This window comes from Streptomyces sp. MA5143a (assembly GCF_900290235.1).
In the GTDB taxonomy this organism is placed as follows: Bacteria; Actinomycetota; Actinomycetes; order Streptomycetales; family Streptomycetaceae; genus Streptomyces.
Genome location: NZ_OLMK01000009.1, coordinates 173,015 through 229,331, shown reverse-complemented (window position 1 = coordinate 229,331; position 56,317 = coordinate 173,015). Strand labels below are relative to the sequence as shown.

At 68.5% G+C, this 56,317-nt stretch carries 52 protein-coding genes and 1 pseudogene (2 of these 53 cut by a window edge); 27 read left to right on the top strand and 26 right to left on the bottom strand.

Translation table 11 applies throughout. The annotated features are described in order from the left end of the window. From SMA5143A_RS03530 to SMA5143A_RS03520, 3 genes are all read left to right on the top strand, one after another. Positions 1-985, top strand: partial view of an ATP-dependent Clp protease ATP-binding subunit gene (locus SMA5143A_RS03530; protein ID WP_107461372.1) — the 3' portion only. Its footprint begins 1,598 nt before the window's first position; the window shows 985 of its 2,583 coding nt (coding positions 1,599-2,583); its start codon lies off the left edge, out of view; the stop codon is at positions 983-985. A gap of 58 nt (positions 986-1,043) precedes the next feature. After that, positions 1,044-1,340: a recombinase family protein gene (locus tag SMA5143A_RS03525; protein ID WP_181361703.1), complete on the top strand. Its 297-nt coding sequence runs from the start codon at positions 1,044-1,046 to the stop codon at positions 1,338-1,340. Between the two features lie 111 nt (positions 1,341-1,451). Beyond that, a complete protein-coding gene (locus SMA5143A_RS03520) occupies positions 1,452-2,543 on the top strand; it encodes a recombinase family protein (protein WP_181361702.1) in 1,092 nt (363 codons plus the stop codon). Position 2,544: 1 nt separating this feature from the next. Here SMA5143A_RS03520 and SMA5143A_RS03515 read toward each other — a convergent pair whose 3' ends face one another. After that, on the bottom strand, positions 2,545-2,973 hold the full coding sequence (locus tag SMA5143A_RS03515) for a hypothetical protein (RefSeq protein ID WP_107461369.1): 429 nt from the start codon (positions 2,971-2,973) through the stop codon (positions 2,545-2,547). A gap of 248 nt (positions 2,974-3,221) precedes the next feature. Then, positions 3,222-4,265, bottom strand: coding sequence for a DUF4238 domain-containing protein (locus SMA5143A_RS03510; RefSeq protein ID WP_107461368.1), 1,044 nt, complete (start codon positions 4,263-4,265; stop codon positions 3,222-3,224). 246 nt (positions 4,266-4,511) lie between these two features. Here SMA5143A_RS03510 and SMA5143A_RS03505 point away from each other — a divergent pair, with 246 nt between their 5' ends. From SMA5143A_RS03505 to SMA5143A_RS03495, 3 genes are read left to right on the top strand one after another with little or no spacing between them, the layout of a single operon-like run. Then, positions 4,512-5,255: a hypothetical protein gene (locus tag SMA5143A_RS03505; protein WP_146193880.1), complete on the top strand. Its 744-nt coding sequence runs from the start codon at positions 4,512-4,514 to the stop codon at positions 5,253-5,255. Positions 5,256-5,302: 47 nt separating this feature from the next. Beyond that, positions 5,303-6,235 carry a hypothetical protein gene (locus SMA5143A_RS03500; protein WP_107461364.1) on the top strand — a complete coding sequence of 311 codons (933 nt, stop codon included), beginning with the start codon at positions 5,303-5,305 and terminating at the stop codon, positions 6,233-6,235. 44 nt (positions 6,236-6,279) lie between these two features. Next, complete coding sequence (locus SMA5143A_RS03495) at positions 6,280-6,513, top strand: peptidoglycan-binding protein (protein WP_308812024.1); 234 nt, start codon at positions 6,280-6,282, stop codon at positions 6,511-6,513. 597 nt (positions 6,514-7,110) lie between these two features. On the opposite strand, the gene SMA5143A_RS03490 is transcribed toward SMA5143A_RS03495, so the two are convergent. The 3 genes from SMA5143A_RS03490 to SMA5143A_RS44535 are packed head-to-tail and all read right to left on the bottom strand — an operon-like array spanning position 7,111 to position 8,896. Then, positions 7,111-7,650, bottom strand: a complete 540-nt coding sequence (locus SMA5143A_RS03490) for a GNAT family N-acetyltransferase (protein WP_107461362.1) — start codon at positions 7,648-7,650, stop codon at positions 7,111-7,113. Next, positions 7,635-8,246 carry a hypothetical protein gene (locus SMA5143A_RS44540; RefSeq protein WP_308812023.1) on the bottom strand — a complete coding sequence of 204 codons (612 nt, stop codon included), beginning with the start codon at positions 8,244-8,246 and terminating at the stop codon, positions 7,635-7,637. Before SMA5143A_RS44540 ends, SMA5143A_RS03490 begins: the two co-directional genes overlap by 16 nt. Further along, positions 8,243-8,896 (bottom strand): helix-turn-helix transcriptional regulator, encoded by a 654-nt coding sequence (locus SMA5143A_RS44535; RefSeq protein ID WP_308812022.1) that lies wholly within the window; start codon positions 8,894-8,896, stop codon positions 8,243-8,245. Before SMA5143A_RS44535 ends, SMA5143A_RS44540 begins: the two co-directional genes overlap by 4 nt. Positions 8,897-9,120: 224 nt before the next feature. On the opposite strand from SMA5143A_RS44535, the gene SMA5143A_RS03480 reads away from it, so the two are divergent. The 3 genes from SMA5143A_RS03480 to SMA5143A_RS03470 are packed head-to-tail and all read left to right on the top strand — an operon-like array spanning position 9,121 to position 9,943. Beyond that, on the top strand, positions 9,121-9,480 hold the full coding sequence (locus tag SMA5143A_RS03480; RefSeq protein ID WP_308812021.1) for an ATP-binding protein: 360 nt from the start codon (positions 9,121-9,123) through the stop codon (positions 9,478-9,480). Beyond that, positions 9,477-9,668 (top strand): hypothetical protein, encoded by a 192-nt coding sequence (locus SMA5143A_RS03475; protein WP_107461358.1) that lies wholly within the window; start codon positions 9,477-9,479, stop codon positions 9,666-9,668. Before SMA5143A_RS03480 ends, SMA5143A_RS03475 begins: the two co-directional genes overlap by 4 nt. After that, positions 9,665-9,943 carry a hypothetical protein gene (locus SMA5143A_RS03470; protein WP_107461356.1) on the top strand — a complete coding sequence of 93 codons (279 nt, stop codon included), beginning with the start codon at positions 9,665-9,667 and terminating at the stop codon, positions 9,941-9,943. The genes SMA5143A_RS03475 and SMA5143A_RS03470 overlap by 4 nt, the downstream gene beginning before the upstream one ends. A gap of 72 nt (positions 9,944-10,015) precedes the next feature. Here SMA5143A_RS03470 and SMA5143A_RS03465 read toward each other — a convergent pair whose 3' ends face one another. Together SMA5143A_RS03465 and ggt are read right to left on the bottom strand one after the other, a co-directional pair. After that, positions 10,016-10,294, bottom strand: coding sequence for a hypothetical protein (locus tag SMA5143A_RS03465; RefSeq protein WP_107461354.1), 279 nt, complete (start codon positions 10,292-10,294; stop codon positions 10,016-10,018). A 124-nt stretch (positions 10,295-10,418) separates the two neighbouring features. Continuing rightward, a complete protein-coding gene (gene ggt / locus SMA5143A_RS03460; protein WP_107461352.1) occupies positions 10,419-12,227 on the bottom strand; it encodes a gamma-glutamyltransferase in 1,809 nt (602 codons plus the stop codon). Positions 12,228-12,445: 218 nt separating this feature from the next. Between ggt and SMA5143A_RS03455 the strand changes: the two genes are divergently transcribed. Next, complete coding sequence (locus tag SMA5143A_RS03455) at positions 12,446-13,201, top strand: hypothetical protein (RefSeq protein ID WP_107461350.1); 756 nt, start codon at positions 12,446-12,448, stop codon at positions 13,199-13,201. A 145-nt stretch (positions 13,202-13,346) separates the two neighbouring features. Next, positions 13,347-14,939 carry an alpha/beta fold hydrolase gene (locus SMA5143A_RS03450; RefSeq protein WP_107461349.1) on the top strand — a complete coding sequence of 531 codons (1,593 nt, stop codon included), beginning with the start codon at positions 13,347-13,349 and terminating at the stop codon, positions 14,937-14,939. Between the two features lie 157 nt (positions 14,940-15,096). Here the strand turns inward: SMA5143A_RS03450 and SMA5143A_RS03445 are convergent, their stop codons facing one another. Both SMA5143A_RS03445 and SMA5143A_RS03440 read right to left on the bottom strand, forming a co-directional pair. Further along, on the bottom strand, positions 15,097-15,840 hold the full coding sequence (locus SMA5143A_RS03445) for an amino acid ABC transporter ATP-binding protein (protein ID WP_055513694.1): 744 nt from the start codon (positions 15,838-15,840) through the stop codon (positions 15,097-15,099). A gap of 138 nt (positions 15,841-15,978) precedes the next feature. Continuing rightward, positions 15,979-16,443, bottom strand: coding sequence for a DUF6278 family protein (locus SMA5143A_RS03440; RefSeq protein WP_107461347.1), 465 nt, complete (start codon positions 16,441-16,443; stop codon positions 15,979-15,981). A gap of 165 nt (positions 16,444-16,608) precedes the next feature. On the opposite strand from SMA5143A_RS03440, the gene SMA5143A_RS03435 reads away from it, so the two are divergent. Further along, positions 16,609-18,369 (top strand): SGNH/GDSL hydrolase family protein, encoded by a 1,761-nt coding sequence (locus SMA5143A_RS03435; protein WP_107461345.1) that lies wholly within the window; start codon positions 16,609-16,611, stop codon positions 18,367-18,369. Positions 18,370-18,388: 19 nt separating this feature from the next. On the opposite strand, the gene SMA5143A_RS03430 is transcribed toward SMA5143A_RS03435, so the two are convergent. From SMA5143A_RS03430 to SMA5143A_RS03395, 8 genes are all read right to left on the bottom strand, one after another. After that, positions 18,389-19,168 (bottom strand): exodeoxyribonuclease III, encoded by a 780-nt coding sequence (locus tag SMA5143A_RS03430; RefSeq protein WP_107461344.1) that lies wholly within the window; start codon positions 19,166-19,168, stop codon positions 18,389-18,391. A gap of 62 nt (positions 19,169-19,230) precedes the next feature. Next, positions 19,231-19,866, bottom strand: a complete 636-nt coding sequence (locus SMA5143A_RS03425; RefSeq protein WP_107461589.1) for an MBL fold metallo-hydrolase — start codon at positions 19,864-19,866, stop codon at positions 19,231-19,233. 96 nt (positions 19,867-19,962) lie between these two features. Further along, positions 19,963-21,264, bottom strand: a complete 1,302-nt coding sequence (gene pcaDC / locus SMA5143A_RS03420; RefSeq protein WP_107461342.1) for a bifunctional 3-oxoadipate enol-lactonase/4-carboxymuconolactone decarboxylase PcaDC — start codon at positions 21,262-21,264, stop codon at positions 19,963-19,965. A 32-nt stretch (positions 21,265-21,296) separates the two neighbouring features. Then, positions 21,297-22,394 carry an IS110 family transposase gene (locus SMA5143A_RS03415; protein ID WP_181361700.1) on the bottom strand — a complete coding sequence of 366 codons (1,098 nt, stop codon included), beginning with the start codon at positions 22,392-22,394 and terminating at the stop codon, positions 21,297-21,299. A 724-nt stretch (positions 22,395-23,118) separates the two neighbouring features. Further along, complete coding sequence (locus SMA5143A_RS03410) at positions 23,119-24,354, bottom strand: PP2C family protein-serine/threonine phosphatase (protein WP_107461340.1); 1,236 nt, start codon at positions 24,352-24,354, stop codon at positions 23,119-23,121. A gap of 376 nt (positions 24,355-24,730) precedes the next feature. Then, complete coding sequence (locus tag SMA5143A_RS03405) at positions 24,731-25,099, bottom strand: hypothetical protein (RefSeq protein ID WP_258193266.1); 369 nt, start codon at positions 25,097-25,099, stop codon at positions 24,731-24,733. Beyond that, the gene (locus tag SMA5143A_RS03400; protein ID WP_107461336.1) at positions 25,096-25,767 is read right to left on the bottom strand and encodes a hypothetical protein; all 672 of its coding nucleotides are present in this window, start codon (positions 25,765-25,767) and stop codon (positions 25,096-25,098) included. The genes SMA5143A_RS03405 and SMA5143A_RS03400 overlap by 4 nt, the downstream gene beginning before the upstream one ends. Beyond that, entirely contained in the window at positions 25,758-26,333 is a 576-nt protein-coding gene (locus SMA5143A_RS03395) for an RNA polymerase sigma factor (RefSeq protein ID WP_171151366.1), read from the bottom strand. Before SMA5143A_RS03395 ends, SMA5143A_RS03400 begins: the two co-directional genes overlap by 10 nt. Before the next feature lie 153 nt (positions 26,334-26,486). Between SMA5143A_RS03395 and SMA5143A_RS03390 the strand changes: the two genes are divergently transcribed. The 7 genes from SMA5143A_RS03390 to SMA5143A_RS03370 all read left to right on the top strand — a co-directional run bounded on the left by SMA5143A_RS03390 (position 26,487) and on the right by SMA5143A_RS03370 (position 30,854). After that, positions 26,487-26,978 (top strand): Asp23/Gls24 family envelope stress response protein, encoded by a 492-nt coding sequence (locus tag SMA5143A_RS03390; RefSeq protein WP_107461334.1) that lies wholly within the window; start codon positions 26,487-26,489, stop codon positions 26,976-26,978. Positions 26,979-27,062: 84 nt separating this feature from the next. After that, the gene (locus tag SMA5143A_RS42875) at positions 27,063-27,230 is read left to right on the top strand and encodes a hypothetical protein (RefSeq protein ID WP_030645371.1); all 168 of its coding nucleotides are present in this window, start codon (positions 27,063-27,065) and stop codon (positions 27,228-27,230) included. After that, complete coding sequence (locus SMA5143A_RS03385; RefSeq protein WP_067246275.1) at positions 27,227-27,634, top strand: Asp23/Gls24 family envelope stress response protein; 408 nt, start codon at positions 27,227-27,229, stop codon at positions 27,632-27,634. The genes SMA5143A_RS42875 and SMA5143A_RS03385 overlap by 4 nt, the downstream gene beginning before the upstream one ends. Before the next feature lie 112 nt (positions 27,635-27,746). Continuing rightward, positions 27,747-28,373 carry a DUF6286 domain-containing protein gene (locus tag SMA5143A_RS03380; protein WP_258193264.1) on the top strand — a complete coding sequence of 209 codons (627 nt, stop codon included), beginning with the start codon at positions 27,747-27,749 and terminating at the stop codon, positions 28,371-28,373. A gap of 27 nt (positions 28,374-28,400) precedes the next feature. Further along, complete coding sequence (locus SMA5143A_RS03375) at positions 28,401-29,021, top strand: alkaline shock response membrane anchor protein AmaP (protein WP_107461332.1); 621 nt, start codon at positions 28,401-28,403, stop codon at positions 29,019-29,021. An 85-nt stretch (positions 29,022-29,106) separates the two neighbouring features. Beyond that, entirely contained in the window at positions 29,107-29,262 is a 156-nt protein-coding gene (locus SMA5143A_RS42870; RefSeq protein WP_099054839.1) for a DUF6131 family protein, read from the top strand. A gap of 350 nt (positions 29,263-29,612) precedes the next feature. Then, positions 29,613-30,854: a PP2C family protein-serine/threonine phosphatase gene (locus SMA5143A_RS03370; RefSeq protein ID WP_107461330.1), complete on the top strand. Its 1,242-nt coding sequence runs from the start codon at positions 29,613-29,615 to the stop codon at positions 30,852-30,854. 108 nt (positions 30,855-30,962) lie between these two features. Here SMA5143A_RS03370 and SMA5143A_RS03365 read toward each other — a convergent pair whose 3' ends face one another. Beyond that, positions 30,963-31,523 (bottom strand): DUF5994 family protein, encoded by a 561-nt coding sequence (locus SMA5143A_RS03365; protein WP_107461328.1) that lies wholly within the window; start codon positions 31,521-31,523, stop codon positions 30,963-30,965. 344 nt (positions 31,524-31,867) lie between these two features. Here SMA5143A_RS03365 and SMA5143A_RS03360 point away from each other — a divergent pair, with 344 nt between their 5' ends. From SMA5143A_RS03360 to SMA5143A_RS03350, 3 genes are all read left to right on the top strand, one after another. After that, entirely contained in the window at positions 31,868-32,560 is a 693-nt protein-coding gene (locus tag SMA5143A_RS03360) for a DUF5994 family protein (RefSeq protein ID WP_107461326.1), read from the top strand. A 124-nt stretch (positions 32,561-32,684) separates the two neighbouring features. Next, positions 32,685-33,548 (top strand): slipin family protein, encoded by an 864-nt coding sequence (locus SMA5143A_RS03355; protein ID WP_107461324.1) that lies wholly within the window; start codon positions 32,685-32,687, stop codon positions 33,546-33,548. Positions 33,549-33,667: 119 nt separating this feature from the next. Then, positions 33,668-34,936, top strand: a complete 1,269-nt coding sequence (locus tag SMA5143A_RS03350) for an ATP-binding protein (protein WP_107461323.1) — start codon at positions 33,668-33,670, stop codon at positions 34,934-34,936. A gap of 39 nt (positions 34,937-34,975) precedes the next feature. Here SMA5143A_RS03350 and SMA5143A_RS03345 read toward each other — a convergent pair whose 3' ends face one another. The 4 genes from SMA5143A_RS03345 to SMA5143A_RS03330 all read right to left on the bottom strand — a co-directional run bounded on the left by SMA5143A_RS03345 (position 34,976) and on the right by SMA5143A_RS03330 (position 37,980). Further along, entirely contained in the window at positions 34,976-35,461 is a 486-nt protein-coding gene (locus SMA5143A_RS03345) for a DUF5994 family protein (protein WP_069777876.1), read from the bottom strand. 283 nt (positions 35,462-35,744) lie between these two features. Then, on the bottom strand, positions 35,745-36,269 hold the full coding sequence (locus tag SMA5143A_RS44675; RefSeq protein ID WP_373304000.1) for a hypothetical protein: 525 nt from the start codon (positions 36,267-36,269) through the stop codon (positions 35,745-35,747). Positions 36,270-36,275: 6 nt separating this feature from the next. Next, the gene (locus SMA5143A_RS03335; RefSeq protein WP_030645391.1) at positions 36,276-36,812 is read right to left on the bottom strand and encodes a DUF5994 family protein; all 537 of its coding nucleotides are present in this window, start codon (positions 36,810-36,812) and stop codon (positions 36,276-36,278) included. Positions 36,813-37,002: 190 nt separating this feature from the next. After that, a complete protein-coding gene (locus tag SMA5143A_RS03330; protein ID WP_107461321.1) occupies positions 37,003-37,980 on the bottom strand; it encodes a magnesium transporter CorA family protein in 978 nt (325 codons plus the stop codon). 248 nt (positions 37,981-38,228) lie between these two features. Between SMA5143A_RS03330 and SMA5143A_RS03325 the strand changes: the two are divergent. Beyond that, positions 38,229-39,282, top strand: a pseudogene (locus SMA5143A_RS03325) (fatty acid desaturase family protein). Between the two features lie 442 nt (positions 39,283-39,724). On the opposite strand, the gene SMA5143A_RS03315 reads toward SMA5143A_RS03325, so the two are convergent. The 4 genes from SMA5143A_RS03315 to SMA5143A_RS03300 all read right to left on the bottom strand — a co-directional run bounded on the left by SMA5143A_RS03315 (position 39,725) and on the right by SMA5143A_RS03300 (position 49,605). Continuing rightward, complete coding sequence (locus SMA5143A_RS03315; protein ID WP_441349503.1) at positions 39,725-40,813, bottom strand: IS110 family transposase; 1,089 nt, start codon at positions 40,811-40,813, stop codon at positions 39,725-39,727. Positions 40,814-41,375: 562 nt separating this feature from the next. Beyond that, on the bottom strand, positions 41,376-42,482 hold the full coding sequence (locus SMA5143A_RS03310; protein ID WP_258193263.1) for an IS110 family transposase: 1,107 nt from the start codon (positions 42,480-42,482) through the stop codon (positions 41,376-41,378). 778 nt (positions 42,483-43,260) lie between these two features. Continuing rightward, a complete protein-coding gene (locus tag SMA5143A_RS03305) occupies positions 43,261-46,908 on the bottom strand; it encodes a Z1 domain-containing protein (protein WP_258193262.1) in 3,648 nt (1,215 codons plus the stop codon). 720 nt (positions 46,909-47,628) lie between these two features. Beyond that, a complete protein-coding gene (locus SMA5143A_RS03300) occupies positions 47,629-49,605 on the bottom strand; it encodes a serine/threonine protein kinase (protein WP_107461315.1) in 1,977 nt (658 codons plus the stop codon). Between the two features lie 371 nt (positions 49,606-49,976). Between SMA5143A_RS03300 and SMA5143A_RS03295 the strand changes: the two genes are divergently transcribed. The 4 genes in view from SMA5143A_RS03295 to SMA5143A_RS03280 are tightly spaced (each overlapping or abutting the next) and all read left to right on the top strand, a layout consistent with a single transcriptional unit that may run on beyond the window. Further along, positions 49,977-50,945, top strand: coding sequence for a hypothetical protein (locus SMA5143A_RS03295; protein WP_107461579.1), 969 nt, complete (start codon positions 49,977-49,979; stop codon positions 50,943-50,945). After that, positions 50,945-53,005, top strand: coding sequence for a hypothetical protein (locus SMA5143A_RS03290; protein WP_258193261.1), 2,061 nt, complete (start codon positions 50,945-50,947; stop codon positions 53,003-53,005). Before SMA5143A_RS03295 ends, SMA5143A_RS03290 begins: the two co-directional genes overlap by 1 nt. Continuing rightward, positions 53,002-53,970 (top strand): AAA family ATPase, encoded by a 969-nt coding sequence (locus tag SMA5143A_RS03285; RefSeq protein WP_107461313.1) that lies wholly within the window; start codon positions 53,002-53,004, stop codon positions 53,968-53,970. The genes SMA5143A_RS03290 and SMA5143A_RS03285 overlap by 4 nt, the downstream gene beginning before the upstream one ends. Next, a protein-coding gene (locus SMA5143A_RS03280) for an SAV_2336 N-terminal domain-related protein (RefSeq protein ID WP_181361698.1) crosses the window boundary here: on the top strand, positions 53,915-56,317 show its 5' portion. Its footprint extends 912 nt past the window's final position; only the first 2,403 of its 3,315 coding nucleotides appear in the window; the start codon lies at positions 53,915-53,917; its stop codon lies beyond the right edge, outside the window. Before SMA5143A_RS03285 ends, SMA5143A_RS03280 begins: the two co-directional genes overlap by 56 nt.

The window sequence follows — 56,317 nt, the reverse complement described above, 5'->3', positions numbered from 1 at the left end:
CACCCAGGAGGAGAAGGAACGGCTGCTCGGGCTGGCGGAGCATCTGCACCAGCGGGTCGTCGGGCAGGACGAGGCGGTGGGTGTGGTCGCCGACGCGGTGCTGCGCTCGCGCGCCGGGCTGGCGAGCCCCGACCGGCCCATCGGCAGCTTCCTCTTCCTCGGACCGACCGGCGTCGGCAAGACGGAGCTGGCCCGGGCGCTGGCGGAGGCCCTCTTCGGCAGCGAGGACCGGATGGTCCGCCTCGACATGAGCGAGTACCAGGAGCGGCACACGGTCAGCCGGCTGGTGGGCGCGCCGCCCGGTTATGTGGGCCACGAGGAGGCCGGGCAGCTCACCGAGACCGTGCGGCGGCACCCGTACGCGCTGCTGTTGCTGGACGAGGTGGAGAAGGCCCACCCGGATGTGTTCAACATCCTGCTCCAGGTCCTCGACGACGGCCGGCTCACCGACGCCCAGGGCCGGACGGTCGACTTCACCCACACGGTGATCGTCATGACCAGCAATCTGGGCTCGGACGCCATCACCCGCCGCGGGGCCGGGCTGGGCTTCGGCGCGGGTGGTGCCGAGGCGGCCGAGGAGGACCGGCGCGAGCGGATCCTCAGGCCGCTGCGGGAGCACTTCCGGCCCGAGTTCCTCAACCGCGTCGACGAGATCGTCGTCTTCCGGCAGCTCACGGCGGAGCAACTGCGCCGCATCACCGATCTGTTGCTCGAACGGACCCGGCAGCGGCTGCACGCGCGGGGCATCGGCATCGAGTTCACCGAACAGGCCGTCGACTGGCTCGCCCGCCACGGCCACCAGCCCGAGTACGGGGCCCGGCCGCTGCGCCGCACGATCCAGCGGGAGGTCGACAACCCCCTCTCCCGGCTGCTCCTCGACAGCAGTCTGCCGTCCGGCAGCCGGGTGGTGGTGGAGACGGAGGACGGGCGGCTCGCCTTCCGCACGACGACGCCGCCCGCTCCGCGGGGTTCAGACGTGGGCTGAGGTGGGCTGCCATACCTTCCTTCGACCCGATCAACTCTCCTCTCCCACCCTTGACCCCGTGCAGACCTCCGCCAGGGCCCGCAGGGTCGGTATCCACATCCGCATCTCCGACGACCGCGAGGGCGCCGGACTCGGCGTGAAGCGCCAGGAGAAGGACTGCCGAACTCTCACCGCCCGACTCGGCTGGACAGGCGTCGAGGTGTACGACGACAACGACATGTCCGCGACCGACCGCCGGAAGAAGCGCAGGGGCTACCACCAGATGCTGGCCAACATGCAGAGCGGTCACATCGACGCCCTGGTGACCTGGCACCCGGACCGCCTGTACCGCCAGCCCAGGAGCTGGAGGCCCTGATGGACCTCCTGGACTCCCCCGAACTGGACGTGGAACTTCCGGACCGTCCAATCCGGCACCATCGACCTGTCGACCCCTGACGGCCGCATGCTGGCCCGCATCCAAGTAGCCGTGGCCAAGCGCGAGGTCGAGCACCGCCAGAAGCGCATCCTGAGCAAGGTCCAGGAGCTGGTGGCGGCAGGGAAGATCCACAACTCCGGCCACCGGCCCTTCCGCTACGCCCGCATTTACGACGGCACGGGCCCTCGCCGAAAGATCGTCGAGGGGCGCAAGAACGAGACCGAGGCCGCGTACATCAAGGACTGGGCGGCCCGGGTGGTGTTGGGAGAGAAGATCGGCAGCCTCGTGGCCGAGGCCAACCAGAAGGGGATCAAGATCTCCACCGGCGGGGCCTGGTCCTACCAGGCGATGAAGTTCCTGCTCACGTCCGGCCGCATCTCCGGCCGCAAGGAGCACAAGGGCGAGATCATGGGGACGGCCGTCTGGCCGAAGATCATTGAGCCCGAGGACAGCAACAAGAGGGCCCTACTCGCCGAGCGCTCCGAGGAGTTCAAGGCGCAGTACGGAGAACGGGACACCCCGGCCCTGAAGTACCCGCTCTCCGGCCTGGTCAAGTGCACTGGCAAGGTCCCGCACGTTGTGGGCGAGCCCTGCTCCTGCAAGGAGAAGGGGAAGCAGCACCACAAGATGAGCACGGGCCAGCGCGGGGACAAGAAGATGCCCATCTATACGTGCAAGAAGGACGGGGGAGGTTGCGGGGGCCGGACGATTCAGATCCCGGACCTGGAGAAGGCCATGGAGCGGCTTCTCTTCGCCCAGCTCGAACAGGTGGAGGTTGAGGTCGGCGAGAACCCCGACGACCTCCGGCCGGCTCTGGAGGACAAGCTCAAGCGGCTGGAGGCCCGCAACGCCGAGCTGGACGAGGAGCTGGGCATGGGCGACCGCCCGGTCCGGGAGATCACCGCCTCCATCCAGCGCAACAAGGGCCGGATCGCCAAGCTCCAGCGGGAGTTGGCGGAGCTGTCCGTGACGGCCAACGTCCTGGAGGTCGACGTGACGGACCTGCGGGAGGCGCGGGAGGACTACTCGGTGCCCCGCAAGCAGGCGGTGTACGGGGGCCTGATCGAGGAGATCCTGATCCACCCCGCGCCCCGGCCCTTCAACGTCTGGAACCCGGACCGGATCGAGGTGTTCTGGAAGTAGGTCAGGGGCGTTCGGGCTCGGAGCGACGGCTCGAACCCCGCTTCCACTCCTTGTGGAGAGCCCCGACGAGCTGGCTCAGGCCCTGCTTGGGGGTGTTCCGGGCGAGGACGAGCAAGGCGTCCCGCTGGTCCGTGGACAAGCTCTCCAGCAGGTATTCGTACGCGTCGTCCTGCTCGCCGAGGAGCGCCCGGTCCCGCCTGGTGTCCAGCTCCACACGATCGCGCCGGTTCAGCTCCTGCGTGGTGAAGGGACCATGGCCGATGGGACACGGAGGCTCGGGCCTCTCCACCCAGGAGTGGAAGCCGTCGGAGGGATACTCGGGGTTCTGGTACGCCAGAGAGCCGTAGGCGATCTCCATGCCCTGATCGATGTGCTGCTGGTGTTGGATCGACGCCTGGGCCATGGCCCATTCCTGATCGGCGTAACTCATCCGCTGCTCCTCACCCCTGGCTGAGCATCAGTCTCCAAGGGTCGGATGATCACCTCAAGTCCGGACGTCCGTGTTCTTCATCGCAGAGCGGGTCAAGTCCATCTTCACCCGGCGAAGCATCTGGGTCTGGACGGCGGTCAGCGGGGGCACCGTGGCCAACTCTTACTGCCCCCACAGTTCCTCGCGTCCCTCCTTGATTCAGTCAGGGCTGATCCGGGAGATCCTCATTCACTCGGCCGTCCGGTCCTTCAGCGTCTGGAACCCCGAGCGCGTCGAGGTGCTTTGGCGTTGGGCGGAGGCCCTTCGAACGAGATGGACTTGAACGCCTCCGACGGTCCCTCGGGCATCAGGAAGCGTTCGGCGGTCTGGCTGAACTCGGCCTCGCGGTCTCGAACCGGAGGCAGGTTGATCCCGGCCAGCGGATTGTCGTCCGGGTGATGGAACAGCTCGATGCGCGAGTTCCACGCGAAGCGGTGGTTCAGCTCCTTCGCCAGCTTGGCGCTAGCTGGAAATATGCCGTCCTGCCCACCGGGCGCCGTCATGATGATGGCCGCCTGACGGTCGATGGGCACCATGATCGCGGCGGCGTTGGCTAGGCCAACACCGCTCCAAGCCGGTGCGGTCTCATCCCGGAGCAGGGCCACCGGGTGATCGGACAGCAGCAGCGTCCTGCGCCCGAATCGGCACAGTTGCCACGAGCGGGCCATCATCCATTCGTACGCAACCACCATCGCGTCCGCCATGGTGAGCAGGTGGTCGTTGACCGGCAGCTCTACGAAGTAGCCGGAGAAGTCGGTCAGCTCGGCCCACGTGGCCTCCACGTCCTCGTCCGACACAGGACCCTTGCCCTGGGCCTCCATGCGGCGGCGCACTTCGGGCTTGCCGCCAGCGGCGATCTCCATCTTCAGGAGTTGGTCGGCAATCTCGTTGTTCGCCTTCCGGGCAGCCGGAATCCGCGCGGACTGAGCGGCGACCCACTCCCCCAGGACCGCCCGGTCGTCTATGGGCAGGGGCCACACATGCTCGTCGATGACCTTGGCGATCACCCTGGCGGCCTGGTCTTCGAGATCGGCCAACAGGTTCTCGATCGAGTCGTCGCGCTGCCCGGTCTCGTCCTGCATCGAGTAGAAGTGGCTGCGGACCGTCGCGTCACCGATTCCGATGGGTTTGGGCTCGCTCCCGTCGAGCGGAACCCGCATGATCCGCTTGCCGTCCGCGAACCGCCGCAGAAGCAGGCGAGGGACAGTGTGGTGATGGCGCTTCAGCTTCTGCTTGCCCGGGTTCGTGCCCATGGGAAGACGATACGGACAGGCCCTGACAGCGTCATGGCCTTTATGACGGGACGGACCTCTGCTGGGCAGCCCGGGTGAGGTCCGCCTTCACCCGCCGGAGCACCTGGGTCTGGACGACCGTCAGCGGGGGCGCCGTAGCCATCTGCCGCTCGGCCCCCGGCCCCGGGGAGTGCCTGGGTGTGGTTCGCCCTGGAACTGGGTCGAAAATCCGATCAAGCGACAGATGGCGCCATCTATGTTCTTCACATGGCCAAGGTTTGCGTCTTCTGCGGGGGCACTCCTCTGACGAAGGAACATGTTCTTCCACGATGGCTGAAGGTGGCACTCGATCCGGCTGTCCGGCGACACCGGTACGTTCGGTTGAGCGTGGACACGATTCGGCACCACGACGCTCCGCCGCTGAACGAGCAGGTGAAGGCGGTCTGCTCCGACTGCAACAGCGGCTGGATGAACCAGTTGGAGGAGGACGTCAGGCGCTTCCTGCCTGACCTGATCCGCGGAAACCCGTGCCACCTCGACGCAGAGGCACAGCAGGCGCTGGCGTCGTGGCCCTTGAAGACCATGCTCATGTGTCAGCACACGCATCCTGCCGACGTCCGAGGCGTGATCCCGGCGGATGACTTCAAGACCTTCCATGAAGTCCGCGAGCCCACTGGGTCGATGCTCGGACGCCTGGGCTTCATGAACTACCCCCCTGACGACTCCGTCCCTCTCGTGGACATCATGTGTCAGGGGTATGGAAGCGCCGGCACGAGCGGTATCGCCTGGATCAGCACTCTCAAGATCGGCTGCATGGTGGTGCAGATCATCCGGGCACCCGACGTCGCTGAGGGCTACCAGCTCGCCCCCTATGATCCCCTGCCGTCGCTGCGACAGATGTGGCCGCCTGATGAGCCCATCGATTGGCCCCTCCCGGCGGCAATCCCGTATGAGCTGATAGCAGATCTGGCACATCCTGACGTATTCGACGTGACCGTCACGCCCGTCTAAATCCAAACCAGTCGCCGCTGTAGTGCAGGGGCGGTTACCGTCCTGGCATGGACGATTCGCTCTCCTTCGAGAGTCTGCTTCGCGGCGCTCGCAAGTTCGCGCGGTCAGCGTTGGAGGCGCACAGTACAGAGAATGAAGAGGTCTTCCTCCTCCACGCTGGAGTGAGCATCGAGCGGCTGGCCAAGGCCGCCCTGGTGAGGAAGAGCCCCTTCCTCCTGATGGAGATGAAGGGCAAGGACGACACCCTCTTCCATCTCACTGGTGTTCGCCAGGCGACCAAGCTCAGGACGGTCGGGGCGGGACAGGCCATTGGTCGCCTCAGGGACATGGCCGTGCTACCGCAGCGTGATCCGGACCTGGATGAGCTGATCGAGCTGCGGAACGGCGTGGCTCACCTGATGGCATCGGTAGACGAAGCATTCGACGGCCTCACCGTCTTCTGCCGAGTGACCAACCAACTGCTGGAGCACTTGAAACGGAACCAAGGGCTCTACTGGGGCTCGCGGTCGAACGTCGTTTCGATCACGCTTAGCGACGCACACGAGAAGGTGGAGCGGGACGTCGCACGGCGCATCGAACAGGCTCGTCGCCTGCTCAAGAAGCGCTTCGAGGATCTGCCGCAGGCGGCCTTGGAGGGCTTCGTGGCGACACGGCCGCAGTTGGATTACGGGCTTCAGGTCACCGATGAGCGCCCACCCAAGGTCTTCGTTCCCTGGAAGTGTCCCGCCTGTGGGCATACCGCAGTCCTCACCACGGGGCCTCCGAACCGCATCACATACGGTGAACCCGCACAGTCCTCTCCCGAGAGTCTCCTGTGCTTCGTCTGCCGGTTCACCCTGAATCCCCACGAGATGCAGGTGGCGGGCATAGCGAACAGCATCCCGCTGGTGGACGAGTCCGGAGCCCGGTTACTCACTGATGTCGAGGAGTTCCTCTGGTCTCCCCAGCCGGATGTCGATGACGACTTACACGACGACTAACCCGGTCGATGCTCCCTGAAGCCCCAGCTCCCCAGCGTTTAAATTTGAGCGGCTCGAAGCCCGCCCTGGGCAAGTCGAGCCCGATCTTCACCGCCATGGGCAAGCGCCTGGTGGCCGAGTGCTGCGGCCTGTACAAGGAGGGCCCCGGCCCCAAGCTCGGCCAGGCTGACGTCGACTCGTACGAGAAGTTCCAGCGGAAGCTGGGGTACACCGGCTCGGCCGCCAAGTGGTCGCCGGGGCCCACCTCTTGGTCCAAGCTCAAGGTCCCGAACGTCTAAACTGGGACCTACCTCGTATCTCTGGCGGGATACGCCAAGCGCCCCCGATCTCCCTCGGGGAGGTCGGGGGCGCTTTCGTGCGTCTGGGGCAGAATGCGGCTGTGGATGCGGGACTTGCGGCCGTCTTGGGTGCGGCCATCGGTGGACTCACGGCTTTCGGGACCAGTTGGTTTGGATTCCGGGCAGCGCGCCTTCAACTACAGCACCAAGAGTCGGAAGCAGCACGCCAGCGCCGGTTCGAGAGCCTCACGGAGAGGCGCGGCCCTCGATCACAGGCGTACGCGGACTTCATCGCGGCTGGCCAGGAGCTGATCGACTCCATGTACGGGCCGAAGGAGGATTTTCTCGCCCAGTTCGAGACGCTTCAGGCGAACATCCGCAAGCGCCGATCAAACATCGCCATCGCGGGACCAGACTCCGTGGTTCAGGCTGCGGGTGAGTTCGCTGACGAGGCCAGGAAGTTCAGAAACGAACTGGCACACGGAGCCATACTCGGCCATCCCCTACACCACAAGGGGAGGTTCGAACGTCCGCTGGACGGTTTCGCCAAGGCCGCTCGTACGGCGCTGGAGGACGAGGGCCACCCACCGGAGGGGCCTAGCCCAACGGCAACTCCGCCAGCATGACGGCGTAGACAGGGGAGTCCGGGAAGGGCTGACGCTGTCCGACCTTCCGGAAGCCCCAGGACTCGTACATGGCCTGCACCTTGGGGTGCTCGGTGTCGACGAGCAGGACCACCAGGTCCTCGTCCCTCGCGTCCAGGAGGGCCCGGCTGACCAACTCGGCCGTCCCGCTCTTGCGCCACTTCGTACGGACAGCCAGCTCCGAGAAGGAGAAGGTCCGGCTCTTCTCCGGGGCGGGCTTCACGTGCTCGCGCCACCACTCGCGGTAGGCAGTCGACGGGGCGCCGTAGGCGAAGGCCACCGCCTCCTCGCCGTCGAAGGCGACCACGCAATCGAAGTCCGGGTTACCGCCCCAGTGGTCGACGAACCAGGGGAAGCGCTGGTTGAACTCGTCATTCATGGCATCCGCGTAGGCGTCCGCGTGCACGTCGATCAGGGCCTGTCGGATCTGCGCCAGGTCCTTGTTGCTGAAGCGGCGGACGTCCAGGTCGGCGGCGTTCAACCTCGGCTCCATTCGGCTCGGTAGCGGTCTCCCCACTCTCGGGCGACCCCGGCGTCCGGCGCAAGCGTGATCAAGTCACGGTAGAAGTCGCCGAGCAGGGAGCGCATCCGGCCCGGTATGGGAGTGCCCGCCACCAGCGCGAAGGAGGTCGACGCCGTGGAGCATGCCTGGTCGATATCCCTCTGGTGGAGTTGGGCCAGAGCGAGCCGCGTGGTGGCCAGGGCCCGGTTCCGGCGGAACTGCTTGGGGATCGCGCCCAGGGCCTTGTGGGAGGCCGCCTCGGCTTCTGCCGCGTCCCCGATCCGGTCCCGGACGATGGCCGTCATGGCCGTCAGCTCAGCCGGGCCGTAGAAGGCCATCCAGCTCGGGCGGGGCTGGTCCCGGTCCGCCTTGCCCAGGGCCTCCTGGGCGTGCCCCAGGGACCGCAAGGCGGCCTGTCGGTCGCCGAGATTCGAGTGGCCGATGGCCGTACGGGCGTGGGCCAGGGAGGCGAACAGCGGATCCCGCTTCGTAATCGAGGTGGCCTGGGCGGCCATGCCCGAGTCGACGGCTTCCGTGTGCTCCCCGCGCTGGTGGGCCAGCATCGCGTAGGAGTTCCAGACCCTCATCTCCACCACGGGTCCTGGGCCATCCCGGCCAGGTACAGCGCTCGTCCCAGGAGATCCTGGGCCCGGTCGGCCTGCCGCGCGTCCAGAGCGCTCCAGGCGGCCGTGGCGGTGTAGTCGGCGGCGATCGAGAAGAGCCGGAGCCGGATGCGCTGGGTGGCACCCTTCTTGACCTTGTCGAGGGCCTCGGCCGCCCCGGCGAGGGCGGAGCGTTCCAGGCCCTCGTGGCCTCCCCTGGTGTCGTCCAGCTCCATCAGGGCGTCCAGGCCCGAGCGGAGCCGGAGGACGTCGGAGGTGCCGACCTGCGAGGGCGCTCCGACGAACGGCACCGCAGCGGCGGCGGTTCCGGTGGTGGCGGTGAGGAAGTTCCTACGGTCCACGGGGGACTCCGCTTCGGGGGTGGGGCGTCGTCTTCCGGCCGGAGGGCTGAATCCCAGCTCTTCGGCCGTACATCCGAATACTGCCTCTAACGCCTCGCGCTGCTTGGGGTGTGGCCACTGGGTTTTTCCGGTCAGCCAGTTGCGGATCGTCCGGTCGCTGACCGTTCCCTCGTGCCCGGAGCAGAGCAGCCGGGCGTTCACCGCGTCGGCCAACTCCACCTGGGTTAAGCCGCGCTCCTGCATCGCGCTGTTGAGGCTCTCGTTCCCCTCCACGTACCCACCGTAGGAGGTGATCCCTCGTCAGTGAGGTGCTATGGGCCAGAAATTTCCGGTTGGGCCGGACGCACGCCGGGCCCATTTTTCCTGCCGCTCAGGGACCAGGAGCCGTTCACTCAGGTAAGGCCACTCACACCCGCCCCCCCCCGGAGGTCCTGATGACTGTGACCGCAACGCCACGCCCCACGGGGCACCCCGGATACTCACAGACTGTTGATCGCGTGCCGGAGAGCGCGGGTGTGGCGCGCAGACTGGTCCGTACGGCGCTCGCCGCCTGGCACCAGGACGATCTGATCGACGACGCCCTGAACGTCATCACCGAGCTGGTCTCCAACGCCGTCGACCACGGCCGCCTCCCCTCGATCCGGATCCTCGTCACTCGCCCCTCCGAGGGCTGGATCCGCCTCGGGGTCGTCGACCGCTCCCGTGTCATGCCGGAGCTGCGGGACGACTCCAACGGGGACCAGATCCGGGGCCGTGGGCTCGTCCTGGTCGACGCCCTCTCGGACCGCTGGGGCACGGACCTCCACCGCTGGGGCAAGACGGTCTGGGCTGAGCTGAAGGTCGAGGTCGAGCGGTGAAGGACGGCAAGGCGTGGTTGGGCGACGAGGTCCACGACGAGGACGCGGACCGAACCGGGATGGTCACGGACGTCTCCGGCGGCGTCTACTTCGTGCGGCCTCTCACGGGCGGGGGGCCTGAGTGGACCCAGAACAACCCCGACCGGCTGACGGTCACCGTTCCCCTGGAAGACAGCCGGCTCAGGTGACCGAGCTTCCCGAACACGCCCCCTCGGACCGCATGGGCGTCCTGATCGCGGCGTACGAGTACGAGATGGGCTCGTGCTTCCGCTGCCCCCGCAAGGGGGTCCAGGTGACCCGCTTCGGTGAGATCACGAGCGACGAGGGCGAGACCCCTCTGTACGCCTGCCGGGAGTGCGTACAGGAGCTGCTGACCATGCACGAGCGCGCGATGGAGCGGATGGACACCCGGCCCCGGATAATCCAGCTCCCCAGAGCCCTTCGCGGAGTAGAGGCCGACTGATCACAGATGGCTCCCCCCTACCCGCGAGGAGAGGCCCCGATCGCCTCGTGGCGGTCGGGGCTCTTCGTTCGGTCAGTCCTCGTCCAGCCACTCAACCTCGTCGTCTTCGAAGTCCTCCATGTCCGGAACTTGGCCCTTGGGGTAAGTGATCGGCTTGGGGTCCCAGTGCCGGTACTCCCAGCGGGCGTGAGTGGTGATCTGGTCGATGCTGTCCGTCGGCATGTGGGTGCGAGCCGCTTCCATGGCGGCCACCACCACTTCACCGTACGTGTCGTTCACACGGCTGTGCCGGGTCACCTTCTCGTTGCCCTCGATCTCCAGGGTGATCGTGAGAATCTTCTTGACGCCCATCGGCCCTCCTTCATCGCTGGGAGGCCAGTCTGCTGTGAAGACCTGTCGAGCTGCCGGTGATCCCGTGAGTTGACGCCGAAAACCCTCAAGTAGATACGCCCGAAGAAGAGTGTGGTGACACGGACTACCGCGTCGGGTGCACCACCATCGCCGAGCCGCCGCCGCGGCGTACCGTCTCGGCGGCGGCCAGCCACTTGCCGCCCGGCAGTCGCTGGACGCCAGCGACCGCGCCGATCTCGGGGTTCTGCCGGAAGGCGTGCCCGATGGCTTCGAGCTGTCCCTTCAGAGGGCTGTTCCACAGGCCCGGTTCGAGTTCGGTGGTGGTCTGGTTGCGTTGGCTGGCGCGGGGCGCGGCGATGGCGTCGACCAGCGGCAGGCCCCGGTCGAGGAAGCCGGTGAGGGTCTGGAGCACGGTGGTGATGATGGTCGCGCCACCGGGCGAGCCGAGCGCCACCACCGGCTTGCCGTGCTTGTCGAGCACGATCGTCGGTGACATGGACGAGCGCGGCCGCTTGCCCGGCCCCGGCAGGTTCGGGTCGTGCACGGCCGGGTTGGCGGGAGTGAAGGAGAAGTCCGTCAGCTCGTTGTTGAGCAGGAAGCCACGGCCGGGCACGGTGATGCCGCTGCCGCCGGTCTGCTCGATGGTGAGCGTGTAGGACACGACGTTGCCCCACTTGTCGGCGACGGTGAGGTGGGTGGTGCTGTCGCCCTCGTACGTGGTGGGCGCGGCGGTGCCGCCCGTGGGGCAGGCCGCCGGGTGGCGCGGGTCGCCGGGGGCGACGGGGCTGGTGAGCACCGCGTCGTCCTTGATCAGGCAGCCGCGGGAGTCGGCGAACCGCTGCGACAGCAGTCCCTTCGTCGGTACGTCCTCGAAGGCGGGGTCGCCCACCCAGCGCCCCCGGTCGGCGAACGACACACGGCTCGCCTCGATGAGGCGGTGCAGGTACTGGACGTCGCTCGCCTTCGACAGGTCGGTCCGCTCCAGGATGTTGAGCGCCTCGGCGACGGTGGTGCCGCCGGAGGAGGAGGGGGCCATGCCGTACACGTCGAGCCCGCGGTACGACGCCTTGGTGGGCGCCTGGTTCTTGGTGCGGTAGGCGGCGAGGTCCGCGGCGGTCAGGTCGCCGGGACGGGCGTTGTAGCCCGAAGCGGGGTCGACGGGCGGTTTGTTGACGGTGGCGACGATGTCCCGTGCGATGTCGCCCTTGTAGAGCGCCCCGATGCCCTCACGGCCCAACTCGGCGTAGGTGCGGGCCAGATCGGGGTTCTTCAGCGTCGAGCCCACCACGGGCAGCTGTCCGCCGGGCAGATAGAGGTCTGCCGTGGCCGGGAAGGTGCGGAACCGGGCCTCGTTGGCGGCGGTCTGGGCGCGGAAGGTGGCGTCGACGGTGAAGCCGTCACGGGCGAGTCTCTCGGCGGGCCCGAGCAGCTTGGCGAGCGGCTTGCTGCCCCAGTTGCGCAGCGCGGTCCGCCAGGTGGCGGGGGTGCCCGGCGTGCCGACGCTCAGTCCGCTCGTCACGGCCTCGGCGAACGGGATGGGCGTGCCGTTCTCCAGGAAGAGGCTCTCGTCGGCGCTGAGCGGCGCCGTCTCTCGGCCGTCGACGGTGTGCACGCTGCGGGACTCGGCGTCGTAGTAGACGAAGTAGCCGCCTCCGCCGATGCCCGCCGAGTACGGCTCGGTGACACCGAGGGCGGCTGCGGTCGCGACGGCCGCGTCCACGGCGTTGCCGCCCTTCCTGAGGACCTCGATCCCGGCGGCCGAGGCGTCGGGGTCGACGCTCGCGACGGCACCTCCGTAGCCGACGGCGAGCGGCACCTTCTCGACGGGGTCCGTCGCGGTGGACGTCGGCGGCGCCGCCGCTCCCACCGACACCACGGCGGACACCGCCGCAAGAACCGTCAGTTTCCGCGCGACAGGGCGACGCAGACGCATCCGTACCTCCAGTCAACGACCGTTCGCGCAGACTAACGTGGCCGCCGTCCCGCCGTCAGCGGCGTCTCGGCCAACTGGCGGCCCCGCCACCCGCCCGCCACGGGGCGTCGTACGGGGCGATCCGCACAGGTCGCCGAGCAGACCCCGGGGCGGAGCCGGTCCAGGAATCGGACACGGATTCGGACAGTATTCGGTCGCGCCCGCTACCATGCGCGGCCATGAATGACGACGTGCGCAATATCGTCCTCGGCGTGATCGCGGCGGGCATCAGTGCCTCGCTGGGCTGGTTCGTCCGGACCTACCTGTGGAAGCGCAGGCTCCGCCGCAAGCAGGCGTTCTTCGGACTGCCCGAGAACTCCGAGTCGCTGCTGGTGGTGAACCGCGATCCGTCCAGCGCGGACATGGCGGTGCACCGCTTCGACGTGTTCGCGCTGCTGGAGCTGTCCGCCCTGATCAAGGACTGCGGTGCGCACGCCCAGATGATCACGCAGGACGCGGCCCAGCAGGGCTTCGGCGAACGCACCGAGTTCTGCGTGGGCGGTCCCGGCTCCAGTCGCCGGATGGCCGCGCACATCGGGGCCATGCTGCCCGGTATACGTTTCAACACCGACCCCGAGCCCGGCCCGGACCGTGCGGCCCTGCTGATCGGCGACGACACCTACCGGCTGGAGCCCGGGGTCACCGAGCACGTCCTGCTGGCCCGGCTCACCACCGGCCAGCCCCACCAGGCCCGGCCGGTCTTCCTGTTCTGCGGCCAGCGGGCCATCACCAACCAGGCGGCCGCCCGTTACCTCGCCCGCCACCACGAGCGGCTCCACCGCAAGTACGGGACCGGCAGCTTCGTCCTCCTGCTGAAGGTCGTCAACTCCCAGGCGTACGGGCCCGATGTCGTCGAACTGGTCGCGGACGTCACCCGCGCCGCGCAGACCCCGCCGACGGCACTCCCGGCCAAGGCGACGCATCGGGCCTCGTAGGCCGGGCCCCGCGCCGGGACGGGCCAACCCGCCGACACGTTCACGCCAACTGTTACCGTCACGTAACTTACCGAGGAGTTACCTCTGGTAAGCCGCGACGGTTACCGTCGGGTCACTTTGCACTGACACGAGTGAGGAGCGACCCGTGAGACACCCGCACGGCACGACATCGCGCACGGCGAAGGCCCTGCGCACGACGACCGTGGGGGCCGTCTCGGCCACCCTGGTCGCCGGCACGGCCCTCGGACTCGCCCCCGCCGCCCAGGCGGCCTCGGCCGACTCCCCCACCACCCGCTTCGTCAACATCACGAGCACCGACGGCACGGTCCTCAAGGCCAATGTCGTCGCCCCCGCCGACGCCTCCCGCACCTACCCGCTGCTCGTGCTCCCCACGAGCTGGGGGCTGCCGCAGGTCGAGTATCTGGCCCAGGCGCAGCAGCTCGCCAAGGCCGGTTATGTGGTGGTCAGTTACAACGTACGGGGCTTCTGGGAGTCGGGCGGGTACATAGAAGTCGCCGGACCACCGGACATAGCCGACGCCTCCGAGGTCATCGACTGGGCGCTCGCCCACACCCCGGCCGACGCGCGCCGCGTGGGCATGGCGGGACTGTCCTACGGCGCGGGCATCAGCCTGCTCACCGCCGCGCACGACAAGCGGGTCAAGGCGGTCGCCGCGCTCAGCGGCTGGGCCGACCTCATCGACTCCATCTACTCCGGACGCACCCAGCACCTCCAGGCAGCCGGTCTGCTGGACGGCGCCGGCCGGATCACGGGGCGTCGGAGCCCCGAGCTCCAGGAGATCTTCAAGAACTTCTACGCGTCCAACCTGGCCAAGGAACAGGACATGATCGAGTGGGGGAAGAAACGTTCCCCCGAGACCTATGTGGACGCCCTCAACGCCAACGGCACGGCCGTCATGCTCGCCAACGGCTGGGGCGACTCGATCTTCCCGCCCAACCAGTACGCCGACTTCTACGAGAAGCTCACCGGCCCCAAGCGCCTGGAACTGCGGCCCGGCGACCACGCCACCACCGAGCTGACGGGCCTGTTCGGGCTGCCCAACGACGTGTGGACGGACACCCGCCGCTGGTTCGACCACTATCTGCGGGGCCAGGCCAACGGCATCGACGACGAACACCCCGTGCGGCTCAAGTCCCGTACGGGCGGCGCCTTCGAGGGGTATCCGGACTGGAAGTCGGTCGCCGCCACCCGCGAGAAGATCGCCCTCGCGAGTGGCACCACCATCCACGCGAACGTCGACTCGGGCGCGAACGGCGGGGTGGTCTTCCTGTCCAGCGTCCTCGACCAGGTCGTCCAACTGCCGCCCGTGGCCTCGATCCCGCTGCTGCCGCGCCGCTGGGCGGCCGTGTGGCAGTCGGAGAAGTACCGGACCGCGCAGCGGGTGCGGGGCACCGCCGCACTGCACACCACGGTGACGGCCACCAAGGAGAGCGGCACCCTCGTCGCCTATCTGTACGACGTGGGCCCGCTCGGCCTCGGCAAGCTGGTCAGCCACGCGCCGTACACCTTCCACGGCGAGACGCCCGGCAAGCCGTTCGGCGTGGACCTGGAGTTGTTCTCCACGGCCTACGACGTTCCGGCGGGCCACCGTCTCGCCCTGGTCGTCGACACGGTCGACCCGCTCTACATCGAGCACAACCCGTCCGGCGCGCAGCTGACCTTCTCCTCGCCGCCGAACGACCCGTCGTACGTGTCGATCCCGCTGCGCGAGCAGTGATCTCCGGCTGCCGCCGGGCGGGCCTGGCCCCTGGCTACTGCGCGCCTGGCAGCAGCGTCCCCTTGTGCGACCGGGATGGAGTCCTCGGCCTCGGTCACCCCCAAGTGGAGGAACCGCTCATCGTAGTCGAGGCCCGCGCCTGGTCCAGCGGCGGCGGTCAGTGCTTGAGGATCTTGGAGAGGAAGTCCTTGGCGCGGTCGCTGTTCGGATTCGTGAAGAACTCGTCGGGCGTACGGTCCTCGACGATGCGCCCGTCGGACATGAAGACGACACGATTGGCGGCGGAACGGGCGAAGCCCATCTCGTGGGTGACGACCACCATGGTCATCCCCTCGCGTGCCAACTGCTGCATGACTTCGAGGACTTCGTTGATCATCTCGGGGTCGAGGGCGGAGGTGGGCTCGTCGAAGAGCATGACCTTCGGTTCCATCGCCAGCGCCCGCGCGATCGCCACCCGCTGCTGCTGGCCGCCCGAGAGCTGTGCCGGGTACTTCGGCGCCTGATCGGCCAGGCCGACCCGGTCGAGGAGGGCGCGGGAGCGCTGGTCGGCGTCCTCCTTCTTCCGTTTGCGCACCTTGACCTGACCGAGCGACACGTTCTGCAGGACCGTCTTGTGCGCGAAGAGGTTGAAGGACTGGAAGACCATGCCGACGTCCGCGCGGAGCGCCGCGAGGGCCTTGCCCTCCGCGGGCAGCGGCTGCCCGTCGAGCAGGATCTCCCCGGAGTGGATGGCCTCCAGCCGGTTGATGGCCCGGCAGAGCGTCGACTTCCCCGACCCCGAGGGGCCGATGACCACGACCACCTCCCCCCGGCCGACGGTGAGCTCGATGTCCTGGAGGACATGCAGCTCCCCGAAGTACTTGTTCACACCATGCAGTTCGATCAGCGGATCGACAGCCATGCACTGCCCGCCCTGTTCGCTCTCGGCCGTGTCGTGTCGCAGGTGCCGCAAACTATCCGCACGCGAGGTGGCTCCGTACGCGACACGCACCGTCGGGGATTAGCCGTATTGTCAGGCACGCGCCGGGTCCGGCCCCGCTCATCCCTCCGCGATCTCGGCGTACAGCTGCGACAGCTCGGGGGCGCCGTTGTCGGCCCATTCGTGTCCGGCCTCGACCACGTGGATCTCCCGTCCGGAGGCGAGCCGCACCACCGGTTGGCCATTGGGCCAGATCTCCCAGCGGGCGCCCGGAACGGTCCGGACCACGACGGTACCCAGGTAGAGCCCGGCGTCGTTGCCCAGCCAGGTGGCGGTCTCCTCGTCGTCGCGCCAGCGTGGCACCAGTTGGTCGAGCGCCTCCAACGAGGCCGCCGAGTCGTCGAGTTCGACGCCTGCCTGCTGGGCCTGCGCGCGCAGCAGCTCGCATTCGGAGAGGAGTTCGACGATGCGCTCGTGGCGTTCGTGACCGTTGTCGTCCCCTTCGTCCTCGCCGGCGGATATCACCGCGACTCCCAGGGCGTGCCCATGCTTCTTGCGCCAGTTGCCCAGGAAAGGGATGTTCATGCGGTCAGCGTGTCATTCGCACCGCCCTTCGCACCACAGGCGCGCGGATATCGCCTGTTCGCCCGGAGTTCCCGCCCGGTTCGCGCCTGCCTCATTGACGGGTCCCTGACGCCTCTTTAGTTTCGTGGCGCATCCGTCGTCATCAGGGGAGCGGGAGGGTCACGCGTGCGTCGACGCGTCTGGGGAACGGCTGTCGTACTGGGCCTGTTGGCGGGGGTCGCCCCCGTCGCCTCGGCCCGAGCCGCCACCGGCGGGGCGGGCGAGCCGGTCCCGCTTGCGCGGCTGTTCGACAACCGGGCGGTCAGTGACGACGCCCGGCCCGGTGAGGCCGACTTCGACGGCTCGGGCGGTTCGCTCTCGGCGCGGGACCTGACGGCGGCGGGCTGGACCCCGGGCGGTGCGCTGACCGTGCAGGGCGCCCGCCTGACCTGGCCGGACCGCGCCCCGGGCGAGGCGGACAACGTACGGGCCGACGGCCAGTCCGTCCGGGTACGGGGCCGGGGCGACGCCCTCGCCTTCCTGGTCGCCGCGACGGGCGGCGCCGACGCGAGCGGAACCGGGACGGTCCGCTACACCGGCGGCGCCCGCTCCTCGTACCGGCTGACCGCCCCGGACTGGCGCACCGGCCCGCTCGCCACCAAGGCCGTCGCCCTCCCCCACATCAACACGCCCGGCGGGCAACTCACCGAGAAGGCTCGGCTGTACGTCGTCACCGTGCCCCTGGCGCGGGGTCGGCAGGTGGCTTCCGTGACGCTGCCGCGCGACCGGGACCTGCATGTGTTCGCCCTGTCGGTGCGGCCCGAGTCAGCGGGCTGGACCGGCGGTTGGGCGGCCTCCACCTCGGGCTACACCGCCGTCGGCCCGTGGACCGACCGCACCCTGCGGCTGGTGGTGCACACCTCGGCGGGCGGGCCCCGGGTACGGATCCGGCTCGACAACACGTTCGCGTCGACGCCCGTGCGGGTCGGCAGCGCGACGGTGGCCCTGCGGGCGGAGGGGGCCGCCGCGCTCGAGGCTCCGGTACCGCTGTCGTTCGGGGGCCGGGCGGGCACCGAGATCCCGGCGGGCGCGCAGGCCTTCAGTGATCCGCTGGGCTTCGAGGTGCCGCCGGACAGGGATCTGCTGGTCAGCTTCCATCTGCCCGGCACGGTGCCGGCCGCGCCCGTGCACCGGCTGGCCCAACAGACCTCGTACGTCAGCGAGCCGGGCGATCACGCGGGCGAAGGCTCGGCGGCGCCCTACACGTCGACGATCACGACCTGGCCGCTGCTGACGGGCGTCGACGTGGGAGGCGGGCCGGGGTCGGTCGTCCTCCTCGGCGACTCGATCACCGACGGGGAGCGGACGACGGTGGGCGCGAACCGCCGCTGGCCGGACATCCTGGCGGACCGGCTGCGGCAGCAGAGCCGGGTCCCCCGCTACGGCGTCCTCAACCAGGGGATCTCCGCGAACCGGGTGGTCACCGACCGCTACCCGGGCGACGGTGTCTCCACCGACACGGGCGGGGTCAGCGCCCTGCACCGCCTCGACCGCGACGTCCTCGCCCAGACGTCCGCCCGTACCGCCGTCGTCTTCCAGGGCGTCAACGACGTCCGCTGGGGCGGCACCGCGGACCAGGTCGTCGACGGGCTGCGGGAGATCGCCGCCCGGGGCCACGCACACGGTCTGCGGATGCTGGTGGCGACGATCGCGCCCTGCGAGGGCGAGGCCCGCTGCACGGCGGCCGCCGACGCCCACCGGGTCGCGGTCAACGAGTGGATCCGCGGCAACGACGCGTTCGACGGGGTGCTGGACTTCGACCGGGTGCTGCGCGACCCCGACCGGCCGGCGCGGATGCTCCCCGCGTACGACAGCGGGGACCATCTGCATCCGGGCGAGGCGGGGCTCGCCGCGCTGGCCGAGTCGGTGGACCTGCGACTGCTCTGAGCGGTGGTCCGCGGGGCCGCTACACGTCCAGGTCCACGACCACCGGCGCGTGGTCCGAGGCGCCCTTGCCCTTGCGCTCCTCGCGGTCCACGTACGCGTCCTTCACGGCCTTCCCGAACGGTTCGTTGCCGTAGACCAGGTCGATGCGCATGCCGCGGTTCTTGGGGAAGCACAGCTGGCGGTAGTCCCAGTACGTGAAGGGGTGCTCGTACTTCAGGGGGCGCGGGACGATGTCGGAGAGGCCGGCCTCGCGGAGGGAGGCGAGGGCGGCGCGCTCGGCGGGGGTGACATGGGTGGCGCCCTCGAAGGCGGCGACGTCGAACACGTCGTCGTCCGTGGGGGCCACGTTGTAGTCGCCCATGACGGCGAAGGGGCGGCTGCCGGCGGCGTCACCGGCGACGGCGGCCTTGAGGGCCTCGAACCACTGGAGTTTGTACGCGTAGTGCGGGTGGTCGACCTCGCGGCCGTTCGGCACGTACACCGACCAGACGCGGACCGGGCCGCAGGTGGCGGAGATCGCGCGGGGCTCCACGGAGCCGTCGTAGCCGGGGTCGCCGGGCAGGCCCTTGACGACGTCCTCCAGGCCGACGCGGGAGATCACCGCCACGCCGTTCCACCGGCCGGTGGCGTGCACCGCGGCCTCGTAGCCCCTCTCGCGCAGCGCGTCGAAGGGGAAGGCGTCCTCGGCGATCTTGGCCTCCTGGAGGCACAGCACGTCCGTGCCGCTGGTCTCCAGCCAGGCGAGGAGCCGCGGGAGGCGGGCGGTGATCGAGTTCACGTTCCAGGTGGCGATACGCATGCCCCACAACTTACCGGGCGGGTCCGACAACGCCGTCCCGCCCGGTCCCCCACTCCTCGGCCCTACAGGTCCGCCGAGGTACCGGGGGCGAGGCGGAGGTGCTCGGCGCCGCCCAGGGCGCCGATCTGGCGGTCGTAGATCGGGCGGGCCAGGTCGGTGAGGAGGGCGTCGTGGATGTCGTAGGCGCGTTGCGGCTTGACCTCGCGGACGTAGTCGATGACCTCGGAGATCTTGCTCCAGGGGGCCATCACGGGGAGCATCAGCGTCTCCACGGCGTGGTCGGGGACGGTCAGGGCGTCGCCGGGGTGGAAGACCCGGCCGCCGTCGACGAGGTAGCCGACGTTGGTGATGCGGGGGATGTCCGGGTGGATGACGGCGTGCAGCTCGCCGTGCACCTGGATGTCGAATCCCGCGGCGGTGAACGTGTCGCCGTGGCCGACGGTGTGCACCCGGCCGGGGAACGCGGCGGAGATCTTCTCGGCGACGGAGCGCAGGGTCCAGATCTCCGCGGCCGGGTTGCCCTCCAGGGCCGTGCGCAGCCGTCCCTCGTCGAAGTGGTCGGGGTGCTCGTGCGTGACCAGGACCACGTCCGCGCCGACCGCCGCGTCCTCCTCGCTGAACCCGCCGGGGTCGATGACGAGCGTGCGTCCGTCCTTCTCCAGACGGACGCAGGCGTGCGACTTCTTCGTGAGCTTCATGGTCATGCCCCCATCCTGCCCCCCGCGGGACGCCCGAGGGCCCCCGCCGGTATGCGAAAAGTCGGGTCGCCGGCCCGTACGGGCCCGCTGCCGGGGTCACTCCTCGGGGGTGGTCTCCTCCCGGATGATCTGCTGGGCGACCTTGAAGGCGCTGTTGGCGGCGGGAACGCCGCAGTAGACGGCGGCCTGGAGGAGGACTTCCTTGATCTCGTTCGGGGTGAGCCCGTTGCGCAGGGCGGCCCGGGTGTGGAAGGCGAGTTCGTCGAGGTGTCCGCCTGCGACGAGGGCGGTGAGCGTGACGCAGCTGCGGGAGCGGCGGTCGAGGCCCGGCCGGTCCCAGATCTCGCCCCACGCGTAGCGGGTGATGAACTCCTGGAAGTCCCCGGAGAACTCGTCCGCCGTGGCCAGCGCCCGGTCGACGTGCGCGTCGCCGAGCACCTCGCGGCGGACCTTGAGCCCGGCGTCGTACGGATCGGGTCTGCCCGTCGCCTCCGGCTGGACGGCGGCCGGGGCGATCTCGGCGACGGGGCCGCTCTGCTGCGGCACGGCGACCGCGAGGGCCGGCTTGGCGGGCGCCGCCGGGATGGCGATCTGACCGGTGGTCGAGTCGTACGCCGGCTGCCAGGCAGTCGAGAAGTGCCGGACGAGGAGGTCGGTGACCGCGGCGGGCTGCTCGACGGGCACCAGGTGCGAGGCGCTGGGGACGACGGCGAGCCGGGCGTCCGGGATGCCCGCGACGAGCGTACGGGCCTCGGCGGGCCCGGTGACCTGGTCGTCGGAGCCGACGAGGACCAGGGTGGGGACTCCGATACGGCCCAGTTCGGCGCGGACGTCGAACGAGGCGAGGGCCTCGCAGGCGGCGATGTAGCAGCCGGGGTCGGTGGTGCGGACCATCTGCACGGCCCACTCGGTGATCGCGGGCTGCGCCGCCGCGAACCCGGCGGTGAACCAGCGGTCCGGGGACGTACGCGCGATCGGGTCGAGGCCGTTCGTCCGTACGATCACACCGCGCTGGCGGAACTCGTCGGCCGTGCCGAAGCGCGGCGACGCGGCGATCAGCGCGAGGGAGGCGATGCGGTCGGGGTGGCGCAGCGCGAGCTCCGCGCCGATGGCGCCGCCGAGCGCGCAGCCCGCGTAGCCGAAGCGCTGCACACCGACCGCGTCCAGCGTGGCCAGCAGCCGGGCGGCCAGCTCGGAGACCGAACCGCCGGGGTACGCGGGGGCACCGCCGTGGCCCGGCAGGTCGAACCGGAAGACCCGCCACTGCTTGGTCAGTTCGGGGATCTGCCTGTCCCACATGTGCCATGTGGTACCCAGTGAGGGACCCAAGATCAGGACCGGAGCGTCTTCTGGCCCGTCAAAGCGGTATTGCAGGGTGTTCGGGGGTGTCTCACTCACGCCCCAGACCCTCTCACGTCTCACGGACGCCCCTATAACGCGGGGGCGCGAGAAACCGGTCTGACCAGGTTGAAGACCTCGCGGGCGGCATATCGCTTTAGGCATCGGATGATCTCACGGCGGGTCTTGCCCTCCTGAGTGCGGCGTTCGTAGTACGCCTGGGTGCGCGGGTCGTGACGCAGGCGGGTGAACACGATGCGGTGCAGGGCGGCGTTGGCCTGCCGGTCGCCGCCGTGGTTGAGCCGTCGCGTGATGCGCCGCCCGGAGGAGTACTCGATGGGGCTGACTCCGCAAAGGGCAGCAAAGGACGCCTCGGTGTTCAGCCGCTCGGGATTGTCCCCCATGGTGATCAGGAGAGTGACGGCGCTGTCCGGGCCGATGCCCATCGGTACGAGCAGTTGCGGCGCGTGGCGTTCGACGAGCCGGGTCAGGCATTGGTTCAGCTCGTTGATCTGCCCGGTGAGCTGCTCAATGCGCTCGGCGAGCATGCGTAATGTCAGGTGGGTGGCCTGGGTCACCGCGTCCTCGTCTCCCCCACCATCGGGTGGGCTGAGGGTCGCGCAGGTGCGGAACAGCTCGGCATTGCCCAAGCTCGACAACCGTTCCCGCAGGGCGGGGTCGGCGATCACCAGGACGGCCTTGAGCTGGTTGATCGCCTGTGTGCGGGCCTTGACCGCGGAGTCCTTGGCGAGTTTGTAGATCCGGGCGCCTTGCACGGGTCCGTCGCCGGACTTGGCCTGGGCCCGGGTGCGACCGCTGAGCACGGCTCGCGCTGCGGCCTGCGCATCGAGCGGGTCCGACTTGCCGAGCAGACGGCGGGCTGTGCGGTCGGGCCGGTTCACTTCGAACACCTGGATCTGCTGGGTCAGCAGGTAGCGGGACAGGCCCGCGCCGAAGGTACCGGTGCCCTCCACACCGGCCCGGCGCACCGTCCCCCGCCTGCGGGCCCACACGAGCAGCCGCCGGTAGCCGGCCACCGTCGCCGGAAAGGACTCGGTGCCCAGGATCTTGCCCAGCGGGGACACCACGGCGGCGACGTGCACCTCACCGTGCGTGTCCACGCCGAGCACGACTTCTCTCCGCACGGGAGGATCCGTACTGGAGGAGGTGCTGCGCTGTCTGGTCGTCATGTGGTTCGCCTCCCGCAGGGTGACACGCTGAGTGGATGGCACCGGCCCGCTCGGGCGGTCTGAACCGTGATGGCGCCTGGAACTCGGCAAGGCCCCTATGGGGACACGCCCTGTGGCTCGGTGACAGCAGAAGCCAGCCCGCAACGACGGTCGACAAGCCTGTGACTGGACACTTCGGTCAAAGATCTCAAGAGTCAGACCCCCGTCCGGGACGGCATCGCGCAACCGTCGCATCGATCCCGGCGTATCGGCATCTACCGACCACAGCCGGATGGCTTCGCCCGAACCAATGCCCAACCTGGCCGGAGCAGGCTGAGAATGAGTTGACACCCCGCCCACTCGCGACCGGCAATGACAGACAGCCGTCTGGGCCGCCTTACGGTCGCCCTCCATCGGCCATCGCACGAACGGCTTCGAGCCCTCATTCTGGTGCACGGTTGTCCGCAAGTCATGGCGCGGGCTGCCAAAGAGGCTGCCTAGCAGCTCGGCAAAGGCACCGGCGAGTGCTTGGGAACTCGGTCTACTCGAGTAATGGGGAACAGCAGCACCGCACGAAGGGGGCGCCCGCGTGGAAGGCATGGCGCATGTGGGCGCTGCCGGACCCGATGCTCGCGGCCCCCGCCACCGACCCGGCGCCGCCCGATGGGTGGGCCGCCGAGGAGAAGTGGGACGGTTCTCCAGACACCTCGTGATGTCTCATTCGCGTTGGCACTGTTCACCCAGGTCACGACTGGTCCTTCGTGCGTGCGGCTGAGGCTTGCCGGGTGTCTGCGCCGCTGCTGACGTGCCGCTGGGTCTCCTGGGGGCCGTGCCAGTCCAGGCAGACGGCGGTGGCATCGTCTTCGAGCCGGCCGTCGGCGGCGTCCCGGACCGCGGACGTCAGCGCCAGCGCGGTCTCCCTCGGGTGCAGATTCCGGGTGCACCCCAGCAGGGCGGGCAGATCGACCTTCTCTCCGTGACGTTCGAGCATGCCGTCGGTGAACATGAGCAGACGGTCACCGGGCCGCAGGTCGAGGTCCTGCACACGGTACGGGTGGGGAGTCAGCTCAGACAGCCCGAAGGGATGGTCCACCTCGCAGGTGATCGTCTCCACAGCCCCGTCGCGCATGCGCAGCGGCCAGGGATGACCGGCGTTGACGAATTGGGCCCGCCCGGTATGGAGATTGATGCGCAGGAGCTGCCCGGTGGCATGACCGTGGCCGTGTTCGATCAGTGCCTGGTCTGCCCGGTGGGCCTGTTCGCCCAGGCCGGTGCCCGCCCGGCGGGCCCCGCGCAGGGCGCCCACCAGGACCGTGGCGGCCAGGGCGGAATCCATGTCGTGGCCCATGGGATCGGTCACCGACACGTGCAAGGTGTCGCGGTCCACGGTGTAGTCGAAGGTGTCGCCGCTGAGGTCCTCGGAGGGCTCCAGGTTCCCGCACAGGGTGAACTGTGCGGCCTCGCACGACAGCGACAGGGGCAGCAGCTGGTACTGGATTTCAGCTGCCAGGGTGGCCGGCTTGGAGCGTTTGCCCCAGGTGTAGAGATCGGTGAAGCGGCCGTTGGCGATCACGATGTAGGCCAGGATGTGGGCGGCTTCCCCGACTGCGTCGAGCACGTCCTCGCCAGGGCCGGTCGGCAGGAGCAGTTCCAGCAGCCCGATCGCATCCCCGCGGTTGGTGACGGGCACGATCACCCGCTGCCCCTCGCCGGTCGCGTCCTGATACAGGCGCTGGGTACGGATCACCTCCTCGTAGACACTGCCGAACAGGGGAACCCGCTCGGCCTGCCGCCCACCTTGAGTGGGAGCGGTGGACAGCCGAGCCACCGCCTTCCCCGTCAGGTCCACGATGAGGAAAGAGACCTTAGTGGCCTCGAAACGCCGCCGCAGGTCCTCCGCGATCACGTCGACGGCGTCCGCCGGCGCCGCTGTCTCCGCTGCCGTCAGCAATCGGGTGAGCTCACTCTGTCCACCACTCACGACCGCAGCCCCTTCCACAGCCCCCCACCAGCTTGGTAATAACCGCAGTGAGCGTCAATCCGTGAACAGTCACGCTCCGGCATCCGCCCGCGGACGCGGCCGCCACGGCTGCTCTGTACAAAAGCGGCTCGACAGGCCGATGTCTTATGCGACACGCCAGAGTCTGGAGCTCCATGGTGGGCGGGCTTCGACGGGCACGTCCGGAGGAGTAACTCACAGCCGGTCACCCCGTACGGGAGCCGGATCGTCGGCGGCACCGAGGCTTGAGCCGCGACCACCCATGTAGGACTTCCGGACGGGGAGCAGCGCGCTCCCACGGTCGGCGACCTGCCGCTTGCCGAACGACGGTTCGTGGGGCCTGTGCCCGCGCCGCCGCTCATGCCGCTTCGCGCCAGGCGGCGATACCGGTCACCGTGACCGCGACGGTGACCGGCTCCGCGGCACCGTGGGTGGCGAGGTGGGTGACGAGGGCGGCTGTCACCCGGTCGTGGACGATTCGGGCGATGTCCAGCGCCCGCCGACCCTCCGTCAGGACGCAGCGCACCTCGATGTGCCATCCCGAACCGTCCGGCGCCCGGTCGGCGCGTACGCCGGCCTCAGGTGGCGTGGTGTCCGCCCGGGTGGGCGCGGCGGCTGCCGCGAGGCGCCGGGCGAGGCGGGGCTGCAGGGCGGCCACGCCAGGAACCGCGAGGGCTGCCTCGGCCGCGACGCCGGGGAGCGCGGTGGTGCCGGTGGCGGTCATCATGCGCCACCGCCCGTCGGGAGGCGGGGACCGAGGGTCGGTCCCGGTTCCAGTACGTCGGCCACGGTGATGTCGACGGCTGTCACCGTGAGCCCCAGGTCCTGTCCGGCCGAGTGGAGGACCGATCGGCGTACCTGGTGGACCCGGTCGGGCAGCGGGCGGTCGAGGGCGGCGGCCAGGGTCATGGTCACCCGCACGTCGGTGCCGTTGCCCTCGGGTACGAGCCGGCAGGTCGCGGCCCTGGCACCGGGGACCGTGTCCGCGGCCCGCCTCAGCACCTTGGCCGCGGCGCTCTCGGCGATCCGCAGGTCCCGGTCGGGGTCGGCCAGGGGCAGCAGCCGCCCGAACCGGACCTCTGCCCTGACGACGTCCATGACCCGGTCGGCGAGTGCGTGCAGGCCCGGAGGGTCCTCGTCGCGCAGCGTCCGGGCGGCCGCGTTCACCGTGGCCAGTCCCTCGACCGCCTCTCGGCAGTATGGACAGGACACCGGGTGCGGGTCCGCGGCCGGTGGTGCGTCCCGCGCCTGTTCCCAGACCCGGCTGAGCAGGCGGCCGCAGGGCAGTACCTCATCGCCTGCGATCGGGGGCACGTCGGCGGCGGCCCAGCCGTTGCGGGGCCCGCCGGCTCCGGGCGGTTCGGGAGGCCGCGTGTGCGGGTCGTCTAGCGCCATGAGCCCATCGCCTCCTGCAGGGATCGGCGTGCCCTGAACAGTCTGCCGCGTACCGTCTGCTCGTCGGTACGCGTCACGTGCGCTATCTCCTTGTAGGGCAGGCCCTGCACCTCCCTCAGGATCCAGCAGACCCGCTGTCCGGCGTCCAGCTCGGCGAGCGCGCGGAACAGGGCGGCCATGGCCGCGTCCTCCTCGGCGGTCCGGGCGGGCTGGCTCCACGCGTCGCCCGCCGCGGGTTCGGCGACGGTGTCCAGGGAAAGAGGCGGCGGCCGTCGGTGGCACATGGTCTGGCAGCGGTTGACGGTGATCCGGTACATCCAGGTGTGGAACTCCGCCCTGTGGCGGTATTCCGGCAGGTGGCGCCAGGCGCTGACGAAGGCGTCCTGAACGGCCTCCTCGGCGTCCTGGGGGTTGCCCAGCATGCAACGGGCCAGGGTCAGCAGGGACCGGCTGTGCCGCTGGACGAGAACGGCGAAGGAGTCCTCGTCTCCCTCGGCCGCCCGTACCGCCAGCAGGCGGTCGGGCAGGTCGCACCCCAGTCGTGGGGAAGCAGTGCGTTCGATCATGACGCTCCCACGCAGGCTCGGAACGATCGTGTACCCCTGATACGAGTTGTGACGCACATCACATGCCAGACGCGTGAGGATTGTGCCGCCCGGTATGTCCAACGTTCGACGGGCACCATTCCGGTGTCCGGCCGACCGATCGAGGCGACCGCCATGACGGACAACATCACCAGCGTCGGCGGGGGCAGCCGGCCCGAAGCGGGCGTGAGCGCGCTCAAGGGCCGCACCGGGGCCGGGGCTCCGGCCGAGACACGGGGCAGGACCACCATCGCGGACGGTGTGGTGGCCAAGATCGCGGGCATGGCCGCCCGCGAGGTACCGGGCATCCACAGCCTGGGCGCCGGCATGGCCCGCGCCTTCGGAGCCATGCGGGAACGCGTCCCCGGCGGAGGCGGAGGCGGAGCGGTCACCCGCGGCGTCAAGGTCGAGGTCGGGGAACGGCAGGCCGCGGTGGACCTGGACGTCGTCGTCGAGTACGGCGTCTCCATCGTCGACGTCGCGGGCGGCGTACGCACCAATGTCATCAGCGCCGTGGAGCGGATGACGGGCCTGGAGGTCGTCGAGGTGAACATCGCCGTCGACGACGTCCACCTGCCCGACGACGACGAGGAACAGACCGAACCGAACGAGGGCCGCGTGAGATGACCGCTGCCGGGAGCACCGCCGTGTCCTCGGGCCCGAGCGGATGATCACGGCGAGAGGGACGCTCGCGAGACGGGTGAGTGCGAGATGAACACAGCAACGACGGGACTCGCGGCCGGCATGGCCCTCGGCTTCGCCGGCTACTTCGGCGGCTTCTGGGCCTTTCTGCTGGTGCTGGTCCTCGGTGCGGCGGGGCTGATCGTCGGCCTCGTCGTACAGGGCGACCTGGACCTCCGGACACGGAGGCAGCGGTGAAGACCCGGCCCGGTTCCCCCGGCGAGGGGTCGGGCCCGCCGGCGCCGGCCGCCGGGCTGCCGCCCCCGGCCGAGCGGGGCGCCACCGTCATCCCCGACAGGGTGGTCGCCCGTATCGCCGCCCAGGCCGCACGCACGGCCCAGTCCCGGCGCGCCGCCGTACCACCCGACCGCGGCGGACCGGCGGCACCCCACGCCTCCGCCGCCGTCCGTACCGGATCGGTGCGCCTGCATCTGACCATGGACCTGCCCTACCCCACCGACATCCCCCGTGTCTGCGAGCGGATCCAGCGGGACGTCGCTGAACGGGTCGCCCAGCTGACCGGGCTGCGAGTGGGAGAGGTCCTCCTCACCGTCCGGCGGCTGGTGACCGCCGCCGACTCGAGCCGGGGGCGGGTCCGGTGAGCGGCCGGGCGGCCCGGGTCACCGGGCACGCCGTGCAGGAAGGGCGATCGCGATGACATCCGGTCCACGTCCCCCGGGCCGCGGCTCCGAGTCGACCACGCACCCTGCCGCGGTGCCCCTGGCGAAGGAGCCCGACCCTCCCGAACGCGACGTGTCCACCTCGGACCTCACAGCCGGTGAGCGCGAAGGAGGGCACCGAACCCGTCGCAAGTGGTCCGCGCGCCGCATCACGGCGACGCTGGTCGCCGCGGTGATCCTCGTGGCCGCGGTCGCGGCGCTCGTCGACGTCGTCGCCGTACGGGCGGGACGTCCGGCGGCGGCCTGGCGACGGCATCTGGCCGACGAACTGGCAACCCGCCCGGTGGACGACGTGTGGATGCTGACGGGAGCCGCCGTGGCCGCCGCCGTCGGCGTCTGGCTGATCGTCCTGGCCCTCACCCCCGGTCAGCGCCGTTGGCTGCCCCTGCGCTCACCCGCCGGCTGCCCGCGCTTGCGGGCCTTTGTGGACCGCGACGGAGCCGCCGTCCTGCTGCGCGACGCCGCCATGCGGGTCCCCGGAGTCGGCGCGGCGCACGTCCGGGTGGGCCGCCACCGCATCAAAGCCCGCGCGGAGGTCCGCTTCCGCGAGCCCCGACAGGTGAAGGACGACCTCACCGCCGTCCTCGACGAGGAGCGCGACCGGCTCGCCCTCGCCCGTCCTCCCCGCATCGCCGTACGGACGCGGCGACGCACCCGTTGACCCAAACCCGGAGCACCGGAGCCCGCCATGACGCCGCGATCCGCCCTCAACCGCACCCTGCTGGCCCTCGCCGGACTGGTTTTCCTCGGCGGCGGACTGCTCATCCTCTTCGCCGGGCTCGACCTCTACCGGCGGCACGATCTGGCCCCACCCGCCGGCTGGCCCCTGACCACCCCGGCCGACGTCCTGCTCGGCTCCGCCGACCGGGCACGCTGGAGCAGCCAGGGCTGGTGGTGGTGGCCCGCGGTCATCGCCGCCCTCGTCCTCACCGCCCTGCTCGCCCTGTGGTGGCTGCTCGCCCAGCTGAGCCGACACCGCCCCGGCTCACTGCCCGTCGGCGGCACACCCCCGCAGGAAGGCGTCGAACTGCGCGACCGCGCACTCAGCGAAGCGATCGCGAACGAAGCCGGTGCCCTGCCAGGGGTAGGCCATGCGGCCGTAGTCATCACCGGCCGACCGGCCCGCCACCGCACCCGCACCCGCACCCGCATCGACCTCACCCTCACCCCCGAGGGCACGCCCGGCGCCACTCTCGGTGCCCTGTGCGAAGGCCCGATCGGCACCGCGCGTCGGTCCACCGGCCTCATCGACATGCCCGCCGAGGTCCGCCTACAGGTCAGCCGCCACGGACCACACCGTGTGGAGTAAGGAGGAGATCGGCCGTTCCCGCCGACGCCCTTGCGGCCCATAGCAGTTCGCGGGCGCGCCGGCACCACCCCCCGAAGGAGACATCATGATCATCCTGGGCGTCATTCTGCTCGTCGTCGGCTTCCTCACCGGCCTGTCCATCCTGTGGACCATCGGGATCATCCTGCTGGTCGTCGGAGCCATCCTGTGGATCCTCGGCGCGATGGGACACGCCGTCGCCGGTCGACGCCACTACTGGTAGGCGGGATCATTGCCCTGCAGGGCAGTGATCCATGCTGCGGGCAGGCCGGCAGACGGCGCGGACCCCACCAAGATGTTCGCGGCGGCGGACGACGACGGCGAAGAGGTCGATCCGCCTGAGGCCGCCGCCGGTGCCGGCCAGCCGCCGCGGCTCGGACGCGGGGCGCCCGGTGGCCGTTGTGCCGGTCCTCGCCGCACGAGCGCACGGCCGACTCGTTGGGGAGTCGGTGGATCGGCCCCCACGGTCCGGGCGGAAGTTCCCCACCGCGTCGGCCGGTGAGTCTCCGTCGGGAGTTCGTATGCACAGCACCTTCGTGAGGATCCGCCCGAACGTCCCCCGGGGCCACGGCGATGACGGGCGGTGAGCGGCAAGGACCCGCGGAAGGCTCCACCCGGTCGGAGCACTTCGGGGAGGAGTTTCTGGGAGTCCTGCTGGACCAGGGGCACGAGTTGCCGCCGCACCAGCTCGGTCCGCTCGTCGCACGGCAGATCGGCAGGCTCGACGGCCGCGAGACCTCTATCTTCCTGCAGGACTACGGCCAGGTGTGGCTCGTCCCCCTGCCGGGCGACGGGCTGGCGGCCGGGGAACCGCAGCCGATCGACGGCTCCGACGCCGGACGCGCCTTCCGGGAAGCGCGTCCCGTCGAGGTTTCGCAGGCCGACGGTGTGCGGGTCTACCTTCCCCTGCTGGACGGTGGAGACCAGGTGGGAGTGATGGCCGTCACCCTGGACCACCTCCAGGACGACGAGCGACGGCTGCTGCGCAGGCTCGCCTCACTCGTGGCCGACATGCTGGTGACCAAGCACGGTTACACCGATCTGTTCTTCCGGCTGCGGCGCAGAGAACCGATGAGTGTGGCGGCGGAGATCCAGTGGTCGCTGCTGCCACCGCTGGCGATGTCCACGCCCCGGGTCGAGCTGGCCGGGATGCTGGAACCCGCCTACGACGTGGCCGGCGACAGCTTCGACTACGCCCTCAACGGCGATGTCCTGCATGTGGCCATGGTCGACGCGATGGGCCACGGACTGGACGCCGCCACGATGGCCACGGTGGTCATCGGAGCCTACCGGCATGCCCGGCGCATCAGCGTCGGCCTGTCGGAGATCTATACGTTCATGGACCGGGCCGTCGCCGATCAGTTCGGCCCCGACCACTTCGTGACCGCTCAGATGATGCGGCTCAACACGGCAACGGGCAGGCTTCAGTGGGTCAACGCCGGACATCCCGCTCCTCTGTTGATCCGTGGACACCGTGTCGTACGACGGCTGCAGGGCCCGACGACGCTGCCCGTCGGCTTCGGCGGTCACGAGCCCCGGATCAGTGAAGTGGCTCTCATCCCCGGCGACCGGATCCTGTGCTTCACCGACGGACTGATAGAGGAGCGCGATGTCGGCGGTGAGGAATTCAGTGAGGAGCAGCTCATCGGGTGGGTGAACCGCCTTGAGCCCACGGCGCAGCAGATCCGGACGGTGGCGCGCTCCCTCTCCCACACGCTGCAACGGGCGCGGGGCGGGATCACGACGGACGATGCGACGCTCCTGCTGATCGAATGGCGCGGGAGCGCCACCGACGACCTCGCCCTCCCGGAGTGAGCCGGCCTCCCGCCCCCAGGGAAAGGCCGACGGCACGCAGCCTTTCCCCCACCGCCGATCTCTCACACTCCTGCTGCCGCGGTGGGCACGTGACGGGTGACCGGTCCGTCAGGAGTGCGTGAGGCGGGGGTGGGGGGCGTCGTGTCCGCCTTCGGAGTCCCAGACCGCCTCCCGGAGCGAGTCCGAGTAGGCCGCTGCCTCTGCCGCGGCCCGGAAACGTTCGGCCTCATGGATCAGGCCGCTCGCCGTGAGGCTCCGCGACGGGTCGGTGGCCGTGGCCATGAGCCGGGCTGCGGTGGCCGGGGCTGTCTCCGGTGGGATCACCAGCAGGTCCCAGCGGCCGAAGGTGTGGGACAGCAGCAACAGCTTGTGCGGGTCCTGCCCGGCGTTGGACCAGCCGACGCGCACCATGTGGCCGTGCGCGGGCACTTCACCCGGGATGACCGGCCACAACGTGCGGCTCACCGCTATCCGGGTGATCCGCCCCCACAGCGGGTCGAGACATTCGACGAGCGCCGGGAGCTCCTCCGTCAGGTTGCGCGAACGGGGCCACCAGGCACCGTCGATCAGGGCCGGAGGGGCGCCGGCCCGCGCCAGCGTGAGTCGGAGCGGTGACGAAGAAGGGGCCCGGTCTCCGACTGCGGGTGTGAACGGAATGGTCGCGGTCATGACGCGGACCCAACCCCGGGCCGGTCACGGCCGGCCCGGTTGCCATGAATCGCCGAGAACGACCCGGCGTGGAAGCCGGTGTACGAGATGCTCTCGGTAATCACCAGGATACTCCTCGCCGAGGCCCGGCGGACTGGCGGGGAGTGACGGGCTGAACGGAACAACACACGTCACAGAGCCAGGGGAGTGCTGGGCCGGGGCATGCGGGCCGTCGGGCGTGAGACCGGTCCGGGAGCCGGCATACGAAGGGCCCCGGCGCCCTCGGCCCACTGCCGCCGGTATCGACAGCCGCTTCACCGAATGCGGCGGCGTCTCCACAACCGCCCCGGCGTGTGCGGAGTACCGTGGACAGCACCGAGGGCATTTCGCACACCGGCTTCCACGCCGGGTCGTTCTCGGCGAGAGACGAAACCCGGGGCGCCGCCAAGGCGGCCCGGAGACGGGTCCGCATCATGTCGGCGACCTTGCACCAACTCCTGCCACACCACGAGCCCGTCGCAGCCCCGGCCGTGCGTCTCGCGCTGAAGACCGACGGCCCGTCGCGCGGCCTCCTGGACGGTGCCTGGTGGCCCCGCTCCCGAGACCTGCTGAGCGAGCTGCCCGCACTGACCGATGTGCTGGACCCTCTGTGGGGCCGCATCACCCGCATCGCCGTCAACCCGAAGTACTGGCCGGTCATCCCGCACGAGATCCCCGTGGGCGGTCATGTCGTCAAGGTCGGATGGTTCACCCCGGAGATCGACCCGCACAAGCTGCTGCTGCTCTCCTACGGCACCGGCCGCTGGGACCTGCTGGTCATCCCGCCCGAGACCGAGACGGAGTCGGCGGCCCGCCTGATGGCGGCCGCGTCCGACTACGACGGCCCACCGCTGACCGCAAGCGCTCTCATCGCCGCGGACGAGACCCGGCACGCCGTCTCCGCCGCCGACCGGCCACTCGAACCGGACGAGGCAGGGAAGCACGAGGAGGACGGCCCCGCCTCAGCGGCCGTTCCGGCACGGACGGATCGCGCCAGTCGCCTGGTCATCGGCATGTGAGACGGCCGCCACGACCGGTGCCTTCACGGGTTTCGGACCTGCCTCACGAGCCGGCGCAGGCACATGCAGGGGTCTCGACCGGCGAGTCTCCGCCCCACGTGGTCCTCGTCCCGAGGAGCAGTACATGCAAGCCCTGATCGTTCTCATCGTCGTGATCGGTCTTCTGGCCGTCCTGGCCCTCGCCCTGTCCGTGAAGGTCGTCAAGCAGTACGAGAAGGGAGTGCTGTTCCGCTTCGGCCGACTCGTCGGAACACGCTCCCCGGGACTGCGGTTCATCATCCCGTTCGTCGACGCCCTGCACCGGGTGTCGCTGCGGGTCGTCACCATGCCGATCCAGTCCCAGGGCATCATCACCCGGGACAACGTAAGCGTGGACGTGTCGGCGGTCGCCTACTTCCGGGTCGTCGACGCCGTGAAGTCGGTCGTCGCCGTGGAGAACGTCAACGCGGCGATCAACCAGATCGCCCAGACCACCCTGCGGAAGGTCGTCGGCCGGCACACGCTCGACGAGACGCTGTCGGAGACGGACCGTATCAACCTGGACATCCGCCAGATCCTGGACGTCACCACCGTCGACTGGGGTGTGCAGGTCACCCTGGTCGAGCTCAAGGACATCCAGCTGCCCGACACCATGAAGCGCGCCATGGCCCGCCAGGCCGAGGCCGAGCGGGAGAAGCGAGCGAAGATCATCAACGCGGAGGGCGAGTCCCTGGCCGCAGCCGCGCTCGGCGACGCCTCGGACACCATGATGGCCCACCCCCTGGCGCTTCAACTGCGCAATCTCCAGAGCCTGGTGGAGATCGGTGTCGACCAGAACACCACCGTCGTCTTCCCGGCCCCCCTCATGAGCACGATCGGCGAGCTCGGCTCCTTCCTCGCCCGGGAAACCGCTGCCGCCGCACCCGCCGCGGCAGCGCCACCGGCCGGCACCGGCCGCACCCACACGTCCCTCAGCCCGGCAGGCAGCGCGCCCGGCACCGCGGCGTGAAGCCGACTACGGCCCGAGCGATCCGTGGCGCCAGGGAGGATTCGTGACCGTCGCCTGTCGCGCGCATCCTCCGGGCACCGGCTGATGATGGGGGTACGGCCGAACACGCGGAGCTGATCATGACGGGTTGGCGGGTCAGGGACTACACCCAGGACGATCTCGAAGCGGTGATCCGTGTCGACATGCAGAGCGGCACGACCGAGGAGCCGCCGCTCTTCCCGCTCTCGGACGCCGTGACGGCCCTCCAGACCCGCCACCCGGCCGTGGTGGCCACGGCCGACGACGTGCTGATCGGCGCCGCGGTGAGCAGGGTGGAGGGCGAACGGGCATGGATCCTGCGCATCTGCATGGCGCCCGGCTGGCGGCAGCGCGGGCTGGGGAGTGCCCTGATCACCGCCCTTGAGCAACGGCTCTTCGCCGCCGGCGTCCGCGCGGTGCACGCCGCCCTGCCCGAGGGCGAGACCGGTGCCACCGCCCTGCGCAACTGCGACTTCGGCGCCCGCCCCGGGCTGGTCTTCTTCGAGAAACGCGGACCGGTGACCCCGCAGTCGGCCGGCACGCTGTCCTCGCTCGGAGCGGAGCTGCCGCCAGGGGGGCTGTGGCAGAAGGTCGCGGGCATGCAACGGGAGAAGCAGCTCATCGAGCGGCGCCTGGTCCTGCCGCTGGCCCATCCCGAACTGGCCGCCCAGCACGGAGTGGAACTGCCACGGGCGGTGATGCTGTTCGGCCCGCCCGGGACCGGCAAGAGCACGTTCGCGCACGCGATCGCCGGCCGCCTGGGATGGCCCTTCCTCGAACTGTTCCCCGCCCGTCTGGCCGCCGAGTACGGCCTGGCGACCGGGCTGAACCGGCGCTTCGACGAGATCGCCCGGCTCGACCACGTCCTCGTCTTCATCGACGAGGTCGAGGAGGTCGCCGGCGAACGCGGCGGCGCGGACGCGACCGCTGTCGGCGTCGTCAACGAACTGCTCAAGGCGATCGTCCGGTTCCGAAGCCAGGACGGACGGCTGCTCGTCTGCGCCACGAACAACGTGACCACGCTCGACTCCGCGTTCCTGCGGCACGGCCGCTTCGACTACGTGCTGCCGATCGGCCCTCCCGACCACACCGCCAGGACCGCACTGTGGGAGAGCTACCTGGCCCGAGCGGGCGCGCGGGCCGACAGCGCGGTACTCGCATCCGCCAGTGAGGGGTTCACCCCCGCCGACATCGCCCACGCGGCACGTACCGTCTCCCAGGCCCAGTTCGAGCGCACCTTCGACACCGGAACCCGGACCACCCCCACCACCGACGACTACCTGGACACGATCTGCGACACCAAGCCCACGGTCAGCGCTGCCATGGCCCGGGAATTCGCCCAGCAGACGGAGGAGTTCGCCCGCATCTAGCGTCCAGGCCGGGTGGGGAGTCGATCTGCGACGGACGTGTCAGGCCGGCGTAGGTGGCGTGTCGCTGCCCGTTTCGATGAGGATCTGCCTGGCCTCGGTGACGTTTTCGGCCCGTACGGCCCTGGCCATCGCGGCGCGTGCCGCGTCGGGCGACGTGTCCGGAGGAACCAGCAACAGAGAGAAAAGGTCCCCTTCGCCTCGGGTGATGAGGACGGTGTCGTCACCGACCGGGAAGGAGTCGATGTGCACGACCCGGTCGTCGACCATCACCCGGGTCGGCAGTTCGTCCCAGGCGCTGCCGTCCAGACCGACCCGGGTGACAGGCCCGAGATGCTCGGTCAACGCGGAGATCAGCGAGGGAAGCTCGGCACCGATGTCCCGGGACCGCGGCCACCATGCGCCGTCCAGGATTCCCTCGCGTGCGTGGGTGGTCTCCAGTCGCAGCAGGGCCGTTCCGGGTTTCACCGACCGGTGCACGGCGTCCGGCAGGAGCCTGGGGAAGTCGGGGGTGTCTGAGCCTGCCATGGTGTCCGCCCGTCCGCAGAGAGCAGTGCGACCGCACGGCGTGCGACCACGATACGACCCTGCTACCTCACGGTACTCCGCACGACGCGCCCGCGAGCGCTTCGCCGCAGGCGCGGTTGCGGAAACAGGCAACGGCTCCGGCGTATACCCGCCGGAGCCGCCCTTCCGGGTCATTGCACGTGAGCGTGCGCCGACCCGCTTTCCAGGTTACGTCAAAGGGACTAATCCGCCATAAGCAATCCTTGCGAGGGTTCACTTCGGTCCGAGAAGCCGACGCGGCGGTTCAGCCACGCCCTTCCTCTTCCGTCTCCATCTGCCGGATCCCCTGGTGCGTCAGCGTGATCATCCCGGGCGTGTTGCCCCTCTCCCAGTCCACGACGACCCAGCCTTCACCTGCCAGGTACATACAGGCAGCGGCCATGTCCTGCTCAGGGATACCCAGGTCCGTGCGGAGCTTCGCCCCATCGACACCCAGGAGGCGATTGCCCTCGGCGGCCTGGTACAGAGCCTGCATGATCCTCTCGCGGTACGTCTTCCGGTCCCGCAACATCGCCATGACGCGCCTTCCTCTACTGCCCACGGTCGGGCCGAAGCCGATGTCATCCGCGGTCGCCGTCGCGGTGGGGCGCGTCGGAACGGTCGCATCCACCGACCGACGGTGTCTCCGGGGCCGACGCCCGATCCCCGGCAGAACATCGCTGTAGTGGAAGGCAGCGATCCGTTCGGCGTGCTGGCCGTTGAGCCGGTGGATCAGAACGACTCCGACGGCGATCAGGACGAGCAGCACGGCCACGGCGATGACGAGCATGGGATCTCACCTCCGCCGACCGGCGGGCGAAGGCCCTGCCGAGCCGATGGGCCGGGGCAGGGACGACGGTCGACCTGCTCCGCCGTCGGCCTCCCAGGCTTCTTCCCTGTTTCGTGCATCGATCCTGTCTGCTGCTTGCTCCCGGGCCGAGGCATCGACGCCGTCGCCGACCATCAACTGCGCGGCGGCATCCGCACCGGTTTCCGGCGGAATCACCAGCACGTCCCGGCGGCCGTCAGCGGAGAAAAGAGTGAGTCTGTGGGGATCCTGCTCCTCGGTGGACCAGCCCACCTGCACGGTGCGCCCGGCGTAGGACACCCAGTGCGGCAGGACGGGCCAGTAGGCCGGGTGCACGGTGACACCCGTGATACGACCCCAGAGATCGCCCAATGCGGCCGTCAACGACGGCAGCTCACGGGTGAAGGCACGGGAGCGAGGCCACCACATACCGTCCAGCCCGCCCGGCGCGGGCGTCAGGGACAGCCGGGCCGGCTGCGGCGGCGCACATCTGATCGATGTCGTACGGTCAATGGTCACAGCCATGGCGCGGACCTGTCCCCGGGCTCGTGGGTGCGGCCCGGCGCTGTCGATCACCGGGAACGGCACCCGCGTCGGAGCCGGTGCGCGAAGAACTCCCGGTGTCTTCAACACTACTCCGCTCACCGGTCCGAAAAGCCCGGGATGACCAGGCAGTTTCCTACCTTCAGGACCTGGTCGCTGGTGCCGATGCCGGTCAGAGCCAGTCCTTGCGCTTGAACGTCAGATACAGCAATGCGGACAGGATCACGATGACTGCGGCGGAGGTGATGAATCCCGACTCGCGGCCGAAACCGGGATAGGGGAGGTTCTGGCCGTAGTAGCCGGTGATCGCGGTGGGTACGGCGATGATCGCGGCCCAGCTCGTCACCTTCTTCATGATCAGGTTCATGCGATTGGCCTGGACCGAGAGGTTCGTCTCCATGACCGAGGCCACCAGGTCCCGCAGCGATTCCGTCCACTCGGTGGCACGCAGCACGTGGTCGTAGACGTCCTGGTAGTACGGGGCGAGAGGGTCGTTGATCAGGTGCAGGCCGGGGCGCATGAGGGTGTTGACCACCTCACGCATCGGGAGCACGACGCGGCGCAGCTGGACGAGCGACTTACGCAGTGCGAAAACCCGGCGCTGCACGGCTTCGATCTCACGGCGCCCGGCCGCGAAGAGCAGACCCTCCAGCTCCTCGACGCTGTCGTCCAACTGCTGGACCGCGGCGAAGTGTCCGTCCACGAGATGGTCGAGCAGACCGTGCAGCAGGAATCCGACGCCGTGGTCGGCCAGGTCCGGGCTCTCGTCCCAGCGGGCGACGACGTCCTCGATGTCGAGGCCGTCGTCCTTGCGGACGGTGATCATGGCCTGACTGGTGAGGAATACGGCGATCTCGCTGTACGTCAGTTCCGCACCGTCCGGGCTGACGGTCACGGCGTAGGCGCTGAGGAACTCGTGGGTGCGATAGCGGTCGAGTTTCGGCCGCTGTCCACGCTGGGCGGCATCCTCCAGAGCCAGTTCGTGGATGCCGAACTCCTGACCCAGCATGGTGAGTTCATTGGCTCCGGGCCGGTGCAGGTCCAGCCACAGGACCGACTCCGGATCAGCGAGATGCGCAGGGACGTCACTGACGGGAAAGCCCTCCAGGACCAGAGTGCCGTCGTGATACAGCCGGGTACGCGTCACCATGGCCCGAGGCTAGTGTCTTACACCCCTGTCATGCCGCTTCGCCCCGATTGCCAGCGCGGCAGGTTCATCGACAGCAGCCACCCTCCGTGGGGGCCTTACGTCAAAGCCCGCGACATCCGGAGCTCCGACCGACGAGCATCGGGTGCCGGTCCGAAGGCAGGGATGTGGGTACCCGGCCGCCGCATCGCATCCGGCGTACACCGCACGACCGGATGCGGCCCGTCAGCCGGGAAGGACGCTCCGAGACCATGACCACGCATACCCCGCGCCGTCGCCCGCCTCCCCCCGCAGGTGGCAGTGATTTCGCCCGCCTGTCGAAGAAGATCGCCGAGGCCGGCCTGATGAACCGGCGCCCCGGCTACTACACCGTCCGGTCCATCGTCGTGGCCGTCGCCTACGCCGGGGGCTGGAGCGCGTTCGTCGTCATCGGCGCCGGGTGGTGGACCCTGGCGCTCGCCGCGTTCCTCGCCCGTGATGTTCGGGCAGGTGGCTCTGCTCGCCCACGACGTCGCGCACCGCCAGGTCTTCCGCCGGCGCCGGCCCAGCGAGACGGCCGGCCGCATCGCCGGGGCCGCGATCGGGATGGGCTACGGATGGTGGCAGGACAAACACACCCGCCACCACGCCAACCCCAACCACGAGGACCTCGACCCCGACATCGCCCCGGACCTGCTGGTGTGGTCCCAGGACCAGGCCCGCGCCGCGACCGGACTGCCGAGGATCATCGGCCGTCGGCAGGCGTTCCTCTTCTTTCCCCTGCTCCTGCTCGAAGGGGTCAACCTTCATGTCTCCAGCGCGCGAGCACTGGGCAACCGCACCCTGAAGAACCGCGCCCTGGACGGCACGCTGCTCTACGGGCACACCGCCGCCTACCTGACCGCACTGTTCCTCGTCCTCCCACCCGGCATGGCGATCGCGTTCCTGGCCGTCAACCAGGGCCTGTTCGGCCTTTACCTCGGCTGCCTCTTCGCCCCCAACCACAAGGGCATGCCGACCCTGACCGGCAACGACCGCCCCGACTTCCTGCGCCGGCAGGTCCTCACCGCACGCAACGTACGCGGCAGCTGGTTCACCGACCTCGCCCTGGGCGGCCTGAACCACCAGATCGAACACCACCTGTTCCCCAGCATGCCCAGCCCCCACCTGCGCAGGGCCCGGCCCATCGTCCGCCACTACTGCCAGGACTTGGGAGTCGACTATCTGGAAACCGGACTGATCGCCTCCTACCGGCAAGCACTCGCCAGTCTCCACCGAGCAGGAGCGCCACTGCGGCGAGCCCGTATCAGCAGCGCCCGAGCATGACGCACCGGCGCCGACGGTAGATGATCTCGCCGCCCTGTCTGAACCAGGAGGCAATCCCGTCGAACCGCTTGCATGAGTCGGCAGCTGTAACGCATCCAGATGCCCTTGCCGTACTCCAGCGCCTTTTCCCGGTGCCCGGCTGAAGTGATCCGGTGAGACCCAGCGGCTGGAACAGCCCCGTCGGCTTCCCGGCGCGGCTGCGTCGTCTTACGGCTCCCCTCCCAGATGGGCGCAATCGCAAATCCAGCGTCCCGCGAGCATCGCAGGAGCGCGCACTGTGTGCGGAGCCGAACGCGGTCATGCGCGCAAGCACAGTCGAGATCACGGCGAAGCCCCGCCGGAGCGCTCCGGCGGGGCTTCGTCCCAGGGCTCCGAGCAGAAGCCCCGTCGGGGGCTGGTTCCCGGATGGGCTTCACTGCTTCGCCCTCTCTCACAGACGCCCCTATAACGCGGGGGCGCGGGAAACCGGTCTGACCAGGTTGAAGACCTCGCGGGCTGCGTATCGCTTGAGGCATCGGATGATCTCACGGCGGGTCTTGCCCTCCTGGGTGCGGCGTTCGTAGTACGCCTGGGTGCGCGGGTCGTGGCGCAGGCGGGTGAACACGATGCGGTGCAGGGCGGCGTTCGCCTGACGGTCGCCGCCGTGGTTGAGCCGGCGCGTGCTCCGACGGCCCGACGAATACTCGACGGGGCTGACTCCGCAAAGCGCTGCAAAGGATGCCTCGGTGTTCAGCCGCTCGGGGTTGTCTCCCATGGTGATCAGCAAGGTGACTGCGCTGTCCGGGCCGATGCCCACCGGTACGAGCAGCTGTGGGGCGTGGTGTTCGACGAGCTGGGTCAGGCGTTGGTTCAGCTCATTGATCTGCCCGGTGAGCTGTTCGATACGCTCCGCGAGCATTCTCAGGGTCATGTGGGTGGCCTGGACCACCGCGTTCTCGCCGTCGCCTGGCCCGAGGCGTGCGCAGGTGCGGAACAGCTCGCGGTTGCCCAGGCTGGACAGTCGTTCCCGCAGTGCGGGATCGGCGATGACCAGGACGGCTTTGAGCTGGTTGATCGCCTGGGTACGGGCCTTGACCGCGGAGTCCTTGGCGAGCTTGAGGATCCGGGCGCTGTGCACCGGTCCGTCGCCGGACTTGGCCCGGGCCCGGGCGCGGCCGCTGAGCACGGCTCGCGCTGCGGCCTGCGCATCGAGCGGGTCCGACTTGCCGAGCAGACGGCGGGCCGTGCGGTCGGGCCGGTTCACTTCGAACACCTGGATCTGCTGCGTCAGCAGGTAGCGGGACAGGCCCGCGCCGAAGGTGCCGGTGCCCTCCACGCCGGCCCGGCGCACCGTCCCCCGCTTGCGGGCCCACACGAGCAGCCGACGGTAGCCGGCGGCCGTCGCCGGAAAGGACTCTGTGCCCAGGACCTTCCCCAGCGGGGAGACCACGGCGGCGACGTGAACCTCGCCGTGCGTGTCCACACCCAGGACAACCTCGCGCCGAACGGGAGGATCCGTGCTCGAGGAGGTACTGCGCTGTCGGGTCGTCATGATGGTTCGCCTCCCACGTGTGACGTGCTGGCTGGGTGAACGGCACCGGCCTGCTCGGACGGTCCGAACCGTGATGGCGCCTGGACTCGGCAAGGCCCCTATAGGGACACGCCCTGTGGCTCGGTGACAGCCGAAAACATCCCGCAACGACGGTCGACATGCCTGTGACTGGACACTTCGGTCAAAGATCTCAAGAGTCAGACCCCCGTACGGGACGGCATCGCGCAACCATCCCATCGATCCCGGCGCATCGGCACGTCCCGACCACAGCCGGATGGCTTCGCCCGAACCAGTGCTCAACCTGGGCGGAGAAGGCTGAAAATGGGTTGGCTCCCCACCCACTTGCGACCGACAACGACAGACCGCCTCGTGAGGTTACGTCCAGGGAAGTGGTGTACGGGTTCGACCCGATCTGGGGGTTTGCGCCCATGACTGGACACTTCGGTCATAGATCTAACGAGGCAGACCCCCGACTGGGACGGCATTGCGCAGCCGTCCCACCGATCCCGGCACAACGGCATGCCCCGACCGCAGCAGGATGGCCTCGTCCGAACAGACGCCCCTATAACGGGGCTTTGGTGGGTACCGTCCTGACCAGGTTGAAGACCTCGCGGGCGGCATACCGCTTGAGGCATCGGATGATCTCACGGCGGGTCTTGCCCTCCTGGGTGCGGCGTTCGTAGTACGCCTGGGTGCGCGGGTCGTGGCGCAGCCGGGTGAACACGATGCGGTGCAGGGCGGCGTTCGCCTGCCGGTCGCCGCCGTGGTTGAGGCGACGCGAGGTCCGGCGGCCCGAGGAGTACTCGATGGGACTGACTCCGCACAGAGCGGCGAAGGACCCCTCGGTGTTCAGCCGCTCGGGGTTGCCTCCCATGGTGATCAGGAGAGTGACGGCGCTGTCCGGGCCGATGCCCACCGGCACGAGCAGCTGCGGGGCGCGTCGTTCGACGAGCCGGGTCAGCCGCCGGTTCAGCTCATCGATCTGTGCGGTGAGCTGTTCGATGCGCTGGGCCAGCAGGCTCAGGGTGATGCGGGTGGCCTGGGCCACGGCGTCCTCATCGCCCTCGCTGTCGTCGCCGTCGAGCGGGCTGAGGCGCGCGCAGGTGCGGAACAGCTCGCGGTTGCCCAGACTGGACAGCTGCTCCCGCAGGGCCGGATCGGCGATGACGAGGACGGCTTTGAGCTGGTTGATCGCCTGGGTACGGGCCTTGACCGCGGAGTCCTTGGCGAGTTTGAACATCCGGGCGCTCTGCACCGGACCGTCGCCAGTCTTGGCGCGGGCCCGGGCGCGACCGCTGAGCACGGCCCGCGCAGCAGCCTGCGCATCCAGCGGGTCCGACTTCCCGAGCAGCCGACGGGCTGCGCGGTCGGGCCGGTTCACCTCGTACACCTGGACGTCCTGAGCCAGCAGGTAGCGCGACAGGCCCGCTCCGAAGGTACCCGTGCCCTCCACACCGGCCCGGCGCACCGTCCCCCGCTTGCGGGCCCAGACAAGCAGCCGGCGATACCCGGCCGCCGTCGCCGGAAAGGACTCGGTACCCAGGACCTTCCCCAGCGGGGAGACCACGGCCGCAACATGAAGCTCGCCGTGCGTGTCCACACCCAGGACGACCTCGCCCAGAACGGGTGGATCCGTGCTGGAGGAGGTGCTGCGCTCTCTGGTCGTCATGGTGGTTCGCCTCCCGCATGGTGACGTGCTTGGTGGATGGCACCGGCCCGCTCGGGCGGTCTGAACCGTGATGGCGCCTGATCGTCAGGCAAGGCCCCTATTGGGACACGCCCTGTGGCTCGGTACCAGCAGACGCCGTCCCGCAACGACAGTCGACAAGCCCGTGCCTGGACACTTCGGTCATAGATCTCATGAGTCAGACCCCCGTCCGGGACGGCATCGCGCAACCCTCCCATTGCCCCGACGCAACAGCGCGTCCCGACCACAGCCGGATGGCTTCGCCCGAACCAGTGCCCAACCTGGCCGGCGCAGGCTGACAATAAGTTGACTCCCCGCCCACTCGTGACCGGCAATGACAGGCAGCCGTGTGGCCCGCCTTACGGTCGTCCTTCATCGACCATCGCAGGAACGGCTTCGAGTCCTCTTCCTGGTGCACGGCTGTCCACAAGTCATGTAGCGGGCGCCGACGACCCGCGATGCGGCGGACTCGGCGCACTGTCGGCGTTCCCGCGCCCGGCGGGCCTGGGCTCTGGCTGTCTACGGCAGCACGCGGGCCTCCAGGGCTGCGAGGTACTTCTCGCCGGGCTGCTGGCCGGTGTCGGCCATGATGGTCTCCGCTCTCCTGGGCGAGGGCTGGGGGAGACTGGAGGATGTCCCTCCCCTGCCTGACTGTGACGTCGTTCGGCGGGTCCTGGAACGAAGGGTCCCCCGGGGCGGAGACGGCAGGCCGCTGACCGCGGACCGTCGGGACTGCCTGAAGCGCACAAGACGCTTTCGCCTACCTGTCGATGATGGGGCGATCGGGCAACGAGGAGTCCCTGGCGCGGAATCGGACCAGAGGAGGTTGCGGAGCCGCTTCGTCCTTCGAGTCGCCAGGCGGGAGCAGGGTGAAGGCAAGAGAGACCTGGGACGGGTCGACCGATGTGCCGGGCAGATACGCAGTGTGTTGGTAGGCGTCACCCGCCTCCAGGACCGGGTAGAGCAATGCGATCCCCCTGCGATCCGGAAGGCTCGCACGAAGAGCCCGGGCGGCCAGGCGATGTGCGGGGCCGCTGATGGCGCCGAAGAGCGGCCCCCTACGCCGACTGCGGACGAAGAGTGAGAGCTCCGGAGACTCCAGCACAGATCCAGCCCGGCGCTGCGGCGGAGCTAGCTGGGGGGCGAGGATGAGCCAATCCTCGATGCTTGCCCCCGTCGTGCTTGCGGTCTGCAGATAGGCGAGGTGCGGTGCAAAATTCCCAGGGGCCAGCCACTCCAGCCTGCTGAGCACCTCAAGGAACTGCGTGTGTCCGATGACAGTCGTGTACGCGGAGAAGGAGGTCTCCTGCCGGCTGCCGTCAGCCGGCACGGAGACGGGGACCAGGGGGCTCTGGAAGGTGCTAAGGATCGCGCGCCACCGCTCCGTGTTTCGGCGCTTCGCGCCGATGTCCACGGGGTAGCCCGACGGTTCGATCCATCTCCCCGGTGACCGGACCTCCACGAGTTCGGCGTTGTACATCTTGGTGGGACTCGTCGGCTTGAGCCAGGGCAGGTACTGGGCCACCAATGGCGGGAGTTGCGCCGGAGTGATCATCGGCTTCCCGTCGACCAGGTGTGCGTAGTCGGCGAGTTGAGACCGGAACTCCTCCTCATCGCGGCACATCGTTGCGAACGCCTTGTAGAGATCGATCTCTTTGTTCCCAGCAGCTTCACCGCGACTGATGTAGAGCCGGACCAGGTCGGCATAGCCTTCGCGGAAGCCGAACCAGCGGCCCATCTGCATCAGGGTGTCCGCCTGCGAGGCGGCACGGCGGTAGTAGCTGATGGTGAGGCCCTCGACGGTGAAGCCTCGAGCGAGCTTGGCGCCCCCGACTAGGATCTTCCATACGGGGCGCTGGTCGAAGTCCACGCTGGCGCGCTCGATATCCCTGTCCCCGTTGACGGTGATCACAGGCTTCTCTGAGCCGCCGGCGATGCGGGTACGCGCGGCATCGATATACGGGATCAGCTCGTCGAACGAGACAGGGCGTGCGAGGTCTTCGGCCCGGTGGGCGGATACGGGGGCAAAGTCCAGGTCGTAGAGCGCCCTCAGCCGATGAAGAGCCTCGGCCTCGAGTGGGCCGGGGACGTACCAGAGCTTAAGGAGACGATCCATGAGCTCGCGGTGGTCGGCGATGCGCACGGACTCGTGTACCAGCATGGTGTGGTGACGGTAAGCGAAACTTCTCGGGTCGAGGGCTTCGCGATACAGCTTGATGGCGCCCGACAGGACAAAGGCATCGAGGGCCTGTTGCAGAGAGGAGTCGTCGCCCGGTTCGGCTTCGTGGATGGCGCGTACATGGGCCATCTCCTGGGAGTTGGCGACCGTTCGCTCCTCAGGAGGAATGGCAGAGTCCACGTCGTGGAAGTCGCGCGCCCCCATGTACCCAGCCGGGCGGGGCAACGAGAGCACGAAGTCCTTAGGGAAGACGTCCTCCGCATCGTGCGGATCAATGAGGACATTGGCGAACGGCGTAGCCGTATACGCAACGTACTGGGCTCGGGGAAGCAGGCCAAGCAGTTCGGAGAGGAGTGCGTTGATGGCGCTGCGCTCACGGCCTTCACGTTGATGCCCGGGGTGCAGCGTATTAACCGATCCGTAGTCGGACTCGTCGTCCACGATCAGTGCCGGAATCTCCTGCAACTGGGCACCGACTCTGCGCAAGTCTCTGATAACCGAGCCGAGCACGGCCTTGTTCTTCTTGACCACCATGAGCCGGGCGGCCGTGCGATGCAGGTTGGCCGGGTGGTACAGCGGCAGCGTGGCGTCACGCTTCTCGAACTCGAGCGCGGTGATCCCCTGTTGCAGGGACTGGTAGTCGCTGCTCAGGGTCGTGAGTCGGAGAACGTCGAACGATCCGTGGAGGGATGGAAGCCCGCCGTGAGTCAAGAACTCTCCCGCCCTCCACTCCGGGTCCAAGGCGTACTCGCAGTCCTCTTCGGGGGCTCCGCGCAGAATGTTCTCGCGACCGACCAACTCCTTGTCGATACGCCGTTGTGTCTGGGCGCGAAGGATGTTGAGAGAGCCGCTGAGAATGATGACCAATCGGTAGCCGGCATCGACAGCCTTGGCGACGACCCCAGTAATGCTGGCGGTCTTCCCGGACTGGACGTAACCGATGACCAAACCCTTGGACTGGTAGGCGGCAGCATCAGTGGGGTCCGCGAGACGCGCGACCACTTGGGCAGCGCTCTCTCCCACGGTGGCCACCGCCTCGGCGGTCCATCCCTTGATTTGTGCCAGGTAGCTCTGGTAGGCGGGCCAGTACCAGGGGCGGCCGGACTGGTGGGTGGGTGTGTACCACTGGGTGAACTCGCTACTGATGATGATCGGTCCTTCAGCGAAGGAGATCGGGATCAGCTCCGTGAGCACCCTGCGGGTCGCGGGCTCCAGTCCGAGGCGCTCATACACCGCGATGCGGCGCTCGGCGGTACGGGGTGGGGTGGATGTCCAAGCAGGCCGTTCCGCGTGGTCCCATTCGGTGAGGCTTCGTCGCCACAGAGCCAGGAGCGGGGCAGCGGTTTCGCCTGACGCCAGGTGGCTGCGGAAAGTGAACTGGCTCGCGTCCAGAGCACCGGCACCCGATACAGACGGATGGTCCTCGGACCAGTATTCGAGGGCGCGGGCGAGCGGACGGGGGCCGTTGGCGTGCATGGCTCCCAGCGCCAGGGAATGCACCTCGAGCGCAACGTCATCGACAGCGGCGTCGCCGCCGACCTGTAACGGTACGAGTTCGTCGAGCGCGTCGCGATGCAGCTGATCCAGCCCTAGACGCCGATAGCTGGCCACGCGGCGCTCGGGGGTGCACGGTCCGGTGTCCGTCCAAGTCAAGGCCGGGGCGCGATCGTATTGGTTCAGCGCAGTGCGCCAGCTGCGATGGGTGTCGTGTGAGATGGAGGTGACGGCATCGCGTGCACCTGCCGCGCGTAGCGCGGCATACCGCTCCAGTTCGCTGAGGAGGTCATCGGAGGTGTCGGCCAGCGGTCCGGTGGAAAGGCGCAGCTGAGTCTTCAGCCTGTGGTTTTCTGTTTGGGCCCGATCCAAGGCGCCCATCGTGGCCAAGTGCTGGCGGGTCGCCGTCTCGTACTGCACTTTCTGATTGAGCATGCGCGCCGTCAGTGTCCGGATGCTGCCTGCTCCGTGCTCCGCCTTCTCCTCAGCCCGCTGGCTGTGGAGGTTCCGCAAAGTGGTGGCGTCTTCCGCGGTGAGACGGGTGCCGGCCAGCTCGATGGTCTTCTCGATGAAGTCTTTGGACGGAAGACGGTTCCCGCTCAGATATCGGCTCACCACCGACACGCTCAGGTGATGTCGCCTGGCGTATTCCCTCAGGGTGATCTGCATGACCTCGAACGCACCGCGTAGGGCTTTGGCCAGGGCTTGATGGAGTTCAGGCAGCTCCTTGCTCAACTCGCGCAGGTTTCCGCCTGCCCAGTGTTCTGACGGCACCAGACAGTCTTACCGGTTGTTGGGCTGACTCGTGTCTGTTGCCAGGGTTTTGGCAACAGACCTGGCCTGTTGCGCTGTGATCCGGCAACGCGTTGCCACGGGTGCACCAGAGTCTCGTGCGAAAAGGTCGGGGCTCGGCCATGCCCGTGGCCCTGACCCGATGTGCGCGTCACGCACGTGAGGAAGGCGAACGATGCGAAAGCGTCCAACGAAGTCGAAGATCTCCCCTCGGAATTCCCGACGTGCGCGTCGGATGATCCGCCGGGCCTGGCTGCTATTCGGCCGGTTCGTGCTCCGCGGTGCGGCGACCGCGTTGGGCGCAACGCTGACAGCCTGGCTCACCTGGTGGGTACGGAGTCGTTGACTGGGGCTTCACCACATGGGCCGAGGCGGGGGGAGGCCCCAGTCGACAAGCCTGTGACTGGACGCTTCGGTCATAGATGTCATGAGTCAGACCCTCGTCCGGGACGGCACTGCGCAACCGTCCCATTGGCCCCCGGCACAACGGCATGACTCGATCACTGCCGGATGGCTTCGTCCGAACCGGCGCTCAACCTGGCCCGGACGGTCTGACAGTGAGTTGACTTCTCGCTCACTCGTGACCGACGTTGACGGGCAGCCGTGTGGCCCGCCTTACAGAACGGTGGACACCGATGACGGTGAGCCGAAATGTGAGGAGGGTCAGCTCGCGCAACTGCCGACGGAACCCCAGCGAAGAAAGTCCGTACCACCGGTGCCGTCGAGAACCGCAACCGCGTACTGGGCATAGCGCCATGCCGGCCGGGCGCGGGACTCGGTGAGGATTGACTGGCAGGCCACACCTGCGGCGATGTTCCCCCAATCCTCCCGCGTGCTCTGGTCCCACTCGGGCTTGGTCGCCCAAACGTACATCACGCCTTCCTGCGGGGCGAAGCCGATACTGGTGTTCTCGTCGCTGATGTAGCGGGGGTCGTGGAACAGCCGGGAATTGCCGTTCCACTCCACGAAAAGCTGGTGGACCGCCTCAGTTGCCACTCGGATCTCGTCCTTGTCGGCACTCGGGATCCGCGCCGCCTTCAGGCCGGCTTCGCTGGGATTCCAGTTCGGATCCTGCCCCTGGTCGGTGGTGGTGCGTTCGATGGTCTGTGTGACGCAGCCAGTGTTGGTGCGGAAGTCGTCTTCCCACACGATCGCGGGCGCCGTGGGAGTGGTGTTGTCCACCAGGACATACTCGTCGTACGGAAGGTCCTTGTAGATGTCCGCCATCATGCGCAGGGTGAGACAGGTGTCCTTGGCCGCTCCCTGGATGACGCGTGACTCGATGGTCGGGCCGCTGATGGCGATGTAGATCTCTTTCCTCGGCTGGGCGTAGCTCACGTCGTACCGGCCGCTGTAGTTGTACTCCTCGCCGACTCCCAGGCCGACATCGTGGCCGAGTGCGGCCTCGGTCTCGATCTCAGCCTCTCCCTTGGCGCGGCGGGCCGCACGCCATGTGCTGGTCGTCGCCTCGCCGGCGTTCACGGGCGGTGATGTGCCCGGCGTCTGGTGACTTGCCGTCGGTGAAGCGGGAGAGGGTATATCGGTGATCGTCGTGGAGGACGCGCTGACGTCGCGGCGGGAACTCGAGGGGAGTGTCTCCGTCCCGCCGGGCTGAAGAGCGAGCGCTCCGCCCGTCAGGCCACCGATGACGACGCCCGCGGCCACGGCGATGCCCACCATGCGTCTGCTTGAACGGGCGGGAGAGTGCCAGGCCGGGTCGTCCACGGCGGGCACGTCCCACTCAGCCGCGACAAGATCACCGACCAGCGTCGGTTCCCCACCGGCCGGGATGACCTGTGTGGCCTGAGCCGCGAGAAGAACCGCGCATTCCTCGGCGGCCTCACTCGCGGTGGTTCGGCTGCCCGGCTCCTTGGCAAGGGCGCTCTCCGCAATGGTGCGGAGTTCGTCGGGAAGGCCATGGAGGTCGGGTTCCTCGGACATGACGCGGTAGGCGACCACGTCAAGGGCTCCCGTGCCGAAGGGCAGGCGTCCGGTGGCAGCGTAGGCAACGAGCGCGCCCCAGGCGAACACGTCACCTTCGGGGCCGGCGCTGCCGGCGCGGTAATACTCCGGGCTGATCCAACCGGGGGTGCCGGTCATGATGCCGGTGCGGGTCACGGACGTACCGTCGTCGGCGTGGGCAATGCCGAAGTCCAGAACGCGGGGGCCGGCAGGGGTGAGTATGACGTTCTGCGGCTTGACATCCCGATGGACGACGCCAGCAGCGTGGATGGCCGCGAGAGCCTGTGCGGTGCCTGTCGCGAAAGCGTACAAGGTGCTCTCGGCCAGCGGTCCGTAGCTCGCGAGGTGCCGGTCGAGGGTGGGCCCTGGGGCGTATGCAGTGGCCAACCACGGCGAATCGGCATCCGGATCGGCGGCAAGCAGAGGTATGAGAAACGGCCCCTGCACACGCGCGGACAGCTGAACCTCACGGCGGAACCGGGCCCGAAACTCGGGATCCTCGGCCTGCGCGGAATGAACGACCTTCACCGCGACACGGAGGCCGACGGCGTCGAGGCCAGCGTGAACTGTACCCATACCGCCCGAGCCGAGACGGCCGATGATCCGGTAGGGACCGACCCGCTTCGGGTCACCAGGACGGGCGGGCAACACCCGCCCGCCGGAGCGGGAACTGCTCACGGCTTCCGTTCTCCTTCACCGCAGAGCGTGAAAGGCCGGACGCGCGCCGAAAGGGTGCGCCCACGCCTGGAAGCTGGATGTTATCTGTGCATCACCACAATGAGCGCCGTCCTCTCAGGGAGTGGCCAGCGATGCCGTAGTCGAGCAGAAGCGCTGCTGAGGAAGCCGGGAGCGAAGACCGTCACCGGGTACACGCTCGGGCACCCGCCCGTGCCATGATCACTTGCACCATCACTCGGGACGCAACCGCACCCATCGCGTGTTCGTGAGAGGGCGTGTGTCCATACCTCTTCCATGGATTATTCGTCCAGCACACGATGAGTTTGGCTATGGTTCCGAGAGCAGTCGGGGGCCAGCATGGGGGGCGCGGGATGGACACGCCTGGCAGAGCACAGTTGGTGTTCGTGCACGGTATCGGTGGCGTACGAGACGCCGTGGCGGAGAAACGCGCCTGGCTGGAAGCACTCGCTGAAGGCGCTCGCCATGCCGGACATGCCGATGCCGTGTCAGGGCTGACGCAAGGGTGGCTGGCGAAGACACATTTCGCAAACTACAGTGATCTGTTCGCCACGGACGGTGAGCAGGGAGCTTCAGAGCATCTCGACGGCGAGCAGCTCGCCTTCTTGGACACCCTGGTTTGCGAACTGACGGATGAACTGCTCTTACAAGCGCAGGCGCAAGGCGATCGTCGAGCGCTCCGCGTGATCGAGGACGCTCGGTCCCAGTCCCGCAACAGCACGGGGGAGCTTCAGGGAGTAGGAGAGCCCCTACGTATGGTTGCACGGATACTGACCACTCTTCTCCAGCTCCCCGGACTGCGACTGGCTGGCCAATGGGCCAGTGGATGGCCTCTGCTGGGAAGCCTGGCCCAAGTCGGGCGGTACCTGGACCGAAAGGTGCAAGGCCGTCAGGGTCAGCCACTGGACGTCCTGATTCGGGAACGAGTGCTGAGCTCCGTGGAGCCGGGGCTTCCTCTGGTTGTCGTGGCGCATTCACTCGGGTCTGTAGTCGCTTATGAAGCGCTGCACCACATGGCCCAGCCCAACCGATTGTTCGTCACACTGGGCTCTCCGCTGGCGACAGCCGGAGTGGTCCTGCAGCGGGCCCAGCCCCGGCCGGCGCGCACACCGGAATCGGTGGAGCGATGGCTGAACTTCTGGGATCGGGACGACATCGTGGTGTGTCGCCCGCGCATAAAGGACTGGATGTTGCCGAACTCCTCGGGAGTCGTGCCATTGACACGCCGGGTGGACTCCGACGGTATCTGGGTTCACACGGCGACCAAATACCTCAAGCAGCCAGCCGTGGCCGGGCCGATAGTCGAGGCGCTGAAGCAGTGATGGCCAAGGCTGTACGACACGTGCAGGTGATCGCGGCGCAGTGCACGGCAATGGGGCCGCTCAGCCAACTGGAGAAGGCCGCCCGGGAATTACACGACGCCTTGACGGACCCGATGCTGGGAGGCTGCCAGGCCCGAACCGGGGAGTATCCCTCCTTGTTGATCGGGGACGACCTGACGCCACAGGACATCGGCAAGGCGGTGGACACTGTGGTCCGGCAGGCGAAGGCCGACGGCGCTGTTCTCGTGCTGGCCCTGTTGGGGCACGGCTTCACTCCGCCACAGCGCACCGATCTCTATTTCATGGTCCGTAACTCAACGACGCAGAGCCTCCGGTCCGCCGTGGATGTCGGACGCCTGATAACCGAGGCCGCAGACGAGCCGGGGATTGACGGTGTGATCGCCATTGTCGACACCTGCCATGCGGCTGGCGGAGTTCCGGACGCCGGAAGGCTGGCAGGTGGCGTCCGTGCGGGCAGGTCTCGGCTGGCTATTCTCACGGCCGCCGCGGCCGATCAGCCAGCTCGTGATATGAGCCTCAGCCTTTCCCTGGCCAGGACCCTGAAAGACGGTGTTCCCGGCGCCGGGCCGGCGCTGTACATCGACAGAACGCTGGCTGAAACGCTGCGCGATCAGGTAAGCGGACAGGTCATCGGGCGGGCCGAGTATGACCAGGATCCGTTCCCTCTCGAGGGTCTGTGGCTGGCTCGGAATCCGTCGAACATCGCGAACGCCCATGGAGATGTCGTCGGACCACTGGGACTCCAGGACCTAGGCCAGAGCGTGGAGATGTGGCGGGGCCCCCGACGCTCACCCGGGCGTCTCACCCGTTCCACACTTCTGGAGCTGGAGAAATTCATCGCCTGCAGCCGGGTCGACGATGAGCTGGACTCGGCTGCACGGGCGTGGGTCGACGACGTGGTGACGGCCCTGCTGGAGGTCTTCCGGACAAAGGAGTTTCTCGCGGACGTCCTCGCTGGCTCTCTGACCAGTGATCTACTCCGATCTGCCGGCCGGTTGGCGGGCTTCCCCTCACGCGCGGAAGGCACGGTTCCGTTGCGGGACCTGCTTGAGTACGCCGTGTTACGGGCTCAACCTCTTGACGGAGCACCATGGAAGGGGCTGGCCCGGTTCGTGGCTGCGCTCCTCCACGAGTCAGGGATCTCGCACGTCGATCCCCGTCTCCAGGAATGGGCTCGGCGCTTGCATATTGTAACCGAAGTCAACGACGCCTTCGGCGAGTTCGCCGAAGACCGGCAGCGCCGGGCGTTGCGCCTAGTCGTCAGTCTGGTCGGTGCCTGGACCGAATGGCCCGAAGAGGTGGACGCATGGCTTCTGCATGGCAGCGCAGACCTTCCGTTGCACCAGCGCTTCCCTTGCGAACCCGGAGGGGCGCATGGTGTGGCAAAGGCCATCGGAGCCGCCATGATCTGGGCCCGCAGGGAGCTTCCATATCCGGAACTCCTGGAGCACGTCGACATTGCAGCCCCGGCTCACCTCCTTGCCCGCTGGTACCCCGAGGAGGAAAAAGTCGGCCGGTATCTACTCGGGGCCAAGTATTCCGTCATACCGCGCTGGAGCGGCCGCCTCGACGAAGCCGAGGACAACGCGGAGATCAACGATGCTGCCCGGAAAGCGCTGAAGAAGAAGTCCTCCTGCGCTGCCGCTCCAGTGGAGTGGATTGACTCGGATGCTTTGCTCGACCGGTCGGCACTTGAGTACCGACTCTCCGCCGGACAGTACGACGCGGTCATCGGTGTCGATCACTCTCCCGATGACCTCGAAGAGGTCCTGGAGTTGCTACTGCCCTTCGCGCCCATCGTCTTGTGGCCCCGCAGCGATACCCGCCCCGATCAGGGCCAGTTACGCGGCCTGGTACAGGAGCGCTGGCACGAACTACCGGACGGCTTGGCAGCTGCGTATCGCCATCGGTGGGGAGCACACCAGCACGGCGTGGCCTGTCTCGGTGACATCCGTACCGTCTGGCACGACGAGGGGTGGCTGGAGTTCTGCCGGCCCTTTGAATACCGCGTGGTCACCACGCCTGAGGAGGAAGCATGACGTGGAGGCCCTACTACCAGGGTGACGGCAAGCAGCGAGAGGTGCCTTTGGCTGCCCCGCCCCCATGGCGGACCTTCCCGCGCAACTCACAGCATGGCCAGTACCAACCGCCAGCCGGCCTTATCGACGCGGTCAACGCCGCGCTCCACCTGCGCCGCCCGCTCCTGGTGACCGGTCCTGCAGGGTCTGGGAAGTCCACGGTGATCGAACAGGTCGCTCACGAACTGGATCTGGGTGACGTGTTGCGCTGGCACATCACATCTCGAAGCAACCTCAGTGAGGCCCTGTACCGCTACGACGCTCTGGGACGGATTCACGCCCAGAACCTCCAGAACACCGTCAGTCGGCGCTCACACCTGCGCGCGGGGCGCAAGGGCAGCGCCCGCAGCCGTGACGACATCGCTCCGTTCCTGCAACTCGGTCCTCTGGGCACCGCACTCCTGCCCGCGGAGCGACCCCGTGCACTCCTCATCGACGAGATCGACAAGAGCGACCTCGACCTCCCCAGTGACCTGCTGGAGGTACTGGAACGCGGCGAGTATGAAATTCCCGAACTCGTACGCTACAGGCGTCACCGGGCGGAGATCCGTCTCTGGAGCAACAGGAACACCCACACAATCGAGAGCGGGAAGGTGCAGTGCACTCAGTTCCCGTTCATCGTGCTCACCAGCAACGGTGAACGCGACTTTCCACCGCCATTCCTGCGCCGCTGCATTCGCTACACCATGCCCCAGCTGACGGCGCCACTACTCCGAAACATCGTCCAAGCACACTTCGATGGAGAGATCACCGGTGAGAGCGAGCAGCTGATTCAGGAGTTCGCCGATCGCGTGGCCGGCGGGAACCATCTCGCTATCGACCAGCTGTTGAACGCCGTGGCCTTGCTGAGCGGCACCCAGGAACTGCAGGGTGAGCAACGAGAAAGTCTGCATGAGTTGCTCACCCGCGAGCTCTCCCGTGCGTAAGGATCTGCGCAGGCTGCTGGACGTGCTGGCCGCGACTTCTCCGGCAGGCACTGACGCTCGAACACTTGCCGACGCGATCTGGCTGGCTGCTGCTCGTTCCGGCGAAAGCGGCGGTCGCCCCGATCTGTCCGTACCCGTCGTTAGGCCGACGTCTGCCGACTCAATTGGCGATAGCACGACCGAGGCGGGGACACCCACCGATCCCACTCCACTGACGGCTCACCAGGCCGACAAGCCGATCGGGATCACCGGGGTGTCGGCACTCCATCCTGAGGGCGACGCACGCGTACGCGGCGAACCGCTCTCCATCGGCCGCTCCGAGCCCCTCTCGGAGGCCCTGGCCATCGGCCGGTCGCTCCAGCCGTTCCGGCGTCCTTGGCTCCGAGGGAGCCGTACCCGCCTGGACATAGACGCGACAGTCGACCACCACTCCAGAGGGGGACCCCTGGTTCCGGTGTTCAGCGCGGCACCGGAAGCATGGTTCGAGGCCGTCGTTGTGGTAGACACCTCCGTCTCGATGCGGGTGTGGGGCGATACAGCTCAGGCGCTGACGAAGTTGATGCGGGGCCTCGGTGTGTTCCGGGCTGTGCACGACTGGCAACTGACGTGGGAGGACGAGCACCCGCACGTTCATGATCAGCTCGGTGGCGTCGTCGTAGCCGATCGAGTCCCGCACCACGGCAGCGGATCCCGCGGAAGACGTCTCATTCTCGTCTTCTCCGACTGTGCCTCGGCAGGCTGGCAGCAACCACGAGTGTGGCAGCTCCTGCACACGTGGGGAAAGCATGTCCCTGTCGCGCTCATCAACCCCCTGCCCCGCCGCCTGTGGCGGCGTTCCGCGCTCAATCTGCCCGCTGTGCGCGTGACCGCCTCACAGGCCGGCGAGCGGAACGCTGTTCTGCGATACCGCCTCCCCATGCGGCTGCAGCAGCCTCCCGGACGCCAGGCTCAGCAACCCCAGTGGCTGCCCCTGCCGGTCATCTCCTGTACCCCTCGGTCAATTGGCGCATGGTCGCGCACCATGATGCGGCCGGATCCGCACGGATGCGACGCCATACTCATTCCGGCAACAGGAAGGCTCTCCCCTCCCACCCCCTCGCGCGCTAGGACTTCCCTCACCCGAACAGACCCTGCGGTCATCGCAGACGCCTTCCTCCACACCGCTTCAGCTTCCGCAATCCGTCTTGCTGTCCTCTGTTCCAACCTGCCGAAACTCACCGTGCCGCTCCTCCACGCGCTCCGCGAGCAGGCGGCGCCTGAGGGCACCCTGGCCGATATCGCCGAATTCCTTACCAGCGGTCTGCTGACCATCACCCACACGGCCGGACACGACCCGGTCTTGGCCCTTCACTCCGGTGCGCGCGACCGGCTCCGTGCTCACGCGACCGCCTACGACATGTGGCAGGCGCGACGCGCCCTCAGTCGGTATCTCGACGCTCACCCGTACGCACCGGACGGCATTTCCGCCGTCCGGCACGACTTGGCCTCCAGTAAAGAGTTCCCAGCTTATCGCCGGCCTTTCGCGTATCTCGGCGCCACTGACGGCGCGACAGAACCCACAGGACCTTCCTCTCCAGAGATAGCAAAGGGGCCGCACTCCGGCATCACGTCCGGCGTTGCCCCCGAGAGCAACCAACTCCTTACACAAAGGGCACTTGCCAAGCAATTCTCAGCGGCCGTACGGCGCGTCATCGCGCGCCTGCAACAAGACGGGTACCCTGCACCTCCACAGGATGTAGGGATATTCGGAAGTTCGCCTAACAGTCTTGAATTTCACATTCCAGCCGATCTCACACAGTTCGGCCACCTGACAGCACTGATTGAAGAAGGCAGGGCCGAAGGCTACATCATAGGTGATAGCGTGCGTCGAGCGTTCGAGGCTGACCGCATTCCGGTGACTGACTGGAAGAACGTCTTGCGTACTCTCAACCAATTCTTGGAGGAGTCGGGTATAGAGCTCCGAATTGAGGCGCGCCCTCCTCGAAAAAAGGCGTACGAAGTCGTGGTGGAAGCTCTCATTGAAGACATTCAGAGCGGAGCATTCCCAGTGGGGGAACGCCTTCCCGCGCAGCAGACCCTTGCCGAACGGTTCTCCGTCTCCCGCAGCACTGTACGACGCGCTTTGGAGCAGCTCCGAATCTACGGATACGCAATTTCCGATCCGTCTTCCTCCGGCGCTCTGCCCGTTGCGCCCGTCACGCCCCCTTCCGAACTGGCCAACTTCGTTCACTTGACCAGGCTTATCCAGCATGGAAAGGCCAGTGGGTTCGTCACCGGCGATGACATACGTCGGTCCTTCGAGGCGGACGGGATTCCGGCGACGGAATGGAAGAACATCCTGCGCGCC

What these genes read in the sequence shown, in the direction of transcription:
- SMA5143A_RS03515 (WP_107461369.1), bottom strand. Translation starts at nt 2,973, where the DNA reads ATGAGTTACGCCGATCAGGAATGGGCCATGGCCCAGGCGTCGATCCAA.
- SMA5143A_RS03510 (WP_107461368.1), bottom strand. Translation starts at nt 4,265, where the DNA reads ATGGGCACGAACCCGGGCAAGCAGAAGCTGAAGCGCCATCACCACACT.
- SMA5143A_RS03505 (WP_146193880.1), top strand. Translation starts at nt 4,512, where the DNA reads ATGGCCAAGGTTTGCGTCTTCTGCGGGGGCACTCCTCTGACGAAGGAA.
- SMA5143A_RS03500 (WP_107461364.1), top strand. Translation starts at nt 5,303, where the DNA reads ATGGACGATTCGCTCTCCTTCGAGAGTCTGCTTCGCGGCGCTCGCAAG.
- SMA5143A_RS03490 (WP_107461362.1), bottom strand. Translation starts at nt 7,650, where the DNA reads ATGGAGCCGAGGTTGAACGCCGCCGACCTGGACGTCCGCCGCTTCAGC.
- SMA5143A_RS44540 (WP_308812023.1), bottom strand. Translation starts at nt 8,246, where the DNA reads ATGAGGGTCTGGAACTCCTACGCGATGCTGGCCCACCAGCGCGGGGAG.
- SMA5143A_RS03465 (WP_107461354.1), bottom strand. Translation starts at nt 10,294, where the DNA reads ATGGGCGTCAAGAAGATTCTCACGATCACCCTGGAGATCGAGGGCAAC.
- ggt (WP_107461352.1), bottom strand. Translation starts at nt 12,227, where the DNA reads ATGCGTCTGCGTCGCCCTGTCGCGCGGAAACTGACGGTTCTTGCGGCG.
- SMA5143A_RS03455 (WP_107461350.1), top strand. Translation starts at nt 12,446, where the DNA reads ATGAATGACGACGTGCGCAATATCGTCCTCGGCGTGATCGCGGCGGGC.
- SMA5143A_RS03445 (WP_055513694.1), bottom strand. Translation starts at nt 15,840, where the DNA reads ATGGCTGTCGATCCGCTGATCGAACTGCATGGTGTGAACAAGTACTTC.
- SMA5143A_RS03440 (WP_107461347.1), bottom strand. Translation starts at nt 16,443, where the DNA reads ATGAACATCCCTTTCCTGGGCAACTGGCGCAAGAAGCATGGGCACGCC.
- SMA5143A_RS03430 (WP_107461344.1), bottom strand. Translation starts at nt 19,168, where the DNA reads ATGCGTATCGCCACCTGGAACGTGAACTCGATCACCGCCCGCCTCCCG.
- SMA5143A_RS03425 (WP_107461589.1), bottom strand. Translation starts at nt 19,866, where the DNA reads ATGAAGCTCACGAAGAAGTCGCACGCCTGCGTCCGTCTGGAGAAGGAC.
- SMA5143A_RS03415 (WP_181361700.1), bottom strand. Translation starts at nt 22,394, where the DNA reads ATGACGACCAGACAGCGCAGCACCTCCTCCAGTACGGATCCTCCCGTG.
- SMA5143A_RS03405 (WP_258193266.1), bottom strand. Translation starts at nt 25,099, where the DNA reads ATGATGACCGCCACCGGCACCACCGCGCTCCCCGGCGTCGCGGCCGAG.
- SMA5143A_RS03400 (WP_107461336.1), bottom strand. Translation starts at nt 25,767, where the DNA reads ATGGCGCTAGACGACCCGCACACGCGGCCTCCCGAACCGCCCGGAGCC.
- SMA5143A_RS03395 (WP_171151366.1), bottom strand. Translation starts at nt 26,333, where the DNA reads ATGATCGAACGCACTGCTTCCCCACGACTGGGGTGCGACCTGCCCGAC.
- SMA5143A_RS03390 (WP_107461334.1), top strand. Translation starts at nt 26,487, where the DNA reads ATGACGGACAACATCACCAGCGTCGGCGGGGGCAGCCGGCCCGAAGCG.
- SMA5143A_RS42875 (WP_030645371.1), top strand. Translation starts at nt 27,063, where the DNA reads ATGAACACAGCAACGACGGGACTCGCGGCCGGCATGGCCCTCGGCTTC.
- SMA5143A_RS03375 (WP_107461332.1), top strand. Translation starts at nt 28,401, where the DNA reads ATGACGCCGCGATCCGCCCTCAACCGCACCCTGCTGGCCCTCGCCGGA.
- SMA5143A_RS42870 (WP_099054839.1), top strand. Translation starts at nt 29,107, where the DNA reads ATGATCATCCTGGGCGTCATTCTGCTCGTCGTCGGCTTCCTCACCGGC.
- SMA5143A_RS03370 (WP_107461330.1), top strand. Translation starts at nt 29,613, where the DNA reads ATGACGGGCGGTGAGCGGCAAGGACCCGCGGAAGGCTCCACCCGGTCG.
- SMA5143A_RS03365 (WP_107461328.1), bottom strand. Translation starts at nt 31,523, where the DNA reads ATGACCGCGACCATTCCGTTCACACCCGCAGTCGGAGACCGGGCCCCT.
- SMA5143A_RS03355 (WP_107461324.1), top strand. Translation starts at nt 32,685, where the DNA reads ATGCAAGCCCTGATCGTTCTCATCGTCGTGATCGGTCTTCTGGCCGTC.
- SMA5143A_RS03350 (WP_107461323.1), top strand. Translation starts at nt 33,668, where the DNA reads ATGACGGGTTGGCGGGTCAGGGACTACACCCAGGACGATCTCGAAGCG.
- SMA5143A_RS03345 (WP_069777876.1), bottom strand. Translation starts at nt 35,461, where the DNA reads ATGGCAGGCTCAGACACCCCCGACTTCCCCAGGCTCCTGCCGGACGCC.
- SMA5143A_RS44675 (WP_373304000.1), bottom strand. Translation starts at nt 36,269, where the DNA reads ATGCTCGTCATCGCCGTGGCCGTGCTGCTCGTCCTGATCGCCGTCGGA.
- SMA5143A_RS03335 (WP_030645391.1), bottom strand. Translation starts at nt 36,812, where the DNA reads ATGGCTGTGACCATTGACCGTACGACATCGATCAGATGTGCGCCGCCG.
- SMA5143A_RS03330 (WP_107461321.1), bottom strand. Translation starts at nt 37,980, where the DNA reads ATGGTGACGCGTACCCGGCTGTATCACGACGGCACTCTGGTCCTGGAG.
- SMA5143A_RS03315 (WP_441349503.1), bottom strand. Translation starts at nt 40,813, where the DNA reads ATGACGACCCGACAGCGCAGTACCTCCTCGAGCACGGATCCTCCCGTT.
- SMA5143A_RS03310 (WP_258193263.1), bottom strand. Translation starts at nt 42,482, where the DNA reads ATGACGACCAGAGAGCGCAGCACCTCCTCCAGCACGGATCCACCCGTT.
- SMA5143A_RS03295 (WP_107461579.1), top strand. Translation starts at nt 49,977, where the DNA reads ATGGACACGCCTGGCAGAGCACAGTTGGTGTTCGTGCACGGTATCGGT.
- SMA5143A_RS03290 (WP_258193261.1), top strand. Translation starts at nt 50,945, where the DNA reads ATGGCCAAGGCTGTACGACACGTGCAGGTGATCGCGGCGCAGTGCACG.
- SMA5143A_RS03285 (WP_107461313.1), top strand. Translation starts at nt 53,002, where the DNA reads ATGACGTGGAGGCCCTACTACCAGGGTGACGGCAAGCAGCGAGAGGTG.